The sequence below is a fragment of the uncultured Porphyromonas sp. genome, from assembly GCF_905372525.1.
GTDB lineage: Bacteria > Bacteroidota > Bacteroidia > Bacteroidales > Porphyromonadaceae > Porphyromonas.
This window is the reverse complement of the sequence record NZ_CAJPPN010000005.1, coordinates 1-57,671: the sequence shown is the minus strand read 5'-3', so window position 1 is coordinate 57,671 and position 57,671 is coordinate 1. Positions and strand designations below refer to the sequence as shown.

The following is a 57,671-nucleotide window of genomic DNA, read 5'->3' as shown; positions in this document are numbered from 1 at the left end:
CGAGGATACAGCTCGGTACGTGCGTGATGTGACGGGACTCCTCGATCGGACAGTGACTCTACTGGCAGGCTCTCGTGCCGAGGAGCGCATCCAGCGTCTACAGGAGCAACTAGGGGGTACGATCAATATCAAGCTTCTTCCCTCCGACACCCTCGATAGCGAAGATCTCATCGACCAAGTCGCAGACGGGGTGATCGACTACACCATTGCCGACCAAGAGCTGGCACGCCTCGCCAAGACCTACTACCCCAACATCGACATCTCCGTAGAGGTAGGCTTCGCACAGCGTCTACGCTGGTTCACCTCTCCCTACAATGAGGGCTTGGCAAAGGCCCTAGATGAATGGGCGAAGGACATCCCACAGGAGAAAGCCTTCAAGACCATCTACCGCAAGTACTTCGAGCTCAACAAGAGCGAAGACACGACTACAGACCAACCTCGTCCCCCCACAGAGCGCCTTCCTCGGGGAGGCAAGATCGGACGTGGCGAACGTAGCTACCTCCACGAGGGGGAGATATCCCCCTACGACGAGATCTTTCGGAGGGAAGCATCACGCCTCAAGTGGCCTTGGCAACTGCTGGCCTCCATTGCCTACCAGGAGTCTAACTTCAAGCCCCAGATCATCGGATGGTCTGGAGCCCGAGGACTCATGGGGATCATGCCCCGTACAGGACAGATCTACGGAGCGAGCAAGGAGCAGCTCCTCGACCCCTCGGTCTCTGTACGTGTCGCCGTGGACTGTATCCGTAGTATAGAGAAGATGTTCCAGTCTATCCCCGAGGGTGAGGATCGTATCTCGGTGACGCTCGCAGCCTACAATGCAGGGCCCGCTCACCTGCAGGATGCCATCCGACTGGCACAGAAGTATGGCTACTCTACGACGAAATGGTCTGGAGGCATCGAGGAGACACTGCGCCTAAAGAGCGAGGCCAAATACTACAACGATCCAGTCTGCCGGGCTGGCTACCTCCGAGGCAAAGGCGTCATCCGCTACGTCGAGCAGGTCATGACACGCTACAACGGCTATCGAGAACACACCAAAGACTAATACCTCACCGCGCTACCTCATCCCCCATCCTCCCTGACTCATACTGCACGCTATGCCTACCTCCCACGTCCCCGACCATCTGCACCTCAATTACCTGCACATTACCGAGGAGCTACAGGACTTCTCCCCATACCTCTACATGATGGGAGCCTACCAGTACACCCGCTTCTTCGTCTGCACACAGGGCTCATTCACTCTACAAGTCGGCCAAGAGACCTATCAGCTCCGTGATCGGGATGCCTGCATAATCTTCATCAATCAGTCCTTCCACATACAGGATCGTCAGTCAGGTAGCGAGGCCTACCTCTTTACGTGGAATAATGACCTTGACGTAGGTGTCCGAAGGAAGTATCCCAGTCCAGAGCTCATCAAGAAGATCCTCTTCTATCCCTGCTTCACACTCCGTCCTGATCGTGTCGAGAGCTTCATCCAGATCCTTATCCTCATCGGCGAGGTAGCTCGTCGGGAGCGGACGAAGTACAACATCGAGATCCTCCAGCACCTCCTATCAGCTGCTACCTGCGAAGTCTTTGCCCACTACGAAGAGGACGTAGAGTATGACCCGACACACTTCTCCCGACGCAAGGTCTACTACGCTGAGTTCCTAGATCTCCTCTTCAAGAATTTCCATCGGGAGCACGCTGCCGAGTTCTATGCGCGTGAGCTCTGTATCTCCATACGCTACCTAGGGTCGGTATGCAAGGAGTATGGAGGGGAGACAGCCGTCCAGAGCATCAATAGCCTACTCCTCTCTACAGCGAAGATGTACCTCACGAGTTCCAATCTCTCCATCCAGCAGATCGCAGACGAGCTACACTTTGCCTCTCATTCCTTCTTCTCGCAATTCTTCCGTCGGCTCGAGGGGTGCACCCCCTCTGAGTTCCGAGCACGATACTTCATTAGTCCAGCACTCCATCCCTAGTCTAGAGACTGCTATCCTACGCTCCGTGCAGTCACATAGGGGGTGAGAGGGCCTAGTATAGCAGATAGAGGATGCAGGAGTATGTACCGACTCCTCATGAGCCTCTCATGACCACAGAGGCATTATAAATGTCACCTATGTCAGACGATACATATAGCTCTATATCCATAGTTCTCCCACAGAGAGAGGGGCGACAGTCAGGCTTCGAGCTTCTGAGGATCGTGGCTATGATCTTCATCCTCATCCTACATGCTGACTGCCTCAGCTTTGGCTTTCCTAGCACTCAGGAGATCGCAGCGAACCCCGTCTCTGCCTTCCTCAGGACGTGGCTGGAGACAATCGCCGTCGTAGCGGTCAATACCTTTGTACTTATCTCAGGTTACTTCGGGATACGTCTACGGGCAGATCGCTTTATGGGGCTACTCTTCCAGTCCTTCTTCTATATTATGGGGGTCTACCTCGTTTTGGTAGCAATCGGTTGGGAAGTCTTCTCGGGCGCACACTTTGCCCGATGTCTCTCCCCCTTAGATCCGAGCGGTGGCTGGTTTATCTCCGTATACATAGGGCTCATGCTACTCTCCCCCATCCTCAACACCTTCGTCGCCCAGACGGGTGAGAAGAATTTACTGGGGGTCATTATAGCCCTATTGCTGATGCAGAGTATCTTCGGCTGGGGGGTAGATCATCTCAAGGTCAGTGCAGGCTATTCGCTCTTCTCCTTCATCCTGCTCTATCTAATCGGACAATATATATATCTATATCCAGAGACCTTCGCCACAAAGGGGAAGACGAGCCTATACCTAGGGATCTATTTAGGTATAGCCCTCCTGAATGCCCTCATTCCCTATCTAGCCTCTACCCTACCTTTACTATTCCCCTCTGCTCCGAGGAACCTAGGTAATAATGGGACAATCACGGCCCTCACCCTTGCCTATAGCTCGCCTCTGAATATCATCGGGGCTGTATGTCTCTTCATCACCTTCTCTCGACTGAAGATACGGAGCCACTTAATCAATTGGGTAGCCTCCTCCGTACTAGCCGTATATCTCATTCACTGCAATGAGCATCTCATCCACCATTTCATTGCCTTTGTACGGCAGCTAAGCCTCTACCCTACGGGGACGTTCCTCGTCTACCTCTTAGGCTTCCTCATCGTGGTCTTCATCGGGAGCATTCTCATCGACCAGGTTCGTAAGATACTATGGGAAGCGATCTTCTTCCCTCTACTGGATAAGATCCGATCTCTCCTCGCCCTACCCTTCTAGTCATAGGGAGGGCAAGCAAAGACCCTTGCCCCACAAAAATAGTCTCAGCCCCTAAGCAAGCACGTACTAGCTTAGGGGCTGAGACTATTTGTAAGGATAGTACAGAGTGGATATTAGGGGGATTACTTCTGTCCCCAAGAGCTACGGTCTAGACTGCGATAATGGATAGCCTCGGCGATGTGCTCCTTGTGGATAGACTCCTCCCCTGCTAAGTCAGCTATGGTACGGGCAACCTTCAGTATGCGGTCGTAGGCACGAGCCGACAGATCTAGTCGCTCCATAGCCGTCCGAAGGCGAATCAGCCCCTCGGCATCAGGGCGGGCGAAGGTCTGCATCAGCGCTGGAGTCATCTGGGCATTGCAGTATACCCCTGGGGTACAAGCGAAGCGCTGGTTTTGGAGCTCCCGAGCAGCCATCACACGTCGACGAATATCGGCACTACACTCTGCAGGCTCTTGGCCTGAGAGCTTCTCGAAGGGTACGGGGGTGATCTCCACCTGGATATCTATACGATCTAGGAGTGGACCGGAGACCTTCCCGAGGTAGCGTTGCACCTGCTGCGGGGTACACTCACAGTGACGAGTAGGATGATTGTAGTAGCCACAGGGACAAGGGTTCATTGCAGCGATCAGCATAAAGCTCGCAGGGTAGTCCACAGTGAAGCGCGACCGTGCGACCGTGACCATTCGCTCCTCTAGGGGCTGGCGCATGACCTCTAGCACGTTGCGGTTGAACTCTGGGAGCTCATCGAGGAAGAGCACCCCATTGTGTGCTAGACTTATCTCCCCAGGTTGAGGCGAGCTCCCCCCACCGACTAGAGCTGCGGGAGAGATAGAATGATGAGGAGCCCGGAAAGGGCGAGTAGTCAGCAAGGTCACGTCCTTGCCCAGCTTCCCCGCTACGGAGTAAATCTTCGTTGTCTCTAGGGACTCACGTAGAGTGAAGGGAGGGAGGATACCAGACAGACGCTTGGCCATCATCGACTTGCCACTACCAGGGGCACCGATCATCAGGAGATTGTGCCCCCCAGCCGCAGCTACCTCTAGGGCACGCTTGACCGTCTCTTGGCCTCGTACCTCAGCGAAGTCGAAGGGGCTTCCCCCCTGAGCCTCGTAGAACTCGCACCGGGTATCGACCTCCACCAGTGGGAGCTGAGACTGTCCCGAGAGCATATCGATGACCTCTCGTAGGGTGCGTGCAGCGTAGACCTTGAGTTGGTTCACCACAGCGGCTTCCCGAGCGTTGGGGGCAGGGAGGATAAAACCCTCGAAGCCCTCGCTACGAGCCTGTATGGCGATAGGCAATGCCCCTCGTATAGCACGTACACTCCCATCAAGCGAGAGCTCCCCCATAATCAGGTAACGATCTAGCAGATCAGCAGGGATCTGCCCATCAGCGGCCAAGAGCCCGATGGCAAGCGGGAGGTCATAGGCTGCCCCTTCCTTACGCAGGTCTGCAGGGCTCATATTGATCACGATACGCTTGCCGGGGAACTTATAGCCACAGCTCTCGATAGCGGAGATGATACGATCCTGGCTCTCCTTGATAGCAGCATCGGGTAGCCCCACGAGCTGGAAGTAAGAGCCTGGTGTACAGTTGACCTCTACTGTGACCGTTCGTGCCTGTATACTCTGTAGCGCAGCGGCGTATGTCTTGATAAGCATAGTGTGTATATTCGTGGTTTCTGTGCCCGCAGCTGGGACTATCTAATCTTCCCTAGACTATCGATACGAAAGCGGACGACGCCAGCCTGCCCCTGTACCCCGTAGAGCTGTCGGACACGACTCACGAGCCCAAGGCTATCAGAGAAAGCGATCCCCTCCAGACTATCTCGTCTCAGCTGGGAGCGTGCCGTACTATCCGAGAGGGTCGGCATCATGAAGACAAAGTAGAGGCTGTCTGGCTTAGCTCCAGCTCTAAGGCTCGTCTGCTCCTGCTTCGTCAGCGAGGAAAGTCCCTCGGGGGAGGCAAAGACGAGCATCACCGAGCGACGATGATAGAGATCCGAGAGCTCTCGTTGCTTGCCCGAGGCATCCTTCCCTGAGAAGAGAGGAGCGGAGGTCAAGGGATGAACTTTGGTGGGGGCTGGAGCGATTTGCTCCCGCCACTCCTTACCTATCAGGTCAAAGAGGCGTACACGCCGCCCCTCGTCATGAGAGACAAGTACCGAGTGGAAGCGCGCCGTATCTAGGTAGAGTTCGAGGCGGGTATCGAAGTTCGTCAGCGTATCTGTGATCTGGACATCCGGCCCTATATAAGTCACGAGAGCTAGTGTGTCGCCTCCTGAGGGTGAGTCTAGCTGAATCACGAGACGAGAGCCCTTGGGCTGTGAGCTACAAGAGCCGAGGAGGATGGCTACGAAGAGGGAGAGGAATAGAGAATGGAGCTTCATCTTCATTTCGTTGAGACTTAGGGTAAGTAACCTTCGCAGATGGAGAAGGTGGAGACGGGTAGCCCCGTATGCCCGACGAGATTGGCATCGGTATAGGGCTCCCAGGCATAACGTATCTGGAGCTTCTGTGAGCTTATCCGGCGGGGTAGCGAGATGATGACACGAGCATCACGGAGCTTAACGGGGGGCATAGGATAGCTGAGACCATCCTCTCCGATGAGCTCAAAGCCCCTCAGCTCCTGGCCATCAGAGGTCTTCAGCTCCTCTGTCCCCCCGAAGAGTAGGATCAGCTTATTGTCCTCCCTGTATAATGCCTTTAGCCATGGGCTCCTATGGGTCAGGGTGCTATAGCCATATTCATTATGCAGTGCTAGCAGTGCCAGGCGGTGAGCTATCGGGCGCTTATTTCGTGGATGTACATCATTAGGCATACCATGATCCGAGGAGACGACCATCTCTAGCCCTTCGGCAGAGCGCATGAGCCTACGCTGGCTTTCACGGAAGTGCGGCCAGGAAGGGCGATTCATAGAGGAGAGCTGTACGTAATAGAAGGGGATATTGAAGCTAAAGACCTGCCTCCAACTCGTCACAAGTAGGGGGAAGAGACGTGCATGCGCCTCTATGTTGTGGGCATTAGACTCCCCTTGGTACCAGAGTATCCCCTGGATAGGAAAGCGAGCCAAGGGTCTTATCCCCGTGTCAAAGAGGTAGGTAGGAGCATAGGGATGACGAGTGAGTGGAGTATCCTGGAGCTTCACATTGAGCGCAGCACGCTCACGCACCCACGGCATAATGAAGTCATTCGTACGCCAGTGGCGAAGGATCTGTGGGAACTCATGCTCCAGCGTATAACGATCGATCCAAGCCTCGGTAGGTGCTCCACCGACCGCATTGATGATAATTCCCACTGGTACCTGTAGACTATCTCGTAGCTCCCGAGCGAACTGATAGGCTATGGCCGAGGTCGAGCGAGCTATCTCGGGAGTCACCCCTCGCCATTGAGTGGGGAGGTAGTATTCCAGTCTATTGAGTGAGTCCAGGAAGGAGACAGGCCAGCTGACAGCATCGGTCGTATGAGCAGGCTTCATATCGAAGACTCGTAGCTCAGGATCGTATGCGCTATCAGCCAGATCACGATCCGCAGTCTCTCGTAGCATCATCGCCATATTGGACTGCCCCGAGCAGAGCCATACCTCACCTATATAGACTGAGTCTAGCTGATAGCTACGTGACCTTGCCTCGAGGCTAATGCGGTAAGGGCCTCCCGCTTCCTGAGGAGGGAGGATGATACTCCATCGTCCATCCTTACCTGCTCTAGTCGTGTAGGTGGATCCGCCGAATGTTAGGGAGACATACTCTAGGGCATTAGCCCTCCCCTCTAGCTCCAGAGGCCTTCGGCGCTGCAGAACCATGCCCGAGGAGAGTATCTCAGGGAGGGTCAGCCCCCCATAGTCCCCTGTGATCGCACCATAGACCTCCCGAGCTATGATCCGTACCCCCGCAGCCGTTGGGTGAACAGCATCGGGTAGATAGTGGGGATAGGGATAGAGTGGTGCATGCAGGTCTATAAGCTGTACATCAGCCCCCTTTGCGACCTGCTCGATAGCCTTCTGTATCTGATCCTGCCAGTCTCGTGTACCAGACTCGAAGCGTGGATGCTCCACACCGATAGGTGTCGTACGTGCGATGAGGATACGTACCTTGGGGTTGGCCTCACGTAGAGCCTCGATGAGGCGGTGATAGTCGGGGACAAACTCATCCCGATAGTTAGGCCAGTTGCGGGGATCGGTATCATTGACCCCAAGGTGGATCACAGCTATATCAGCTCGATAGTCTAGAGCCTTCTGATACTCTTCCTGCTGGATGTAAGGCCGATGACCACGGGCAAGAAGCGTAGCTCCAGACTTCCCAAAGTTGCCCACTTGATAGCCAGAACCCAAGAGTTGCTGAAGGACTACGGGGTAGGCCTCATGCTCACGATTCTTGAGTAGATAGCCATAGGTAATGCTATTGCCGATACAGGCTACACGGATCGGGGCAGTGCGGCGGGAGGCCGCACAGACGGATAGAGCAGAGAATAGGAGTAGAGCGAGAGATAGGAGGCGAGTAGGGAACTTCATCATGGGGAGAGTCTTCGATGGGGTCGGGTCTATATAGTTAGTATCAAGGGTATCGGATGAGTCTTAGGTTGCTAGAGCCGGCGCTGCTCATAGAGATGGATGATACGCTCGATCGTGGCATCCTCCTGGTTGTGGAGTGGGTCATAGGGGGACTTGAGGCTAGCTCCAGTGACTCGAGCAAAGAGCTGCCAGGTCCAAGCCTTGAAGCCCCCGAGGAAGGTCTTTAGGAGCTCATAGCCAGTCATCCCACACTGGCGGTGGATGAGCTTGATGAGGATCTTGCCCTGACGCAGGGTAAGGTTCTTCATCTTGGGAGTCATCTCACGCTTTAGATCTTTCTCGACCAGCTTGAGGTGCGCCTCTCGGCTCTTCTCTGGGAGTGTCTCCATGTATTCATAGGTCTCGATGATCGTCGCTGCGACATACTTGGCATAGGGATAGGTGACCTTCACATCACGTATGAGTCGCCAGAGCTGCTGTCGCTCCTCTGGAGTCATGGGGCGCACGCTCCGATCCGCATAGACATTCACGGGGGGGAGGACCACCTCTACGAGCGTATCGCCTTCTATAGTTGGCTCCGTATGAGTGGTGACCTGGCCGAGAAGCCCCACACTGCCCCCAGAGAGGAAGAGTAGAAAGGTGAGTATACGGCAGAGAAATCTACTGAGATACATAGTCTGATACAGAGAAGATAGATAGGGCTGAAGGCTACCCGTCCCTACCATGGGTGGGGTGGCGTCTTCAGGGAGTACTCTGTGGCTAATCCTCCTGTGGAGGTCTCACGATAGAGACTTGGCAGGTCATGCCCAGTCTTGCGCATCACCTCCACGACTTGGTCGAAGCTCACACGATGACGTCCATCACTGAACGTACCATAGGTATTCGCATCTAGTGCACGAGCCGCCGCGAAGGCATTGCGCTCAATACAAGGTATCTGCACCAGACCACATACAGGGTCACAGGTCAGCCCTAGGTGATGCTCTAGTGCCATCTCTGCCGAGTACTCGATCTGTAGATTAGAGCCACCGAAGAGCTGGCTAGCTGCTGCTGCCCCCATAGCACACGCCACCCCGATCTCACCCTGACACCCAACCTCAGCCCCCGAGATAGAGGCATTGGTCCGGACAACATTGGCGAAGAGTCCAGCAGTAGCTAGAGCCCTCAGGATACTACGATCAGGGAAGTCCCGACTCATCTTGAGGTGGTAGAGCACCGCAGGGACGACGCCACAGCTCCCACAGGTAGGTGCAGTAACGACACGCCCGCCCGAGGCATTGTGCTCGCTGACTGCGAGAGCGTAGGCATAGACTAGGCCTCTATTCTTGATACTGGCAGAGCCATAGCCCTCAGCCTTGACCTTGTAGGTCGCAGCCTTGCGCCGGAGACCAAGGCCCCCCGGGAGTACACCCTCAGCCTGAAGGCCTGAGTGGACAGCCTCCTTCATGACCTCCCAGATCTCAGCCAGGAAGTCCCAGATATCCTCGCCCTCATAGTGCTCCACATACTCCCAGTAGGTCATATCCTGCTCGTGTAGGACGTGCATGATGTCCAGGATCCTGTGCTGGGGATAGATCTCGGCGGAGTGCTGTTCGTTGAAGTCTTCGTTGGCAAGCGTCCCACCACCTATACTATAGACCGTGTAGGTATCGAGGATACGACCATCAGCACCATAAGCCTTGAACTCCATACCATTGGGATGGAAGGGGAGAACAATATCGGGCTTCCAAATGATCTCTGTAGGAGCTATCGGTGTGAGTGTCTCTAGGATAGCCACATCTGTCATGTGTCCCTTCCCCGTAGCTGCGAGGCTACCATAGAGAGTCACCTCGTAGCTAGAGGCAGAGGGACAGCGAGCGACAAACTGCTCAGCAGCTCGCCGTGGCCCCATCGTATGGCTACTACTCGGGCCTCGCCCTATCCTAAATATCTGTCTAATCGTCTCCATCGCTCTCTGTATGATGCTCCATGTGGCAGTCTATATGTGTACAACGTCCCTGATCTCGCCTTTATTGGCTCTGTGATAGGGAGGCCTTGACACACTCAAAAATACGAAAAAGCCCTCTTATATAGGCCGAGGACATGCATACCAGCCTAGCTCCCTTACTCCTAACTCCTCTATATGAGCCTCCTAAGAAAAGGGGCGCACTATAGCCGAGACTATAATGCGCCCCAGATACCCTAGACGTGTAGGGTAAGGCCAAGCTATGTTATGCTAATCTTCAGCCTTGACTTCCCAGTAGGGATCCTTCATGAGTACATCCTCGAGCGAGCGGATACCAGGCTTCTGAGCCTTCACTTCCTCGATTTGCTGGGCGACGGCTTCATCGTAGCTAATCCCCTCGACATCTCGGATTACCCCAAAGGCAACAGGGAGATCACTCTCCTCACTCGTCCCCATCATCGCGAGCATCGTGTGCAGGGTGGGGTCAGCCTCATGAGCATCATGGGTGAGGACATCATCCAGAGTGTAGCCATCCTCCCCGATCGTTACAGCCTTGAGCCGGAGACCATCTAGGACGATCCCCTTATTTTTCTCCTTACCGAAGATCATCTTCTCGCCGTGTCGGAGTACGACGGAGCGGTCGTCACGTACCTCACGCTGCGAGACCCCCTTGTGGACACCATCGTTGAAGATCACACAGTTCACCAGCACCTCGACGATCGCAGCCCCCTTGTGCTTAGCACACTCCAGCATACACTGCCCGAGGAGCTTCATATCGACGTCTAGCGAGCGAGCGAAGAAGCGTCCTCGTGCCCCAAAGCATAGCTCTGCGGGGATAAATGGATCCTCTACCGTACCATAGGGCGAGCTCTTGGAGACAAAGCCACGTGCCGAGGTCGGCGAGTACTGCCCCTTCGTGAGCCCGTAGATACGGTTGTTGAAAAGGACAAAGTTCAAGTCAATATTTCGGCGGACTGCATGGATGAAGTGGTTCCCCCCGATAGCGAGGCTATCACCATCTCCGGTAGCGACCCAGACGCAGAGGTCTGGACGGGCGGTCTTCATCCCCGTAGCGATCGCTGCTGCACGACCATGGATCGTATGGAAGCCATAGGCATTCACGTAGTAGGGCAGGCGGGAGGAGCATCCGATACCCGAGATGACCGCAGTCTTCTCCGTAGGGATACCTAGGTCTGCCATCGCCTTCTGTAGCGTGGCGAGCACTCCGTGGTCTCCACAGCCCGGACACCAGCGTACGTATTGGTCACTCTTAAAGCTCTTGGCGTCTAGCTTCACGCCACTAACATTCGTATCCATCGCTGTTATTCCTCGATAAGGTTAATGAATTCTTCTACTAGATGGGAGAGCACAAAGGGCTGACCCGTGACTTCATTATACTGCCGTGGGTGGAAGTCAGAGATGATACCACGTAGGTAGCGGGCGAACTGGCCACTATTCTGCTCGGCGATGATGACCTTCTTGTAGCGGCGCAGGAGCTCCTCGGTATTCCGTGGGAGCGGATTGATGAAGCTGAAGTGCAGATGGGCAATCTTGTATCCACGCTCACGTACCTTGTGTGTAGCCTCGTAGAGGTGCCCGTAGGTTCCACCCCAGCCCACGACGAGGAGCTCGGCATCCTGATCGCCTTCGACCTCGAGTAGAGGGATACAGTTAGCGATATAGTCTATCTTCTCCTGACGAGTCTTGACCATGAGTGCATGGTTAGCAGCATCGGTGCTGATGGCACTCGTCGTATAGTTCTTCTCCAGTCCACCTAAGCGGTGCTCGAAGCCTGGAGTCCCTGGGATAGCCCAGTAGCGCACCTTGGTCTCCTCGTTGCGATAGTAGGGCTTCCAGTTCTCTGCTGTCACCCCCTCGGGGAGCTTGGAGACGTAGTTTGGTTCGATCGCAGGGAGGCTCTTCAGGTCAGGGATACGCCAAGCCGAGGAGCCATTAGCGATGAAGGAGTCCGTGAGTAGGACGACGGGAGTCATATGCTCGACGGCGATCTTGGCTGCCCAGTAGGCATAGAGGAAGCAGGTATCGGGGGTCGTAGCGGCGACGACTGGCATAGGGGCCTCACCATTGCGCCCGTAGAGAGCCTGCATGAGGTCCGTCTGCTCGCTCTTGGTCGGGAGACCCGTCGAGGGACCACCTCGCTGTACATCTATGATCACTAGTGGGATCTCAGCCATCACAGCCAGACCTGTAGCCTCGCCCTTTAGTGCCAGCCCAGGGCCCGAGGTCGTCGTCACAGCCAGGTCTCCAGCGAAGGCAGCACCGATAGCCGTACAGATCCCTGCGATCTCATCCTCGGCCTGCACGGTCTTGACCCCAAGAGCCTTGTGCTTAGCTAGCTCGTGGAGGATGTCCGTCGCTGGGGTGATCGGGTAGCTCCCGAGGAAGAGCTCTAGTCCAGAGCGCTCAGCGGCAGCGATGAGCCCATAGGCCGTAGCCTTGTTCCCATTGATATCGAGATAGCGCCCTGGGGTAGGCTTTTGCGTCTCGATACGGAAGATACTCGCCGAGGCATGGGTATTATGCCCGAAGTCGTAGCCATGGTTGAGCGAGGCAATATTGGCGTCCCGCAGGAGGGGCTTCTTGCCAAACTTCCTCTCGAGGAACTGCTCAGCAGGACCCAGAGGGCGATCGCAGAGCCAGCAGATCAGTCCGAGGGCAAACATATTCTTGCATCGGAGGGCTGACTTAGCATCTAGTCCGAAGTCCTTCAGCCCCTCCTTCACGATCGAGGAGATAGGGGCAGGGATGACCTGCTGGGTCTTGAGGCCTAGTTCCTCAAAGGGTTCATCGGTCTTGTACTCAGCCTTGCGTAGGTCGTTCGTAGTAAAGGAGTCGGTATCAATGATGATGATCGACTCCTTCTTCAGATGCCCTACGCTCACCTTCAGGGCGGCGGGGTTCATAGCGACGAGGATATCTGCACGCTCCCCTGGGGTACGTACAGCACGAGAGCCTATCTGCACCTGATAGCCAGAGACCCCACTCAGGGTACCCTGGGGTGCACGAATTTCAGCTGGGAAGTCGGGGAAGGTAGAGATCGTGTTCCCCGTCATGGCGGAAAGGTCAGAGAAGATCGTCCCCGTCAATTGCATCCCATCACCCGAGTCTCCAGAGAATCGAATGACGATGTCTTTGAGCGTTTTGACCGCTTTCTGTTCGTCCATAGTTCTTTATATATCTGATGTGTGTCATTGTGGCACGAGCCTCAGCACTACTGTGAGAGTATGGTTATGATAGCACCGTTACCTGTGATCAAGGCCGTCCTACGCCGACAATCTATTGCATCTACTAAATATGCGACACAAAGCTAAGGAATTAAGTACACCTAAGCAAATTATTTTCCCTCTCTGTCGTAAAATCATAGGTCTCCCCCTCCTTTCACCCTAAAGTGACCACTAGACTCCACTTATTGGCATTCCATTTTTACACCACTGCCTGAGATACGGAGTCTTAGCCCCACTCTCCCCTATACAAGTAGGCATGTCTCCCGAGGGCATTCTCTATACCCTCTATATCCTCGGGGTGATACCAGTGCACCTCGGGGTCACGCTTCCACCAGGTGAGTTGCTTACGGGCATAATGGCGGCTGTTGCGCTGGATGAGACGGATAGCCTCCTCGAGGGAGATCATGCCGTCGAAGTAGGCAAAGAGCTCCTTATAGCCCACCGTATTGAGCGCATTGAGGTGACGATGGGGATAGACCGCACGAGCCTCAGCCTCCAGCCCCAGCGACATCATCTGGAGTACTCGCTCATCGATGCGGGCATAGAGCTCCTCACGCTCTCGGGTTAAGCCTATCTTGATCATATCGAAAGGACGATGCTTCGCCTGCCCTGTATGGAAGGAGGAGAAGGGCCTTCCCGTCGAGAGGCAGACCTCGTAGCCGTGTAGGACACGCTTATAGTTCTGATGATCTACTGTAGCATAGTACCTAGGGTCAAGGTGCTCCAGCTCGGAGAGAATAGGGGCTAGCCCCTGCATCTCATAGCGATGCCAGACCTCCGTGCGGATAGCAGGATCCACATCAGGTATCTCATCGATACCCCGGCATACAGCGTCTATGTACATCATCGAGCCTCCCGAGAGGAGCTGGATGGGATGATCTACAAAGAGTCCCTCGAGTAGACACAGCACATCGGCCTCGTAGCTGGCTGCGCTATAGCCCTCGGTGACACTGTGTGTCCCTACGAAGTAATGAGGCACAGCAGCCCGCTCCTCTGGAGTCGGGGCTGCTGTGCCTATAGGTAGCTCACGATAGATCTGTCGGGAGTCCGCCGAGAGGATGCTACAGCCTAGCTGGAGGGCGAGCTGCACCCCTAGGGATGTCTTCCCTACGCCCGTAGGGCCTAGGAGTACGATGAGCGTGGGACGCTGGTCTCTAGTAGAGGCTCTCTGCATCGGCGATATCGAAGCCCTCGAGGTCGATCTCACCCTCATCGATGGAGTCCTCCTCTAGGCCATCCTCATCCCACACCTCGCCCGAGGCTGGAGCGACAGAGCGAGAGGCGGCCACATCTATGGAGGCGAGTTGCTGAGGAGCCTTGCCCTCAGCATGCGTGATGATGGGCTTGTCCAAGCTCTTCCCCGGGATCATCTCTACGAGCTCAATGAAGAAGCCTCGCTCGGAGAGCATATCGAAGACGAAGAAGAGATGCTGCCCCTTGTGATCAAGGAGCTCCTCTAGTGGGGTACTCTCCATCAGGTAGCTGTCGTACTCGGAGCTCATCCCCATGTCCATCATCGTGACCTCCTGCTCCTTCTGCCAGGCCTCGTCGCAGATGTGGAAGGTAGTCAGCTCATCATGGGCATAGCCTACCGCATCGAGGATGAAATCATTCAGCTCGAGGAACGTGGCTTCGGAGTCGATCTGTAGCTCTCGCTTGAAGTAGTCATTCTCATCGGAGAGCATCAATAGACGATAGATCATTCGGCAATCGGTATACTAAGGGGTGGGTAATTACTTCGTAGCAGGGGTGAGACGCAGATGGAGCTCATCGAGCTGCTCCTGGTCAATAAGCGAGGGGGCATCGATCATCACGTCACGCCCGGCATTGTTCTTGGGGAAGGCGATACAGTCTCGGATGCTATCTAGCCCAGCAAAGAGCGAGACGAAGCGGTCGAGACCATAAGCCAAGCCCCCGTGGGGAGGGGCACCATACTTGAAGGCATTCATTAGGAAGCCGAACTGCTCCTGAGCCTTCTCTGGCGTGAAGCCAAGGAGGTCAAACATACGTGCCTGGAGCTTGCTGTCGTGGATACGGATCGATCCACCACCGACCTCTACGCCGTTGATGACCATATCATACGCATTGGCACGTACTGCACCTGGATCGCTATCCAGTAGGGGAATATCCTCGGGCTTGGGCGAAGTGAAGGGATGATGCATTGCGTAGAAGCGTTGTGTCTCCTCGTCCCACTCGAAGAGCGGGAAGTCTACCACCCAGAGGCAGGAGAACTTCTTCTTGTCTCGCAGCCCTAGCTGTGAGCCCATCTCTAGTCGGAGCTCCGAGAGCTGCTTACGTACCTTCATCGCATCACCACCCGAGAGGATGAGGATGAGGTCACCAGCCTTGGCACCAGTCTCTGTGGCTAGGCTCTGGAGCGTCTCCTGCGTGTAGAACTTATCGACACTGCTCTTGACCGTACCATCAGCCTCTACACGAGCATAGACCATACCCGAGGCCCCGACCTGAGGACGCTTCACGAAGTCCGTGAGCGCATCCAGCTGCTTGCGGGTATAGCTAGCAGCACCTGGTGCAACGATCGCCCCGATATAGGCAGCGTTATCGAAGACCGAGAAGCCATGCCCCTGCAATACATTCTTCACTTCCACGAACTCCATGCCGAAGCGTGTATCGGGCTTATCAGAGCCGTAGCGCTTCATCGCATCATGCCAGCTCATACGAGGGAAGGGTACGGGAATATCCAGATCGAGTAGTTCCTTGAATAGGTACTGTGTCATGCCCTCAAAGATAGAGAGCACATCCTCCTGCTCCACGAAGCTCATCTCACAGTCGATCTGTGTGAACTCAGGCTGGCGGTCAGCACGTAGGTCTTCATCACGGAAGCACTTCACGATCTGGAAGTAGCGGTCGAAGCCACTGACCATGAGGAGCTGCTTGAAGGTCTGAGGGGACTGTGGTAGGGCGTAGAACTGGTTGGAGTTCATACGCGAGGGGACGACGAAGTCACGAGCACCCTCGGGGGTGGACTTGATGAGTACAGGGGTCTCTACCTCTAGGAAGCCTTCGGCATCGAGGTAGCGACGTACTGCTAGGGCAAAGCGGTGACGTAGCTCGAGGTTGGACCTCACACAGCTACGGCGTAGGTCTAGGTATCGGTACTTCATCCTGAGGTCATCCCCGCCATCGGTATCATCCTCGATCGTGAAGGGAGGCACCTCCGAAGGGTTGAGGATACGAAGGGAGCTAACGGCGATCTCAATATCGCCCGTAGGGAGCTTTGGGTTCTTGTTCTCACGCTCGGAGACTGTGCCCACGATCTGGATCACATACTCACGTCCGAGCTTCTCGGCCTCGGCGACAAGTGCCTCCCCGACAACAGCCTCATTGAAGACAAGCTGTGTGATCCCATATCTATCTCTTAGGTCGATGAAGGTCATCCCCCCCATACGACGTGCCTTCTGAACCCAACCAGCGAGCGTCACCTGCTCCCCGACGTTGCTGAGGCGCAGTGCGCCACAGGTAGTAGTACGATACATATCTTTTTCTTCTCCTTGGATGGACGAGGCTCCTTTGAGCTGTCACTTCGCCCTTTGTAGTAATAATGTTTGTACCACAAAAATACAAAGTTTTCAGTGTTCCTCCGCTACTGATACATTCCTCCCATAAGTAGAACACTGGGGACAAAAAGACTTAGCGGAAGTAGACCTCTCTCCGGGCTTCCTACAGACACCCCCTAGATACGTGAGGTCATATCCTATCACTTCCCCCGCCACTTCACTACATCTTTATCGAGATGGAGTCGCCACGTACCCATCCCCGATAGAGCTGGTAGCCCTCGTAGTGCTCAGGGAGTGGATAGCCCGATGGGGCGGATGCAGTAGAGCCTTTGCCTCGGAGCTGGTAGACGTTCAGTGGGATACACTCATCTCGAAGGCGACCACTAGCCTCCCAGTCGGGCAGGAGGAACTGCCAGCGCCCATGGATCACAGCAAAGGCTAGTAGGCTATACACGTACTCCCGCCTACAGTGAGCAGGGACAAAGGCTAGACGATGGACGAAGGGCTTCAGTGTGCCCTCCGTTCCCACCATTTCCATCCCCACCGAATGTTCCATATGCTCGGAGAGATACGTGACTTGATACCAATCATGATCCAGTTGTGGGGTCATGAGGTAGTACAAATATCCCTGAAGGTAATAGGCGCACTCACTCCAGTTGTCCATCCCTTCACCATAGGCGATACGAGGCTTAGGTTGTCCATCCACGATGGAGGGCTCTAGCTCCACTTCCCAAGCCTGATCCCGTAGGAGCACATGATGGGTGTAGTGCCGTCTCTCACGTACACTGCGCCCTGCTCCCTTTAGGGGGTAGGTGGCCCAGCGTGGCACGTAGTATGTCAGATTATATTTCTCTGGACGTGAGCCATCCTCGATCACGGTGTAATAGCGCAGTCGGGGGAAAATCCAGTTGCTCTGATCCTGACGCACCAGATAGTAGGCTGTATCCGTATGGTTCTGATACACTACATGCAGATAGGGTACATCAAGCTCCCGCCTCAGCGTATCCATCGGATTATGCTCCCGATGCCAGCGCACCTCGAAGTGTACCGAGATCCTATCCTCGGCATAGACTGTACACATTGATGGCAGTAGTAGGATGATGAGGACGAGCCTCCTTAGCAGTAGCATAATGGTGTTCATCTTCTCCTCATTTTATTACATCTCGATCCAGAGGGAGCATCCCTTCACCCGACCTAGATAGAGCTGGTAGCCCTCATAGAGCTTGGGAAGAGGCAGTTGGGACTCCCCATTATAGAGTGGATTCGGATCTCCCTCCATTCCTAGAGCCTCATTAGCGATAGTCGTATCCTTCGCCACCCAGTTCGGAATGACAAAGTGGAAGCGCCCTCGCATCATCCGAAAGGCCAGCAGGCTGTAGATATACTCCCGCTCACTCCGAGCCGGGAGGAAGGCTAGGCGCCCCTCCAGCAGGCGCAGTATCCCGTCAGTCTTGTAGGGCTTCTTGGCTACGGAATGAAGGTTATCTTGCGGGCTATACACCTTCAGAGCGTGAGGGTCTCTTCGTGCTGGAGCCCTGAGGCAGTATAGGATATACTGCAGGTACTCCACACTCTCACTCCAGTCTACCTGTGGATCACTAGAGCGGCTCCTATGGGATGAGGTGGAGGACTCTTGGTCTATCTCCCACCCGCTACACCCTAGGATGACTTGATGGCTCTTGTGCACCCGTTCCTGCTCTGGGTAAACCTTGAACTGCATCGCCCTTACCTCATTATGATTTTCATAGTCATAGTTTTCTGGATACTGAAGTAAATCTTCGAAAAAATCAATGTAAGGGAAGATCCATCTACACCTATCCCTACGTACCAGATAGTAGTCTGTGTTACTATCGTTGCGATACACCACATGTAGGTAGGGCACGTTGATCGGTCGCTTCGCTGTGTCTAGCGGGTTCACCTCTGCGCGCCAGCTGACCCGCAGACTTATAGCGATCTGGGCCTCGGCGCTGAGCGTGGTCAAGAAGAGGAATCCGAGGAGCATATAGACCTTTACTACTCCCAGCTCCATATTCATTGTATGTACCTTGTTACAATCCATGAGACAATAGTCTTCGCCCCCTCGCTACAAGCTTTGCTCACCTCTGGGGGTGACTGGCTTACCCCGGTAGACCACCCGGTAGTTCATCGCCTTGAGCTCTGCTATCGTGTACGACAGCACCGTATCATATAGGGAAGGCTTACCATAGTTGGCTGGCGGCAAACTTTCATTCTTCCAGTAGGTCTCCCGAGAGGCAAACCAGATATAATATCGATAGCGCTCTGGATGGCTATACAGTTCACTACGATCAAGAACAGATTGTTGACTTGAATCTCCGGGGAGAATTGGGACAAAAATACTCGGCGCAACGATGAAGGGATCACCCATTCGACGGAAATAGGAGCTATAATACATCGTATCAGGAGTTGCATTAATCTCTTGAACCGTGTATACTACTCTACGTGCCACAATCTTCGGTATGAAGTCACACCCTGTCAGTAGCAGAAGGGCAACTGCGAGTAACGTTATTCTCTTATTCATAATCTATTGTTTGTCTAAATGAGGAAAACTAAAAGGAGGAACAATAGTAGAGGGATAGCGACATCCCCCCAAGGGAGAGATTTGTGCGCCTGTGCTAGGGCTTCGATCTTTATGGCTACGAAAACTCCTTGCCCTCTGATTGATATAGCTTGTTCTACATCCTCCGAGAATCACACAAGATCTCCAATAGCAAATACGTCTACGTGACGGACATCATAACATTATATCTATCGTTCATACAAGCGATTTGGCAGGGATGCCACAGCTCCCCTATATCGTCACACTTTACACACTTCCCCTGCTCTCACCTTCGGCTATTGTACAGTGACTTCTTACCCATAGAGGACTCGCTGAAGTCAATCTGGAGGGTCACAGACTTGATCATCTCGGTATAGGGGACATATCTCTTCCCAACAGAGTCGGTAATCACTCCTCGCCCATGAAATAGATCCTTGTGGAAGATATCCGAGGGGATGAATACCCGAAAGGAAATACCAGCTAGAGAGAATGCCAGGAGATTTAGATACTCGACCCTCACCCCATGTGCTGGTAGTAGGACGGCATGATCTGGGAAGTCATACTGGTAGATGATTGATCGTAGGTAACGAGCTATCATCTCCTCCGCACGTAGCCGATTGGAATAGTCAGCTACAAGGGAGTCACTGATGCTGGATACATAGAGATACCATTGGAGCCGTGCATAGCCCATAGCTGAGCCAACCCCCTCCCCCTCATAGACCTCTCGTGGGGGGATTAGCTCTTCGCGCTCATCGATTGTCCACTCGATCGAAGGCATATGCATCTTGCCATATTCGGGATCCCACCTACTGGAGAAGAAGAATGGGACCAGGGTATAGTATCTTGGGGCATCATTGTAGACTTCACCCTCCACAAGATAGCGGGTAGTATCCAGCAGGAACTGTGCTTCCAGCAGAGGATCATGCGCCTTACTTAGCCCATAGTCACTCTCTGAGCAGATTGTCCCATTAAAACCTCCTACTGGAGCAAAGCTACCATAAGAGGTCGCAATGGTTGGGACGTAGCAGTTCTTGTTCCCCTTGTTGTGGTACTCGATCCTCAGGAAGGGGATCCTACTCAGGGTATCTAATTTTGGGGATAGATCATGCAATAGGGTACGTTGCCACCATCCTCGGTCAGGCCAAGCCTTTGCTCTATCCCTCCACTCTAGTGAGAGCTTAACGGCGACACGCTGAGCCTACATACTCCCACAGAAGAGCAAGGTGATCAAGAATAATCTTAGTTTCATAGTGCTACTTAATGATGAAGTGTTGGTACACATGACTTACCCGTACTGTGCCTACTAGGGAGTGTAGCCTAAATAACATAGGTCTCGTCTTATCCCCTCTAGAGGCTTCATTGGGTGTCTAGTCCTCATCGTGTGGGGTAGAGAGGTAGGAAGGCTTCCCTACACCACTGCTTACTCTATATAGACTGGAGGGCCCATTTTTTGGTTACGTATATCTACGTCCCTAGAATATGATCCTTGGCGCAGACTCTTGAAGTAATATTCCTCTAGCAGGGAGTCGATAGGAACCTCTCCATAAGGGTCGCAAGTACGATACACACGGAGCTCCTTGGTCTCTTGGTCGTAATATACGAGAAGGCCAAGATCTGGATTCCCCAAGTAAAATACCGTAAGAGACACCGACGAGGACAGAAGAGGTATCATAGGATCATCTGGCATTATGGAGTGCGGGAGTTCTTCTATCCTCCCTCCAAGAAAACACTGGTACCATGTAGAATCTACATCCAGTAGGTAAGCCTTACCCCCAATCACAAAGTTAGGATCTAGAAGGCTCCAGACAGAGCCAAGAGACAGCGTATCTAAGACTGAGTAAGGCAGTCGTCGTACACTCCGTCTTAATCCTATCTGTGGCACAACTACGACCCGAAGGAAGCTATCAGCAGAGATCCACTGCACCGCTAGATATTCATCTCGGTGAACAGCCAGATTCGTCTCCATCTGACTCAAGAACTGCTCTAGGGAGAGATAGGGCTTGATCTCCTTTTGGTCCCGAGGGATGTAGCACGAGTTCGCACCACAGAGGAGCATGACCCCACAGAGTATCCAGATAAGCTTACGCAAGACCATTTTGATCACTCTTTCATTCTCGAGTCTAGCCCTCACTAGTCACGAGGGCTATGCTCATGTTTTTACTTTATTCTTTTCCGCCTACCTAAGTAGCCGTTTCCCCAGCCACTGCATCTGCTTATAGCTCCGCCCACGGAGATGGACAGGTGCAAGCTTTGAGTAAATTTGGACGACCTCGGGGAGCACCTCTGAGGGGGGCACCATTCTATCCCTAGGCGATCTATAGACCTCTAGCTGCCCCGCACGAATGAAATAACAACGATAGCCCTCCTGTATGCTCCTAAAGGCCAGTGGCTCTCCCCGACCCAATAGCTCCTCCAGGAAGCATCTCTCTACAGAGTCTATCGGTATAAGTCTCCTTCTAGGGTTGGCAAGGTCGCAGGTATACCAGCGCTCATCCTCCTGTTCTACAAACACGGCAACCCTTTTGAAGCTCCTCGTATCCAGCAGCGCAAAGAATTCCTCCCAGGTGTGGAAGTATGGCTGGCGTCTCAGCTTCGTGTAGTACTCATATTTGCTTATCTCTTCCTTGAAGCGAAGGGTGGGAACGAAGATCACACGGTGCGCCCCAGCACCAAGCCCTGGTACTTCCCGAAGCAGAGCAGACCTTTGCCTGCGGAGCGACTGCTGGAGCTCTTGAGCAAAGGCGCCTATCTCTATCCGAGCTCGCTCCCTAGGGGGGCGAAAGCTCCTCGGACGTCTCTTCGTCCCGCACGAAGCTAAGAGGAAAAGACTCAATAGAAAAGCAACGAGCCGTCTCATTTAAACATGATTTTACTAATATATGAGAAAACATAATCCGATGGTAGGGATCTTGTCGTCCCTTTTAGAGGATCCCAAATTGTAATCTTCAGGTAATTATGATGTCCTCCTCTTATCAGGTTTAATTTCTGGCCAACATCTACAGATACGATGTTAACGGCATGACCTGTCCCATTAATGTTAACGGTTCCAATCATTTCGACTCCCTTACGTAGCTGGCCTCCCACCTGTCTCCACGTGTCATTCTTAAGATCCTCCACTTTAAAATGTACCACTCTTACATTGTCAGAATCAAATGCACGATCATAAAAATCAAAATCTGCTCCCTCTCTATATCCTGACAATTTCAAGAAGTCTTCGGCACTCCGATTAAAGTGACCTTTGTCCGCATACTCAGAAGCATAGGCATAGCAATACTTTTCGGAGTTTGGCTGCGCGGGTATACCTGTTTTAGGCAATGACCCATAATGTTCCATGTTCATATACTTCGCCCCTGTCCAACGATTTGCGCCCATTTTCTCAGCCAGTTTATACCCCCGAATACCACCACTAATAGCCCCAGAAATAGCCCCTCCGGCAGCTCCCCAAAGGGCACTACTCCCAGCATCTAAAAAGAAACCTCTACCAGCAATGAGGTTATTCAATCCATTAAGAGCAATTCCTGACACAGCCCCCGTAAGAGCTCCTGATGCTGCGCCAATCGCTGCTCCTGTAAATGCCCCTAGAGCCAAACTTGATGCAGCCAGAGCTCCTCCTGTGAAACCAGAGAGCCCTCCGACCAACGCTCCTACACCAAAATAGGCAAGGAATCCACCAAAGCCCGAGATCTGCTGTCGATGAGCAATAGCATTCATTGTCCCCCCAATAATGGCTCCTATCGCAACAGGAATCAGCCAAAACACCTTTCCACTCTGATCTGTATACCTCAGAGGGTTATTTAGGCAGTAGCTGTAGCGATTGAAGCTCTGCGAGAAGTCTGGGAGCTGTACGTATGGGTCAGGGCTCAGGAAACGTCCTGTGTAGGGGTCATAGAGGCGGGCATTCATCTGTATAAGATCAAACTCCGGCAGATGCTCATGTCCTGTGAAGCCTCGGCCTAGGAAGAGTGGCTCCTCCTGCCCCTCTTCCACACGCCCCCAAGGGCTATAGTGATAGTGTGCCCTCCGAGTACCATCAGAGGCCACGATGTCCGTAATACTCCCGAGGTAGTCCCGTGCGATGTAGTAGAGGTGCCACCCCTCACGCTCCTTGACCAAAACAGCTGGAGCACTATAGGCATCTCCCTCCAGGTAGAGTCGAGCAGTCTGCTCTCCACTCTGAGGACGGTGCTCCTCTTCGTACTGGTTGCCCCAATAATAGACCTCCCGCTGTAGGGTATCCCCTCGGGTGAGCCTCATCCGTATCCGATCCAGAGCACCATTGTAGTCCCAAACTGCCCGATAGGAGCCCTGTGTGATGCTCTCAGGTCGATCAAAGGAGGTATAGGTCAGAGTCTGCTCTACTTCTGTCTTCAGGTTTGTTGGGAGCAAATCTGCGATGCGGACGAGGGGGCTTCCTGAGAAAGGGACTGGCTGGGGCATAGGATCCTGAGGGAGCTCTACTGGATCAAAGCAACTTCCCTCAAAGCTATTTACTTCTGTTAGACGATAGGGGTGCTCTCCGTCCTCATAGAGGAAGTTGCATCCACCCGAGAGTTCATCCCCTGTCCGAATAAGGTTTCCATTGGAGGCATAGGTACAATTACTTCCCCTATCCCAGTTATTAAGTCTGTTTAGAAGGTCGTAGCCGAAGGATTGTGTCCGTACAGTATCTCTCACCACCCAGGAACGACGAGAGAGATTGCCCGTACGGGGATCAAACTCATACGTCTCGCGCTGGACGTCTCCCATCGCACGTCCTGTGAGTACCCCCTGAGGGCTGTAGCTGTATGTACGTAGCTGTCCACCTGTACTAGCCTCTGTAGGTATCCCCATATTATTGACCGCACGCAGCCTCCAGATCGTATCTATCGTGGGACGTAGAGGAGACTGTAGTCGGGTCATCATATGATGACCATGGGCGTAGCTATACAGCTCGGTGAACTCCTCTGACTCTGGCGTGCGATAGGTCAGACTGGCGACCCGCCCATCTCTATCGTAGCCATAGGTTCGTTTAAGGATTTTACTCGGTGCGACTCCCTCCTCTTGGGTTGCTATCCGCCCAAGGGCATCATAGGTATAACTCTTGAAGCTTCCGTTAGTCGATCGCTCCTCTATGGGACGACCATAGGTGTCATAAGTATAGCTTGTGGAGAAGGCCTTATCTCGATCGATCCTTAGGAGACGACCGTAGGGATCTGTAGTCGTAGTGATGCTACCATTGGGGGTGACATATCGCTTGGTATAGGTACCATCGGAGGCATAGTTATACTCTGTCTCCCTCAGCCCTGCACTCGGATCATCTAGTCGAGTCTGACGACCATAGTCATCATACTCGAAGGTTGTCCACCCTCCGTCTGAAACTCGGATACGCGCAATCAAACCATGCTTATTATAGTCATAGTAAATCGTTCCACCTGCATCTTTGACGGAGCTAAGCTGGCCAACTTCGTTATAGGTCTGGGTCTTTGATACCCCCTCTTTAGTCTCTGTCGTCTGGTTGCGTTCGTAATGCCAAGTCGTCTCCTTACCAGAAGCCTCTACATAGTAAGTCTTACGGCCATATTCATCGTAGCTATATTCGTTCCAGGAAGTCGCTGTTGCCCCTCTGTAAGGGAGGGACACCTGATAGACATTTCCCTGCTGATCATAGTTGGTATCTGTCCAGAGCATCGAGCCATCGAAGAGTTCGGATCCTTGCTTCAGGACTCGTCCTAGAGCATCATAGAGTGTATGGGTCGTAGGGGCTCCTGTGGATCTGGTAATCTCTGTGTATTGCCCATGAGAGTCCTGTTCATAGCTAGTCGTGCGAATAGAGCCATCTGGCCCCTGTACGCGTACAGCATTGCCCCAGATATCATACTCGGTCTGTGTCCTATTACCTAGGACATCGATCTTCACTCGAGCATTCCCTCTTTGATCAAAGTCAGAGGATTTCACGATCAGCCCTAGAGCATCGGTCTTGGCCACCACATGTCCCTCACCATCATAGGTGTAAGTATCACCAAGTAACTGAGAGACCTCGTAGGGAGCGGACTTCTCTGAGATTAGATGTCCCCTATCATCATAGCTCCAGACAGATCTCTTTAGGCGAACTCCGGCACCCGTACCATTATCCTGAGTCGTCGTGGAGCTGATAGGACGAAGGAGTGCATCATGCTCCATCGTAACTGTTGTCACCGTCCTCGGTTGCGTTCCTATGGTCAGCTCTGTACGTGTCTGGCTCTGTGTTCCTAGGAGATATAGGCTAGGACTCAGACTGTGACGATAGGTATTATAGGCAGCTTGGGTTCGAGTGGAACTTCCATCTAGGAGGGAACTTACTAGTTGCTCCTTGGTCACATACTGGTAGGGATCGTAGGTGAGTGTCTTCTCTTGGCTGGTACCCATGAGATGGTTCTTCGTATGTACAGCGGAGAGATGGTATCCCCATCGCTTTCCTCTCGGGGGATACTCCCCTTGGGCATACTCCATATGAGCCTCCTCCGCAGGACGAGATTCTGACAGCCCCAACAGGCCTGTAGTTACGGAGATGGGAACTCCTCTCAGGGTTGGGGCATATCGTGTGACCTGCTCTGTGAGCATCTGTAGATCCTCCACCCTCGTCTGCTCAAATCCACAGAAGCCAAGTCCTAGCCGACTAACCATAAGATTCGTATAGTAGTAGAGCTTATCAGCAATAATCGTCCCCGTCTCATCAGGCAGATAGGTGCGCTGCCCCTGGAGTAGGTACCAAGAGGGTAAGATGCGACAGAGTCCCTCAGTAATCTGCGGTTCAGTTATAAATGTCTCCTTATAGGACGTTCCATGGTTGATACGGCTTATCTCCCGGAGATTCGCATACTGATTACACTGCTCGATCCCTCGGCTATCAATGAAATTAGTAAGCAAGCCTCGCCTCAGCTGATTAGATCCTAAAATATAGGGGATGCAAAACCCGTCGCTCTTCACACATAGTAGCTGTGCGGTCTGATCTCGGGTGACTAGACTCAGTGGGATCGGTTGGATAAAACCTGTCGGGAGGAAGGCGCTACGGGTAGAGGATATCTCTCCGTGCTCATTGAAGTACACTGAGATACCCTGATTATCTATATACACCAAATCCGATAGCCCATCATGATTCATATCTATAGCAAAAATCTCATAGGGGCCTCCCCGATCACCCTCTTTAGCGGAGTCTGCACCTAGTGGAAATAAGCTCTGTTTATATGATTTAAAGCCTCGTCCCGTATTGATATAAAAATGCCAATTAGAACCCTCGTCGTGAAACACGAACCAGCCTCGCTCGTATTCTGCATTATCCGGATCAGGATTATCTTCCCATTGCCAATAGGATTCCTCCACTGGAACAAAAGCATCCATAAGCCCATCCCCATTAAGGTCACACCAGTGAAGGGAGGGAGAGCTGGGGAACTGATCTTGTCCATCACGCCCCCAGTCTGAGAGGTGTTGAAACTGTCGACTAGAAGGTTCTACGCTATAGCAGGTCATTTTACCATTTCTCACTTCACACAAATCAGTTCGACCGTCACCATCGACGTCGAGAGTGTGAATAGATGATGTAGGATCAAAAAAATGCCATCCTGATGGTAAGACCTTTCCTTGCTCCAAATCTACAAGAGCATAAGACCCTCTCTGATATTGTCCATATACATTTTCATAGGGAGAGGCGACGAGCAACTGTATTCGACCATCTCCTAGAAACGACCCCCAATAATAATAGGGGCTTGTAGGACTAGTAAAAAATGGATTAGAAACACCACCAGAGACAGTCACTATGAAACGCCGACCCTCTGAAATGGTTCGTCCCCAATTTTGATTAATATAATAGACTGTTATCTCTATTTGTGTCGCAAGAGGAACAATTGGAGTACGCCTTGGTGAATATTTTTCCTCTCGTATCACTCCGGCTAGATTAACCTTTACAAGCTCATCCACCCCATCCCCATCGACATCTACAGCACGAAGTTCTTGGAAGCCTTTTCCGGCAAGCAGTTTAATCACCCCGGGATACGAAGAGAGAGAAGGCGTCACTAGGATCTTCTGATCCGGAGCATACAGACTACCGTACTGATGTCCTTTTTCACCACCTGAATACTTAGTACTCACTACACCATAGGTTGAAGCCTTGGGATAGATAATAAGGCCATCATTCCCCTCCCCTCTCATGAGACGTCCACGCTGGATAATCTGGTCTTCTCGATCAATGTCAAATGATCCTGCAAGACGGACAGACGCCCCTGCGGTAAGAGTGCTCTCCTCTCCTTGCTCCTTGTCATATTGGTAACGTAGACGTATCGGATTGAGCTTATTGCCATGAGACGAACATCCGATCTGCCTTACGTAGTAGCGTCCTTGTTTCCATTCGTGCTGTAGCTCGTAGGTCATAAGTTCCTCTCCTCCGGAGTAGACGATGATACGTTTAAGGAGTTTCTTTTGAGCCACGGGCTCCCCATAGGCATAGCCCTCTGTGAATGCCTTCCGATCTTCATAGAAGAACTCTACCCGTTCGGCTTGCTCTCCACCTCGACCTCCATCTATCCGATGAAGGATAATCTTTTGGATATAGTCTATCCCTGCTACTCGATCATATGCAAAGGTCACACTATTACCTAGATGATCCGTCAGTCTACTGAGAGGGGCTCCATACCGTCTCGGGGTCGAGGTACTGAGCTCATATATCCCCACTGTTCCGTTGGGGTAACGTACCTCATAGCCATTTTCACGCACTCTACCGAGGACATTCCCCTGCTCAGTAATCATGGGGTAGTCACCCTGAAGGACGTGATCAACATTGGGCACAAAGCGAACCCCATCAAGGCTTATTGCCTCCCACGACAGGGGGCTAGGAGACCACGTGGGGCTACCTGCTCCTCCATCAAAATGAACAGTCTTATTTGTCGGAAGGATACTTGACAGACCAGCTAGGCTCCACCCATAGCCAGCCACACCATCTCCGGCCTGGCTATTATAGACCAAGCTCAGAGTCGGAGCTAGCTGTACCAAAGGACCTAAAGTGATCGGGATAGAGTAGCTAAGTCCCCCAGTCGCAGTCGGACCAGAAGTGTAGGGAATAGGGGGCGCCCAGACACTAGGAGCTAAGGTCTCTCCTACATATCGAGTAGGGGAAGTTCTTGGATATCCACCCTCCTGTCCCCCTTCCATTCCCAAAGCTCGTACATCAGAGCTCTTCTTTGCACCTTTGAGAGATGTAGCAGTCTTCAACTTTCCATAATCATAAACCGAGGCCGAATACGTGATGAGTGTATCTCCATTGCTTTGGACTTGTACCGTAGAGTCTAGTGCGTTCTTATTTTGCCCCCACAGACTACTAGCACAGGAGCAGGAGAGTCCCCCAACGAGGAGGAGAAGACGCAGAGTATAAGATGACATGGTTGTGTAGTATTAGTTAGGTTCGTTAGTTCTTTCGGATCTTCCACGCAGATCGATCCTTCCCTACAATGAGATGCAGGACATAGAGGCCTGCACTCTGGCCTGAGAGATCAAGCATGGTCGTCACGGAGGCAACCTCCCGTCTCACGACCACTCGACCGAAGAGGTCATAGACCACCAGGACTGCACGCTGCTCAGGGCGATAACCAAGGAATTCGATCGTCAGCTCGCCTTCGGTGGGGTTGGGGTAAATACGAACCTGACCTCGGTCGATGGTCTCTGTAACATAATCCCGACCACTTAGGTGACGACAATCCGCCTCATCCCTTGGGTCAAGGTCAGATGCAGTCTGTTGTGTACTATCCGCGCTCAATGTACGAAGTCCCTTGGGCTTCTTCGAGCCAACGACTAGCTCACGACGGACTCTATTCCCAGCGGCATCATAGGCGAAACGCACCCGTCCCTGTCCCATGAGGGGGAGGCTACCCACGGAGAGTAGTAGAATAATAAGGTATAGGTACTTCATAAAGAACCTCGTTTATAGTTAGTAGTAGTGTGGCAAATATAGATATTCTTCTGGATAAATACAAGATCTCCACATATTAAATATTTTACGGAAGCAAAGCACCTTACACAACACCTATTCCATACAAAGAAGTAGCCCTAAGGAGGGCGTCATACCCCACCTAAGTCAGGCCTCCAATAGAGCCCGTTGCCCACCTCTTGACGCACCTATTCCACCAGCAACAACACATCCGAATCTCCCCCCCAGCACCTACCCTTCGGAGAGAGGTTACCCTCCTTGCAAAAACAGCCCACCTAACTACCTCTCTATCAAACTCTCCGAGAGCCCCAAAACGTTCATACCGAGAGCGCACTTGCGCTCTCGGTATGAACGCTCCCATCACCTATGTAAGGTGACGAGTGCGCTCTTACCGAGTCCTCTCCTGTGATCATTACTACTCCTCAAGTAGGACTCTCGGAATGAGCGTTACGACCTGTGTAGGAGCGCATTACCATAGCCGTCATAGCTTACGCCATACAGTGGTAGGGACAGGCACACCATACGCATAGCTGAACACCCCACTCACCCTGATGATCAACTCCATATATATAGTGAAGGGAGATAAGAGTGATCGTGCCTTGAGATGGAGGCCCCGGCCAGGTCTACCCCGACCGACACCAAGAGACCTAGTACCAGGGACGACGCATGATCTCGCTTGCACACTCCAGCCTTTGGATCTTCGGGGGTATCATTTCGTATCCCAGGGAGCCTTAGCCCACCCCCTAGAGATCCGAGGCATTATCTCAAAGAAATAGACATACAAGCGAGCCCTACAGAGGAGATACTTAGAGCGCACTTGTGTACACGCGTGTATACTGTTGTGTACACGTGGGTATACAGTTGTGTACACACGTGTATACTCATCCCTCCTAGGTAGGAAGTATACACTGGGGATCTCTATACCTAGGACACGGATACTTCTATCTTCGGCGTATGCTCCTTGACGACCTTGCTCTCGCACCATAGTGATTTCATCCGTCAGCCCTGACCTAGTGGCAGGTAAGGAGGGAAATTGAGTACCTTTGCGCTACACCTACATTATTATGTAAGATATGATGCACTGGGAACAACTCCTCTCCGATAGACGACTAGGCGCCGATACCTCCGAGCGCAGGCCGACGACAGCGCCTGCCCGCAGTGACTTCGAGCGTGACTATGACCGCCTGGTCTTCTCTCCCCCCTTCCGTAGACTACAGAGCAAGACGCAGGTCTTCCCCCTACCTGGCAACATCTTCGTACACAATAGGCTGACCCATAGCCTAGAGGTAAGCTGTCTGGGGCGGTCACTCGGCAACATCGTCGCCGACTGCCTCGTGGGGCGTTACCCCAAGGCGAGCGAGATCCCCCTGCGCTCGGGACTCAGTGCCATCGTCAGTGCCGCTTGCCTAGCACACGACATGGGCAACCCTCCCTTCGGCCACAGCGGAGAGCGGGCGATCAGTGCCTACTTCAAGGAGGGGAATGGTGCCCGCTGGCAGAGCCAAGTAGAGCAGGAGGGTGGACGCTGGGAGGACTTCCTCTACTTCGAGGGGAATGCCAATGCCTTCCGCCTGCTGACCCACCAGTTTCAGGGGCGACGTGTGGGGGGCTTTGCCCTCACCTGCAGTACGGTAGCGAGCATTATCAAGTATCCCTACAGTAGCCTGCTAGCTAGGGGGAAGAGCAAGTTTGGCTTCTTCGAGACCGAGGAGGAGACGATGCGTATCGTAGCCGAGGAGCTCGGACTGATACAGGTCAGCGATTCGCCCCTATGCTATGTGCGCCACCCCCTCGTCTACCTCGTGGAGGCAGCCGATGACATCTGCTACCAGATCATGGATATAGAGGATGCCTACAAGCTACATATCCTGAGCTTCGATGAGGCACGTGACCTCCTGGAGGCCTTCTTCACCGAGGAGGAGCTAAGAGGGATCCGCCGTGTGGCATCGAGCATAGGAGACCCCAATGAGCGCATAGGCTACCTACGCTCCAAGGTCATCAACCTCCTCGTCGAGGAGGCAGCCTCTGTCTTCCTCGACTCAGAGGAGGATATCCTCAGCGGACGCTACACCGGGACACTCGTCCAGCACCTCTCTCCCCGTAGCTATGAGGCCTACCGAGTCTGCAGCGAGGTGGCTCATAAGCGGATCTATTCGGCTCATGGAGTCGTAGATGTAGAGCTCGCAGGGCATAGGATCTTCTCGGCTCTGCTGGATCGGCTCATCGAGGCACAGTTACACCCTGAGCACCTATACAGCCGTACCCTACTGAGCCGAGTAAGTAGCCAGTATGACACGAGTAGCCCCACCCTCTACGGCAAGATCCAGTGTGCCCTAGACTACATCTCGGGCATGACAGACATCTATGCGCTAGACCTCTACCGCACGATCACGGGGATGAACCTCCCCGCTGTATAAGTGGGGAATGCCTCCCTTCCTACTAGAGGATATGAGGGGGAGAGAGCACTCTAGGGAGAGACTTGGGAGGGAGGATCAAGCTGTTTAAAAGTGCTATCTTTGCTCTAGTAAACATCATAGATATTTACAGTCTAAGGAGGTTATTCCCCGATGCGCCCCCTTGACTCCTAGACGATCACCCCGCCCTACGCTATTCACTCAGCAGTAGAGCCTTCATATTAAGTATAAATAGGTAGTCATATGAGTAGTATACAGCATGAGGGGTATCGTCCCCTCACCGAAGCAGAAATCGCCAGCCTCAAGGAGCGTGCGAACTCCGCTGACGACTGGTCTCAGGTCTGGGTCAAGGAGGGCTTCGTCCCCCGCCATATCCTCAATACGCACTTCTCTGGGTGGGTACGCCTCGGGCTCTTCGAGCAGACCTTTGACCTACCAGGAGGGATCTCCAAGCATTCCGGCCTCTACTACACCTACCTACATAATGTGGAGGTAGGCGACAACTGCTGTATCGAGCACGTCAATAACTATATCGCTGGCTATAGCATCGGCGAAGGGACGTTCATCAGCAACGTAGACACCATCCTCGTCGATGGGGAGACGACCTTTGGCAACGGCGTAGAGGTCTCTGTCCTCAACGAGACTGGGGGACGTGAAGTGCTGGCCTACGACCGCCTCTCCGCCCACGAGGCCTACCTGATGGCGATGTACCGCCATCGCCCCGAGCTGATCACCCGCCTACGTGACCTCATCACCCGCTATATCGATACCCAACGCTCCAGACACGGACGTATCGGAGCATACTGCCATATCACCGATGTAGGGAATATCACCAACGTGAAGATCGGGGACTATGCACGTATCATCGGTACTCGGCGCCTATATAATGGGAGTATCAATAGCGTAGAGGCCGCCCCCGTCTACGTCGGTTACAGCGTCATCTGTACGGACTTCATCATCTCCTCGGGCTCTAGGGTGGAGAGTGGCACAGCCCTCTCTCGCTGCTTCGTCGGGCAGGCCTGTACGCTAGCTCACGGGTATTCGGCCTCGGACTCGCTCTTCTTCAGCAACTGCCATGGGGAGAATGGGGAGGCCTGTGCCATCTTCGCCGGTCCCTTCACGGTCACGCACCACAAGTCCACCCTCCTCATCGCTAGCCAGTTCTCCTTCATGAACGCAGGCTCGGGATCTAACCAGAGCAACCACATGTACAAGCTCGGGCCTATCCATCAGGGCATCATGGAGCGTGGGGCAAAGACCTCGTCCGACTCCTATATCCTCTGGCCGGCACGTATCGGAGCCTTCTCCCTAGTCATGGGGCGACATACCACCCACCCCGACCTCTCTAACCTCCCCTTCTCCTACGTGATCGAGTCCTGCGATACCACGTGCATCATCCCTGGGGTGAACCTCAAGAGTGTAGGAACCATCCGTGACGCACAGAAATGGCCACGGCGAGATGCTCGCCGAGATCCTGACCGCCTCGATCAGATCAACTACAACCTGCTCAGCCCCTACACCATCCAGAAGATGATCAACGGACAGCAGATACTCCAGGATCTAAGACGTGTGGCCGGGCTCACCTCCGAGGTCTACACCTATCAGAGTGCTCGCATCCGCAGCAGCTCCCTGAGGAAGGGGATACATTACTACGAGCTCGCCATCCATAAGTTCCTCGGGAACTCCCTGATCAAGCGCCTAGAGGGCGTCGCCTGCACTAGCATCGAGGCTGTACGCACAGCCCTACAGCCTAGGGTATCCATCGGACTAGGTGACTGGGTCGACCTCTCGGGACTCATCGCCCCCAAGGCAGAGATCGTACGCCTGCTCCGCGAGGTAGAGAGTGGTGCGATCACCGACATCGCTCAGCTCGCAGAGAGCTTTGCAGACCTACACCGTCACTACTATGAGTACGAGTGGACCTGGGCCTATGAGAAGATCCATACCTACTATGGGCTAGATCTATCTCAGGCACGAGCTGAGCAGATCTGCGAGCTCGTAGAGCGGTGGCGTAGAGCGGTCGTAGAGCTCGACCAGGAGGTCTATGCCGATGCCAAGAAGGAGTTCTCTCTATCGATGATGACGGGCTTCGGAGCAGACGGAGACGAGCGGCAGCAGGCGATGGACTTCGAGCAGGTGCGGGGGAGCTTCGACAGCAATCCCTATGTCAGCTCTATCCTACAGCACATCCAGGAGAAGAGCGCCCTAGGGCAGGAGCTACTCGACCGACTCCAGCCTCTATGCTAGAGCTACGCCCCAGCACTCGTCGTGTAGCCCGCTGTATGGGATAGCCAGTATACCCTAAGTCCCTATTAGGTAGGCCTATCCTAGCACATATATCGGCTCTGAGCCCCTCTCGACTGATCCCTATCAAGGACTTCGTCGGGAGGGGCTCAGGAGCTATCTGGGAGGTGGTGATCTGATGGCAACTAATATAATTGTACATATGCTAGGGAATTCAGTAGACAATTAGTACCTTTGCCCTAGAAGTCTAGGCAAGAGAGCCTGGCTCCTCAAGCAACAAACAAATAACATCACACAAACTATGAACGATTCCGCGATCTTTAACCTCATCGAGGAAGAACGCCAGCGTCAGCTCAAGGGCATTGAACTCATTGCCTCGGAGAACTTCGTCAGCGAAGAGGTCATGAAGGCTATGGGTAGCTGTATGACCAACAAGTACGCTGAAGGCTACCCAGGTAAGCGTTACTACGGGGGCTGCGAGGTAGTAGACCAGTCTGAGCAGCTAGCTATCGACCGTGTCAAGCAGCTCTTCGGTGCTGAATGGGCTAACGTACAGCCACACTCTGGGGCACAGGCCAATATGGCTGTACTCCTTGCTTGTCTCGAGCCAGGGGATACCTTCATGGGGCTCAACCTAGCCCATGGTGGTCACCTCTCTCATGGGTCGCCCGTCAATAGCTCAGGTCTACTCTATCACCCCGTCGAGTACAATGTACGTGAGGACAACGGCCGTGTAGACTATGATCAGATGGAGCAGCGTGCCCTCGAACACAAGCCCAAGCTCATCATCGCTGGGGGATCGGCCTACTCCCGTGAGTGGGACTACGCCCGTATCCGTGCTATCGCTGACAAGGTCGGTGCTATCTTCCTCGTCGATATGGCACACCCCGCAGGCCTCATCGCTGCTGGCCTACTTGAGAACCCCGTAAAGTACGCCCATATCGTCACCTCGACGACACACAAGACCCTACGCGGCCCACGCGGTGGGATTATCCTCATGGGCAAGGACTTCGACAACCCATGGGGCAAGAAGACCCCCAAGGGCGAGATCAAGAAGATGTCTGCCCTACTCGACTCCGCCGTCTTCCCCGGGGTACAGGGTGGTCCACTAGAGCACGTGATCGCTGCTAAGGCCGTCGCCTTCTATGAAGCCCTCCAGCCCTCCTTCAAGGAATACGGCAAGCAGGTCAAGAAGAACGCTCAGGCTATGGCCGACGCCTTCGTACGCCGTGGCTACGGAGTCATCTCAGGCGGTACAGACAACCACTGTATGCTCATCGACCTAAGGGGTAAGTTCCCTGACCTGACAGGTAAGGTAGCCGAGAAGGCTCTCGTCTCTGCCGACATCACGGTCAATAAGAACATGGTACCCTTCGATAGCCGCTCCGCCTTCCAGACCTCAGGGATCCGCGTCGGTACCCCCGCTATCACGACCCGTGGGGTGAAGGAGGACAAGATGGAATACATCGTCTCCCTGATCGACCGTGTCCTCTCTGCACCTGAGGACGAAGCTGTCATCGCAGCCGTACGCAAGGAGGTCAATGAACTGATGCTCCAGTATCCTATCTTCGCTTACTAGTAGCTCACCATGGCTATGCTTAGGATCAGCCCACCCATCCAGGGCTCCTCAGCAGACACCTAACGACAATCCGTCCGAAGCTCCCCCTCCGACTGCCGAGGGGGAGCTTCGGACTCTTCCTATTTAGATATATCTAAACAAACAGCATGAGAAAGTCCTTATTCAGCTTGATGTGCCTCCTAGCTCTAGCCTGTGGCACGACAGCCACAGCCTTGACCGTGAGAATTCCTATCCCCCGTGTCAATATCATTCCCCAGCCCAAGGAGCTGATCGAGGGTGAGGGTACCTTCACCCTCACGGCTCGTACCCCACTGGTGGCTCAGGGAGACTCAGCCCTCACCATCGCCCGCTTCTTCGCAGACAAGCTGAGCCGTAGCACTGGCTTTGCCCTACAGGCTAGTAGCGCACCCGCACGCCGTGGTGCCATCGCCCTGCGTATCGATCCCAAGCTTCCCCTCGGCATCGAGGGGTATACCCTCGAGGTAAATGCTCAGGGGGTCACCGTCACAGGCCGCACCGGACAAGGACTATACTATGGGATGCAGTCCCTACTGCAGCTCCTCCCCCCAGCGATCGAGTCGCCGACCAAGGTCGCAGGCGTGACATGGCGTATCCCCGCAGTCAAGATCAAGGATGAGCCCGCCTTCGGCTACAGAGGGGCGCTCGTGGACGTCTGCCGCCACTTCCTCACCGTAGAGGAGATGAAGAAGCACATCGATCTACTCTCAATGTTTAAGATCAACCGCCTTCACTGGCACCTCACCGAGGACCAAGGCTGGCGCATAGAGATCAAGAAGTATCCTCGCCTAACCACAGTGGGCTCCAAGCGTATCGAGGGTGACGGCTCTGTCTACGGAGGCTTCTACACTCAGGATCAGATACGCGAGATCGTCAAGTATGCCTCAGACCGCTTCGTCACCATCGTCCCCGAGATCGAGCTACCTGGACATGCGATGGGAGCCATAGCCTCTTATCCCGAGCTCACCTGCTTCCCCTACCGTCGTATTTACAAGGTGCGTAACCTATGGGGCGTCGAGCAGGACGTCTATTGCCCAGGGAAGGAGACTACCTTCCAGTTCATCCAAGATGTATTTGACGAGGTCATCCCCCTATTCCCCGGAGAATATGTCCATATCGGTGGAGACGAGTGTCCCAAGATCCGATGGAAGGAATGCCCAGAATGTCAGCGCCGTATCAAGGAAGAGGGGCTAAAGAACGAAGAAGAGCTCCAGAGCTACACCATCCGCCGTGCACAGAAGATGCTCGCCAAGTACGGCAAGAAGCTCATCGGCTGGGATGAGATCCTAGAGGGTGGACTAGCCCCCTCCGCCACGGTGATGAGTTGGCGTGGTGAAGATGGCGGTATCAAGGCTGCCAATATGGGCCATGACGTGATCATGACTCCGGGTAGCGGAGGCCTCTACATCGACCACTATCAGGGAGACTCCAAGATAGAGCCTGTAGCGATCTGCTGCTACGCACCCCTAGAGAAGATCTATTCCTACAATCCTATCCCTGCCGCCATTGCCCCCGACAAGCGTCATCACATCAAGGGCGCACAGGCCAACCTATGGGCAGAGTACCTCTACACGACAGACATCATGCAGTATCGTGCCTTCCCTCGAGAGATCGCACTCGCTGAGGCTGTCTGGACTCCGCAGGAGCGCAAGGACTACAAGAGCTTTGAGCACCGCCTACTAGACAATGCCTATCGTCGCCTAGATCAGCACAAGGTAAACTATCACATCCCTCTACCCGAGCAACCACTGCCGGGGAGCAAGACTAGTGCTTCGCTGAATTTCGTAGCCTTTACCGATACCACCTCGCTGACGCTACAGACCTCACGCCCCATCACGATCGTATATACGACCGATGGGAGCGAACCTACTGCTAAGTCCGCCCGCTACACGGCTCCTATCCAGGTCCGTGAGAGCCAGGTCATCAAGGTCGCTTCGCTCCTTCCCTCTGGACGCCTCAGCCGTGTGCGTGCCATCACCTTCGACAAGCAGAGCTACAGCCCCGCAGTCACTCTCTCTAGTCCTACCCCAGGGCTATGCACACAGACCTCTATCGGCGACTACTATCGAGCCTCAGAGCTCGCAGGTGTGACCAACTGGGTAGAGGGTGTCGCCCTGACGACTCAGGAGCTCCGTCCCGACCGAGTATCCAATCACATGGATGAGATCCAGCGCAAGGCCGTCGTCGGAGAGGGCTATATCAAGATCCCTGAGGATGGATGCTACGTCTTCTCCACCAACCTCGATCAGATGTATCTCGATGGAGAGCTCTTCATCGACAATACAGACGAGGTATCGAAGTTTAGCCGCCACGACAAGAGCCGTGCCCTCAGCGCAGGCTGGCACAAGGTGAAGTTCATCTTCATCGGCACCGTACGCGGTGGCTTCCCCACCTACTGGGATGATGCCAAGGTAGAGTATCGCAACCTCAAGGACGGGAAGTTCTCCACCGTGACCGCCGATATGCTCGCTCACTAGAGCTCCCCACCCCACATAGGGCATAGATATGACAGCCCCCAGCAGTGTCTCGATGACGACTGCTGGGGGCTATCCTCTATATCGTATGCAGGCTCTAGCCTAGAACGCCTCTCGGGGTAATGGGATGCGGTTACCCCTAGAGAGCTCGAGGGGCTGGGATAACCCATAACATAGGCTTTGGCATGTGGAGCCTAGCGCCGAAGCTGTAGACAAGATCAGCGAGTATAAGCGATAGGGCTACACCTAGAGGAGGATCCTCTCAGGTGTAGCCCTAATGCTCCCTAATATGGGTATACTCGCTCTCCTAGTTGCGACGTCCGAAGAAGCGCAGGAGATAGAGGAAGAGGTTGATGAAGTCCAGATAGAGTGTGAGTGCCCCGAGGAGCGAAGCCTTCTTGGAGAGCTCTACATCGTGCTTGGTTTCGTTGGCCAGGAGCTTTACCTTCTGTGTGTCGTAGGCAGTGAGTGCCACGAAGAGGACGACACCGACGTAGGTGATGATCCACATCAGAGTCTCAGACTTCAGGAAGAGGTTCACCAGCGTAGCGATAACGACGCCGATGAGTACCATGAAGAGGAGGCTTCCCCACTTCGTCAGGTCTCTCTTTGTGAAGTAGCCGTAGAGCGCCATAGCACCGAAGGTACCAGAGGTCACGAAGAAGGTCGTAGCAATTGACTCACTCGTATAGACGAGGAAGATGGGGCTTAGTGTGACCCCATTGAGTACTGAGTACAGAGCGAAGGCTCCAGTCGCTACAGGTAGGCTCAGCTTCATCACGCGTGCCGATAGGATCCACACAAGGGCGATCTCTGCAATGAGCAGGAAGTAGAAGCTATTGCTCCCGATCATTCTGAAGACGAGCCCACTATCGACCGTGTAGACCGAGGCCAGACCAGTGATCGCTAGCCCAAGAGTCATCCATAGGAAGGTACGCTGCACGATGCGCTGCACGAGCGAGTCATGCCCCACGCCGTAGAACTCATCTACGGACTGCCCCTGAGAGGGGAACTGGGAGTTATCCATAAGTCTTGATCGTTTAAGTTTAGATTGTTTGTATCATGAACGAATTGTCCTGTATCCCCTAGGGAGAATACCTCCCCGAGAGGGACACAGGACAAAGGTACGAAAAATACGCTCCTAGAAACGGAAGGAGAGTGTAGCGACCGCTCTATGCGAGGTCTTTGTCTCCTTGATAGCAGCTAGGCCATCCAGATCCTCAGGCTTGATCTTGCCACTCTGCACATCAGGATTGGTCTGGTCAAGTACAGGACCATAGTCCTTGATATAGGGATAGGCAAAGGTACGCGACGTCTGGACTCCGTATACATACGCTAGGTCTAGGGAGACCGAGGGGGTGATACGATAGCCAAGACCTGCAGAGAATGCATTCGTTGTCCCTGGTAGCGTGTAGCTCGTGTGCATCCCCGAGACGAAGGCCTCTGAGGCAGCGTAGTCATTTCCACGTACGAAGGAGCTACGTACGGGAGAGGAGCTATAGCGATAGCCCCCACGCAGAGCTAGACGAGGGGTAGCCATCACCTCCAGACCTGTCCGTAGGGTATGCACCCCAGAGAAGTGATCCTTGACACGCTGATTATCCAGCGCATATTTTGACCTATCAGAGCTCTCCTCGTCCTCCTCCGCTAGGCGAGTACCACTGAGTGCGGAGTACTCATAGTCCACACTGAGGATAGCACTGCGCCCGAAGACGTAGGCTCCATTCAGGCCAAAGCGCCAAGGGGTACGTAGCAGGAAGGCTGTAGCTGCGGAGGAGGGGCTTTTGACGTTCTTAGCCTTGCCATTGATGCTTGAGGACGCCATGACATAGAAGTCTGACTTGAGCGCATAGAACGTAGGGGTATAGACCGAAGCCCCGAGGCGCAGTCCCTCTACTGGCTCCACGATAGCCCCAAATCCGACACGGAAGCCACTCCCCGAGATACTACGCTGAGTCCTGAGCATGAGGAAGTCCGTCCCTCTGAAGGAGTCCCTATAGCCGAGATACGACTCGTAGTCTAGGGAGGAGTAGGTCAGCACAGCACCTAGGTGCACCGTACTGCTGGGCTCAAAGCCAAGGGCAAAATCGTAGTCGATGATATTCCCCTTCTCCCGTAGAGTGAGATCAGCGCTACCCGCCCCCTCGACGAGCCCGTTAGCGGAGTAGGCTCCATGATCATCGTAGGTAAAGTTGGAGTAATAATAGCCTCCCCTAGGATCCTTGGAGGTCATCCATCCCCCCTGGAAGCCAAAGATCGATCCCCAGAGAATATCACTCTTACTAAAGGCATCGCTTGCTCCTAGGGTCCCATGCGAGAGCCCCAGCGCCTCACCTGCTGCACGACTCTTGTCATACTCTGAGTTGTTCGTCATCGCAGCCATATAGTCTGCCAGTGAGGAGTGCTTGTGGTCTAGGCGAGCGGTGATACCAGAGATCGTATGATCAAAGCTCCCCGCACGGCGTACAGCGAAGGCAAAGGCTATCCGCCCACCATTGGCGACATCAGTACCCTTCTGGTAGGCAAACTCCTGCAGGGGATAGCGGTTTTCCCCCGAGGTGGTACTCTTCTGTCCATACCAGGTCTGGCTATAGCTAGGGAAGAAGGCTCCGAGGGTGAGTGTCATCCTATTCCCGCCACGCAGGAGAGCGATACCAGCGGGGTTGCGGACCAACGAAGAGGCCTCGACCCCGATAGCTCCCATAGCCCCAGAGAGGGCTGTAAAGCGAGCAGAGCCAGAGTACTCACTCGCCGAGGCTAGACCCACAGCGGTCATCTCGCTCTGGGCAGCCAGAGATAGAGGCAGTAGACTAAGGGCTAATACCCCTAGGACCACCTGCCTATGAAGGTTCTTTATCATATCCTTATATCGTATTCATAGTGAGTAGACCCAAGCATCCCCAGCCCCCCTCTCATAGGAGGGGATGGGGGATGGGGATGATCGAGTGTAAGATAAATAGGGTATACGGAGCTCGTCACCTAGCGTCTACGAGCAGGTGCGCTATAGGCTCCATTGCCTGTCCCTCTGTTACCCTGCGACTCGTACGAAGAGGAGGATGAGGAAGAGGAGCGGTCGTAGGAGCGGGGCGTAGAGCTCACACCACTGTCGTAGCTCCTATCGTAGCTACGTGCAGGAGCTCGGTCATAGCTGCGTGCAGGGTACTGCTGGTAGCTCTGGCCACGGCTATAGGCATCGTTGTCGTAGAGGCTACGTGTCCCCTGATTATTATAGCTACCATTGTTCATACGCTCATAGGAGCCATAGCCATCACGTACGGAGCTATATGCCTCATAGGAGCTACGACCCGTGTAGCGGCTATAGGCTCCCCGGGAGTAAGCTCCATGGGAGTAGGGGTTGTTGTAGTAGTGCTCATTGTAGGCACGGGTAGCAGCCCCTGCTGCATAGCCATAGTAGTAGGGCGAGTAGTAGTCATAGTAGCCACCGTAGTAGCCGTAGTACCCATTGTAGTACCCATTATAATACCCGCCATAGTAGCCCGAGTAGTAATAGTAGGGATCGTAATACCCCCCATAGTATCCATAGTGGCGAGGATAGCCCCAGTAGCTCCCCCTCCAGTAGTTGGGATAGTAATAGGAGTCGTACCAGGAATAGGGATAGTCATACCAAGAGCCCCAGCCCACACGTGAGCCCCAGCCCCAGCTACTGCCCCAGTAGGGGCTACGTCCCCCGATCGTCACATAGACATCGCCACCGGAGGTACGGTAGTCGAGGTCGTTGTACCAGGGGTCTGCATCTATGTAGACACGTCGTGCACCACTGATGACCGTAGAGCCACTACCATAGAAGCGGGAGAGGCGTGAGGAGTAGGGGCCGTAGACCTGAGGCTCGCCCTGACCATCACCTCGGCGACGCTGTGCGGCTAGGAGCTCGGCTAGCTCTGCCTCGGTGAGCTCGATGGTGTCGTTCTCACTCAAGCGGCCATTGTAGGCATCTATCTCTCGGTCGGCCTTTCTCTTCTTGTACTTAGCGATGAGCTCAGCCTGCTCCTTCTGCCAGGCCTCACGCTCGGCACGGGCGGCGGCAGCTCGGAGCTCAGCCTTGCGCCTAGCCTCTTGGTCGAGCTTCTCTATATCGCTACGACGATAGTAGGCATCATCGAGATACTTATCATCCTTCTGTGCGTAGGCTGTAGGTACCCACAGGAGGCCTGCCCCGATCAGGAGCAACATCTTTACTGCATTCATAGCTCGTATCGTCTTATTAAGTTCTATACTCTATCTTAATGTCTCACTTTACCTAGATCAATAGATCATTTGTCTATGTAAAGTTAGCTTTTTTGTAACATATTGCAAACACCCTACCAGCTCTCCCCTACTGTCATGCTGGCAGGAGACACCCAGCTCAGCAGTCAGACAGACACACCTTCCCCCAACCATACAACGCAGGAGACCACCCTGAGAGTATAGGCTCTCGGGGTGGTCTCTTAGGGTCTTTGCGCTGGATCGGAGCGGGTGCTCCGAGGGAGGGGAGGCTAGTTGGCTAGCTCGCCTCCAGAGCTCTGGGAGGTACTCTCCTCGCTACTCTCGCCCTTGCCCGTCATATCCTTCAGCGTACGGTGGAAGAAGGCGATCGTAGAGCCGAGAGCGTCATTCATTCGCAGGGCGAGCTTTGTGACTGGTGTGCCTGGGAAGAGGAAGGTCTCTACAGAGAAGACGATATCCCCCTCGTCATCGATATAGGCCTTGCTGACCTTCTGGTCATAGTCCGTCGCAGCACATGCCTTGTAGAGGATAGGCTCTGGGACATCGTCAAAGGCGGCACGCTCAAAGGTAGCACGTACCATCAGGAACTCTGGGTCCTCCGTCCTATAGTAGAGACAGAAGTATATGCCCTCATTCTTGTATACGATGCGAATATCATTATCCTGCTCAGGGCGATACCCTTCCTTGCCTAGTGCCTCTAGGATGGAGGGAAGGACTTCCTTGGGATCAAAGTCTGGGGTAGACTTCTTCAGCTTATCAAATAGAGCCATCTTACATTAGGTTTATTAGGTGGTGAGACTTATACGGACTTTGCCATGGATGACGAACAAAGATCCTACGACAAAGATACATTAAAATCTATAACCCCGGCGATACCCATCAGGCTCATCCTATAGGGGACTTTACTGGCACTCTCTACCCTCTCAGCACATGTATCCGGGGAGCCACTCTACGCCTCAGGGTGCTCCTGAGGCAGTATATCTTCCTCAGAGAGGAGCTTTGTAGAGATTGTCTTATTCGTCTTGACCCCAAGTTCCTTGAGCTGCTCCACACGGCGCACGAGGTTACCTCTCCCTTCGGAGAGCTGTCCCTGTGCTTTATCGAAGTCTTCCTTCGCCGCCTGGAGACGCTCTCCGACCTTGACAAAGGTCTTGGTGAAGAGGGCAAACTGATCGTATAGCCCCGTAGCCTTCTCCAGGATCAGCCGTATATTCCGCTCCTGTCGTTCCCGCTGCCACATATCCTGCGCCATCCTAAGGGCAGCGATGAGGTTTGTGCCATTGATGAGGACGACATTCTTGGCATAGGCCTCCTCCCATAGGTTCGGCTCGTGGCTTAGGGCAAGGCTGTAGGCTGGCTCGTTAGGGATGAAGAGCATGACGAAGTTAGCGGCTCCCAACACATGCTCCTCGTACTTCTTCCTCGAGAGCTCATCTATATGCTTACGGATACTCTGTAGGTGCTCCCTGAGCGCGATAGCACGGACCTCGTCGGTATCAGCAGACAGGTAGCGACTATAGGCTGTGAGGGAGACCTTGCTATCGATCACCATAGCACCACTATTGGGGTAACGGACGATCACGTCAGGACGGAGCCCACCACGATTATCCTCAGTCGTTATCAGTCTGCCCGACTCATCACGCAGGGTCTCTTGGACGAAGTATTCCTCGCCCCTCCTCAGACCACTCCGCTCTAGGATACGCTCTAGGATCATCTCGCCCCAGTCCCCCTGCACCTTGCTATCACCACGAAGGGCACGGGTGAGGTTGGTCGTCTCCTCACTGATCGCCTGGCTACGCTCCACGAGGTTCTTAATTTCATTCTTTAGAGAGAAGCGCTCACGAGACTCCTCCTGATAGGTCTCCGTGACCTGCCGGCCGAAGCGCTGCAGATCCTCACGCAGTGGCTTGAGCGTCGCCTCGGTACGCTCATTGAGATCTTGGGTACGCTCACGGATGATCTCCGTGGCTACCGACTGGAAGCTCTCCCGTAGCTCCTGGGTGAGTGTCGCCTTCTGCTCTCGCAGCTCCTGGAGCTGACGCTCGAGCGAGGCGAGCTGAGCCTGATAGCCAGCACGCTCGAGTAGAGCCTCCTCTCGGGCACGCTGTGCCGAGGAGAGCTGGGCTGAGGTCACCTGTAGGAGACTCTCGGTCTGCCCCACCTGCGTCTCGGCCTGCGTCAGCAGACGAAGGGTAGCCTGGTAACGCTGGTAAAGGGTGAAGAGAGCGATGAGGGCTAATACCAATAGAGCAAGGAATAGGTACGTCATGGGATAGGATACTGATGATGAGATAGCCGTATGAGTGACTAGATAATGGACGGTGAGGTAGGTGAAGCCCTAGATACTAGGAGCCTCTAGGAAGCGGATCGCCTCGAGGGAGAGAGGGCGTGTGTGGTCGATCTCGATGAGGCGCTGATTACTACTGCCACGGAAGGAGAGGCGAGGGTCAAGCAGAGACTCCACGAAGGGACCATCGACCAGCACATCTATATACTCCAGCGCAGGGCGATGCACCTCTGAGCGTAGGAGGTACTCTATGGTAAAGCCCGTATAGCACCAAATGTTCATCCCCGTCTCAGCCTTGAGACGAGCGAGTAGTCCCGTGAGAGCCTCTGGGTCGTAGAAGGGATCGCCACCCGAGACAGTGATCCCATCCAGGAGGGGGTTCGCCCGTATCTCTGCGATGATGTCCTCTAGCACACGCTCGGAGAGGAGGATCCCACCCTCGGGAGACCAGCTCTCGGGGTTATGACAGCCTGGGCAGGCATGGCTACAGCCAGCGAGGTAGATCGAGTACCTCAGCCCAGGGCCATCACTGATATTCTCTCTATATACGTTGAGTAGGCGCATGAGGTGAGCGGGCAAAGCAAAGCCCAAGCAGATGGAGCTCCACCCGTGAGGGGGGAGTCTCCACTTCGCTTGGGCTATAGATTAGGAGGGGGAGGGGAGGTGGTGAGGAGGACTAGTGGTGCTTGACTCGGTCACGTTCCTCGGCCTGCTTGGCAGAGTTCCAGCTCTCTAGGCTACCTGTGAGGTAGCCCGTGATACGTCTCAGTCGAGCGATATGATCCCCCTTGCACACGGGACAGCGATCGTAGATGATCCCCCGATAGCCACAGCTCTGGCAGGTATCTACGGGGTGATTGATCGACCCATAGCCGATCCCCTCGTCCTTCATCGTCTTGACGAGCTTGAGGATGACAGAGACATTCTTCTTCGCCTCCCCATCGAGCTCTATGTAGCTGATGTGCCCCCCTAGGGTGATGGCGTGGAAAGGAGCCTCACGGCGGATCTTCTCAAACATCCCGATCTCCTCCCGTACATCCACATGGAAGGAGTTCACATAGTAGTCGAGGTCATTCACCCCAGGGATCACGCCATAGCGCTTGCGATCCATTCGGGTGAAGCGCCCCGAGAGTCCCTCGGCGGGGGTGGCTAGGACAGAGTAGTTGAGATGATACTTATCCTTGTACTCCTGCACGACCTCATTCATCACGAGGATTGCATCGTAGAGTGTCTGCCAGGCCTCGTCATTCTTGCCGTGTCCCTGACCATACATAGCGACCATCGCATTGTGCCCACCGATGAAGCCTATGGCCAGCGTCCCCGAGTCGAAGACATCGCCTACCTGATCCGCGGGGCTCAGATGCCCTCCTCCCTTCCAGACGTCATTGCCCATCATGAAGGGGAACTGTCGGGCTAGTGCTGAGCGCTGGTAGAGGTAGCGCTCATAGAGCTGCTCGGCGATGAACGTGGACTCCCGACGTACCGAGTCGAGGAAGTAGGTACGAGCGAGCTGACGGACCTCAGCCTTGGAGCCTGCAGGGAGCTCACTAGAGGCTAGTCGCATCGCCTCTATAGCTAGGCGGGGGAGGTTCATCGTCGTGAAGGAGAGGTTGCCACGACCGATAGAGGTCTTCAGCCCGTTGAGGTTCTCGAAGACACGGGTACGGCATCCCATCGTCGCTATCTCGTAGTGATAACGCTTGGGATCGTCCTCTCTCCAGAGCTCGTGTTGGTTGAAGGGTGTGTCGAGGAAGACAAAGTTGGGGAAGAGTGCATGCGAGGTCGTACGACAAGCCTCGAGCAGGAGGTCGAAGTTCGGCGCTCTGAAGGTATACTTCCCCTCAAGTGCTCCCTTGAAGTCTCGGCTAGCCACTGCATAGTCTTCCTCCGTGTAGCTTACCCCATCCTTGACCTTGAAGATCTGGATCGGGAAGATGGGTATCTCTCCACGTCCCAGTCCCTCTACTGTGGCAGCGAGGAGCTCACGGATGACCATACGCCCCTCGGGCGAGATGTCCGTCCCGTAGTTGATCGAGCTGAAGACGACTTGATTACCACCACGGGAATGCATTGTATTGAGGTTGTGGATGAAGCCCTCCATCGCCTGATGGGTGTCCCGAGCCGTACGATCGTAGGCGCTGATGAGTGCCAGGCGGATAGCCTCTGGGCTGAGAGTCTGCCCCTCAGCTGTACTGGCGAGCTGAGTCTGGAGGTGCTGGATCTCCGCCTCGCCCTTACCTAGGCGGGGCTCTAGGGCACGTAGCCCCTCCCTGAAGGCCTTCTGCTCGGCCTCCGTCAGGAGCTGCCCAGCCTGTAGCTCTAGGGCATAGATGAGACGGTCAGAGAGGTGACGGATGAAGGTCTTGCGAACCCCAGGAGCCATAAAGAAGTCAAAGGCCGGGATCGCCTGCCCCCCATGCTGCTCGTTCTGATTGGTCTGGAAGACAATCGTCGCCAGCGTAGCATAGCTCTGTATGCTCTGTGGAGTGCGGATGCTCCCATTCTTGGTATGGAAGCCTCGCTCGAAGAGGTCAGCCAGATCATACTGTACACAGGTGGCCGTCTTCGTAGGATAGTAGTCGAGGTCATGGATATGAATATCTCCTGCTGCGTGCGCCCGAGCATACTGTGGCGCCATGAGATACTTCATCGCATAGTCCTTGGTGACCTCCGAGGCGAAGGTCATCATTTGTCCCGAGGGGGTGTAGGCACTCATGTTGGCATTGCCGAGATTCACGTCGTTCTTCTCGATGCTCACGATGCCATCCATGGTCTTCTTCAGTGAGGTGCGCTTCTCTCGCTCGATCGTGCGCCACTCTCGGTAGATGATATATTTCTTAGCCACCATAGGATCTAGGCTCATGAGCTCGCGCTCCACTAAGTCCTGGATCTCCTCGACAGCAATCTGAGCCTTGCCTAGGGCTAGCTCCTGGTGAATAATCGCCTCTATCTTGACGGCGTTCTGGGCTTCATCACTTTGTCCCACAGCCCGGTAGGCCTTGAGAATCGCTTGGCGTATCTTCTCTCCATCGTAGGGCTGTTGGCTACCATCACGCTTAGTGATGAATAGGAGTCCTGTTTCCATATTTCTGTCTGATTAGTACATAGTTATATGTAGGTCTCCCTCATCTTTCTCTGAGGGGGAGGGTTGCTCTAGCTCCCCACCTGATGAAGGAGCAGCGAGACGTGTACAAATGTACAGCATTATATCCAGTCTGAGGGTGAAAAGTTATCCACACAACGATAGAGCTCCCGCCCCTCCTAGAGTCTTAATAAATCCAAATCCCCCTCCTCTCCCACCCTTTTCATTCCCTACCCTACTCCCCCCTCCTGATTGGCTCATCTTTGCCTTCCACCCGCTCCTCCATTCGGGGTACAATGTACCCAAAGCTTCCCCCGAAGGATACACTAATAAACACTTATCTGTAAATATCACCACACTCCACGATTGAGTTCAACCAGAGTGTTTGAGGTAGAGGCTTGCCCCTCTGACTCTGTAGCTAGAGGAGGACCTTCCCAGAAGGATCACAATCATCCCCCCCTCGTACAGCTGGGGCGACAAACTACCAGTGAATACACGAGGGACGGCTAAGTGTGCGTCTATCGGTAGATACTATCCCAAGCCCTCCTCCCCAATCAGCCCTCCCCTAAGCATCCCGAGAGGCTCCTAAACACCCCTCGAATAATCGCTCTGACACCCTTAGCGAGAGTGCCACAGAGGATATACCTAGAGCGGAGTAGTGTACACGCGTGTACACTGTAGTATACATACTATGTACACTGATGTGTACACGCGTGTACACTTTTTCCTCCTAAATAGTAGGGGAAATCCTTTCGCTCCTAGACTATGGAGAGGGCGCATGGGAAGTCCTCTCCTAGGGTGTAGGTGCTCGATCTTCGGTTCATACCCCACGGACTCGTCACCCTCATCCTCTAGGGAGTTCATGCCTCAGCCCTACCTAAGGTTGCTTATACAAAGGAAATAGACTACCTTTGTGCCACTTCTGCGGGTGTCCCGATGTGGACATTGATCCGCAAGCCAAGAGGTCGCCTAGATGGTGGAATGGTAGACACGAGGGACTTAAACTCCCTTAGCCAATAGGCTGTGTGGGTTCGAGTCCCACTCTAGGTACCGACGGCAAGTAGATCATACGAACCTCTAATGCTATGGATCATGGGCTATCGTTGCCCGTGTCGCCCCACACCGCTCCTACGTGTACCAGATCGTAGAGAGATACCCACACATCGGAGCGATGCGCTAAAGGAGAGATAAAACAAACAAAGAATAAAATGAGAGTAAGATGATAGGATCAATCATTGGCGATATTGTTGGCTCTAGGTTCGAGTTCAACAACACCCGCCGGGAAGACTTTGAGCTATTCACTCCCGAATGCTCCTTCACCGACGACACTATATGTACAGTGGCAGTAGCTGATGCACTGCTTCGTGATGAAGACTTTGGTCTGGTTATACACGAATGGTGTAGGCGCTACCCTAGCCCTATGGGAGGCTATGGCGGTAGGTTCGCTCAATGGGTACGATCAGATAGCCCTCAGCCCTACAACAGCCTAGGCAATGGATCAGCCATGCGGGTGTCCCCCTGTGGCTATCTACCCACGCTACAGACAGCACTCGAGAAGGCTAAGGAAAGTGCCTCATGTAGTCACAATCACCCAAAGGGTGTACGTGGAGCTGTGGTCATAGCTCATGCTATTTGGCTACTTCGTCATGGAGCGAACAAGGCCGACATACAGAAGCTCGCCGAGGAAGACTATGGGTACCAGATAAGTGGCCTGAGCATCTCCGAGCTACAGCGGACCAACCCCTTCGACGAGACATGCCCGGGGACCATTCCCCCAGCTCTCTGCTGCTTCCTAGGAAGCTCAAGCTTTGAGGATGCGATCCGCAAGGCTATATCCATAGGAGGCGACAGCGATACCATCGGGGCTATCGTCGGTGGGCTCGCCGAAGCACACTATGGTGTCCCCGAAGAGATACAAGATAAAGCGCTCTCCTACCTACCCAAGGAAATGACAGCGGTAGTGCGAGAGTTCCAGCATCTACACAAGAGAGGCTAATCAAGTAGAGGAGACCACAAGTAGGAGGCTTAAAGCCCTCTGTAAGCTTAGAGTCCCCTTGTCCATGCCCAACTAGAGGGACTCCTCCAAGAGACTTAATAGACAAAGCAAAGCCCCCACGGGATCGTATGATACGACCTCGTGGGGGCTTTGCCTTGCTTATGGAGGTGAGGGGCTATCGCTTCATTGCTCGATCCATCTCCCGACGGTCGTCCTTCTCACGCAGCGATGCACGCTTATCGTAGAGCTTCTTCCCCCGGGCAGGAGCGATGATGATCTTGGCTAGCCCCCGATCATTGATGAAGATCTTCGTAGGGATGATGGTCACCCCTGGAGTCTGGACGTAGTCCTGGAGGCGACGTAGCTCCTTGCGACTCAGTAGGAGCTTGCGGTCACGACGTGCCGCATGATTGTTGTATGAGCCGTAGAAGTATTCGCTGATATTAGCATTCTTCAGCCACAGCTCTCCATTGTGGAAGTAGCAGTAGGCATCTACGAGACTGGCCTTACCGAGACGAAGAGACTTGATCTCTGTACCCACCAAGACAAGCCCTGCGGTATAGGTGTCGAGTAGCTCGTAGTCAAAGGTCGCACGCTTGTTCAGGATCGAGATACTGCGCTGGGTCTTTTGTTTCATAGGACATGGGGTTATTGGGGAGCCTTTCGCCAGAGCAGGAAGGCGAAAAGGACGAAGACAAAGTTGGGAAGCCAGGCTGCGAGCCACGGAGCCATCATCCCGACGTTGGAGAACTGGGCTGTGACCGTAGTGGCAACGATATAGCCAAGACAAAGAGAGAAGCCGATGACTAGGTTGATCCCAAGACCATTCTTCATCTTCTTAGCCGATAGGACACAGCCAATGAAGGTCAGGATGAAGGCGGAGAAGATAGCGGCATACCGCTTATGGAGCTCGACCTGGAAGAGCTTGGTATTGCTCGCACCACGCTCCTTCTGACGGGTGATATAGCGCTCCAGCTGATCATTGCGCATCTTCTCTACGTCCTTCTCATTGACGAGGAAGTCGGAGGGACGGATACGCAGATTGGTATCTAAGTCATAGCCGACCGTATCAGTAGCCCGGAGACCGGAGAAGCGACGAATATGAAAGTCCTGTAGGTGCCACCTATCTAGGGTGTCATACCTAGCCTCGTCCGCCGTCATACGAGAGACGAGGGAGCGCCCCTTGAACTCATCTACAGCCAGCGAATAGGCGATACGCTCCTGGCTCTCATACTCTCGGATGTAGAGGTAGACATCCTTGTCGATGGCGATCTGGATATTGGAGGTATATTTGGCAACCTTGGAACGCAGATACTGATCCTCAAAGGCAAGACGCACCTTATTGCCCGACGGGATGATGAAGGCATTCAGAAGGTACGTGACCAGTGCGATGATAGCAGCAGCGACCATATAGGGGCGCAGGAGACGACGGAAGCTCATACCGCTAGAGAGCATCGCTATGATCTCCGTATTGGCAGCCAGATTGGAGGTAAAGAAGATGACCGAGATGAAGACGAAGAGCGGACTGAACATATTCGCATAGTAGGGAATAAAGTTCAGGTAGTAGTGAAAGAAGATCTTGGAGAGTGGCACCTCGGGCTTGAGGAAATCAGAGATCTTGGCATTCACGTCAAAGACCACTGCAATAGCGAGGATGAGGGCGATAGAGAAGACGAAGGTCGTGAGGAAGGTACGTATGATGTACCTATCCACACGCCCGAGCCAGGGGCGATAGGGCTTCGCCACCCCCTCCGACTGAGGTGCCTGTGACTTCACCTCCTCCTGCTGTGGTAGTCGGTCCATGAGAGCTCTATAGTCGATTGTCCATCTGTCGTACCATACGCTCCTTCCAGGGGAGGAAGTCTCCCTGCAGGATATGTTCGCGTGCCTCTCGCACGAGACGTAGGTAGAAGGCAAGATTGTGTATCGAGGCGATCTGTAGCCCGAGGATCTCGTCGGCACGGATGAGATGATGGAGGTAGGCCAACGTATATCGGCTGTCTACGAAGGAGTAGCCTTCAGTGTCTATAGGAGAGAACTCCCGAGCCCACTTGGCATTACGAATATTTATCGTGCCTCGGCTGGTGAAGAGCTGACCATTACGACCATTACGTGTGGGCATGATGCAGTCAAACATATCCACCCCTCGGGCGATCCCCTCTAGGAGGTTGATCGGCGTCCCTACTCCCATTAGGTAGCGAGGCTTGTCCTGAGGGAGGATACTATTGGTGAGCTCCACCATCTCGTACATCTTCTCGGTGGGTTCACCTACGGCGAGCCCCCCGATGGCATTACCCTCTGCTCCCAGAGAGGCGACGAACTCTGCGGCCCTCGTCCTCAGCTCGGGATATACACAGCCCTGCACGATAGGGAACAGACTCTGGTGGTAGCCATAGTGTGGCTCTGTCTCTGCCACACGCTGGACACACCTCTTGAGCCACCCTTCGGTGAGGGTAAGGGACTTCTTGGCATACTGGAAGTCCGCATCCCCGGGGCAACACTCATCAAAAGCCATGATGATATCTGCCCCGATGATCCGCTCGATGTCCATGACACGTTCGGGAGTAAAGAGGTGCCTCGAGCCATCGATATGTGACTGGAAGGTCACCCCCTCCTCGGTAATCTTTCGCCGATGAGCAAGACTAAAGACTTGGTAGCCCCCGCTGTCTGTCAGGATCGAGCCCTCCCAGCTATTGAACTTATGTAGTCCACCAGCCTCATGGAGTACCTCTAGCCCAGGGCGTAGGTAGAGATGGTAGGTATTGCCGAGGATGATCTGGGCACGGATGTCCTCCCGCAGCTCGGACATATGGACCGCCTTCACGGAGCCAACTGTCCCCACGGGCATGAAGATAGGGGTAAGGATCTCACCATGATCGGTCGTGATCCTCCCCGCACGAGCAGCACTCTGGCTACAGGTCTTGTGTATATCGAAGTTCAGCATCTATTCTGTCTACGCCCCCTTGATCGATCGTAGGGGGGTACAAAGATATGAGTTCTCCCTCTATAGATACCAAGTATACCTGAGGGGGAGCCCTCCGAGTGAGGTCACTCTAGCGTAGGAGCGAGTGGATATTCTCCACCAGGAGTGAGAGAGCCACGGGGTTCATCCCCCCCTCGGGAATGATAATATCGGCATATCGTTTGGAGGGCTCTACGAAGTCCCGGTGCATAGGCTTCACGGTGGAGAAGTATTGCTTGAGCACCGAGTTCATATCTCGTCCGCGCTCCTGCACATCTCGTACGAGGCGACGAGCCAGACGTACGTCATCATCGGTATCGACGTACACCTTGACATCCATTAGCTCTCGGAGCTCCTTGTTCTCTAAGATCAAGATCCCGTCGAGGATCAGCACCTTAGCAGGCTGGACGAGGACTGTCTGAGAGAGGCGGTTATGCTCATTGAAGGAATAGACTGGACGCTGGACGCTATGCCCCTGCTTGAGTAGACGGATATGCTCGATCATCATATCGGTATCAAAGGAGTGGGGATGGTCGTAGTTCAGCTTTGAGCGTTCCTCTAGGGTCAGCTCGTCATGAGCCTTGTAGTAGAAGTCGTGACAGAGTGTCGTCACATGCTCCTCTACGAAGGCTTCCTGGAGCTTGCGGACGAGGGTAGACTTACCTGAGGCTGACCCACCAGCTACGCCGATGATCGTGGTAGATAATGATTGGCTCATAGATGATAATCTTTATGGGAGGGAGGATTAGGAGAGGCTCGAGCGTGGAGTCATGATCCCGAGGGACTCATAGAGGAGATCCTGCAGCGACTGTCTCAGACGCTCGTGGATGAGTACGGTATTCTTGCGCGAGGGGTAAGTACGGTTTGAGAGGAAGACGAAGACCAGATCGTAGCGAGGGTCTACCCAGAAGCACGTCCCCGTGAAGCCCTGGTGACCATAGGTATCGTGCGAGGCTAGCTCCCCTGTGGGTCCCCCGTGCCTACGGGGCTTGTCGAAGCCTAGGCAGCGAAGTCCCCCCGCACCGAGTGTCTCGGTGAAGAGCTTGACGGTGTGAGCAGGGATAATGCTCTTTCCCTCCCAAGTGCCGTGCTGGAGGAGGAGTTGAGCAACCTTGGCGAGCTCCCGAGCCGAGCCAAAGAGCCCCGCATTGCCCGACACTCCACCTAGACAGGCTGCCGTCTCGTCATCCACTGTTCCCCGAAGTACCTCACCTCGGAGGAAACGATCGTCCTGTGCTGGAGCGATCACCTCGGCCTTCACCCCGTGCTCTAGCGGGCAATAGTAGAGCCGAGCTCCTATAGGACGATAGATACGCTCCTGGACGAAGGTGTCTAGTCCCTGATGGCTCACCCGCTCGATGACCTGCTGGAGGAGGACGAAGTTCAGGTCACTATAGCGATAGGACTTGTCTGACTTGACCCGCACGCTCAGCAGGCGCTCCATCATCCGATCCTTGAAGGAGGGAGCGATGAACTTCTTCGGGGAGAAGCGGAGCGAATGTTGCTCGGTGCGTCTAGTAGCTATATACTCGTCGAGGAAGCGGAAGTTAGGATTTCCCCAAGCCTTACCGACCAGAGGGACTCCGCCCTTGAAAGCCTTATAGCGGATCAGAGCTCCTTCATAGCTCTCCTCGTCGATGAGATCGGTGTAGAAGTTGATCCCTGCCGGTAGCCCCGACTGGTGTAGTAGGAGCTGGCGAATGGTGACCATCCCGAGGAGGGAGCCCTTGGTCTCGGGTAGATAGGAGAGGAGTGGTGCGTTGAGGCTCACCTTGTGCTCTGCCACTAGGAGCATGAGGGCGGGTGTCGTGGCGGCGGCCTTGGTGACGGAGGCTAGATCGTAGATCGTGAAGGTGGAGTTAGGGTCCTCCGTCCGCCCCCCGAGTCTCGTCATAGACCCGAAGGCTCGGTCATAGATGACTCGCCCACGATAGAGGGCGTAGATCTGACAGCCCGGGTAAGCCTGTAGGCGGAGGCCAAGTCGGGCGAGGGAGTCTATCCGCTCTAGGTGGGGTGCAGAGGGCTCCGGCCTCGGCTGGGGAAGACTATCGCCATCAATGAGGTGTCCCAGAAGCGAGTCAAGGCCACGGGGCTGCTGTGCCTCGGCAGATACACCGAGGACTAGAGCGAGGAGGAGGACTAGAGTGCGGAGCATACGTATAGGCTATCGCTTAGTAGACTTCCTACGGCTAGGCTGAGACTTCATCGCTGGGGTATGGGCAGTAGGGTCTACGGCCGTCTCCTTGGAGCCGGCTACCTCCTCTAGGTAGGCTCTCAGCTTAGCCTCCTCTCGGGTCCATATCGCCTCCTTGACCTTCTCTGGGGCAACCCCTAGGTCTTCTCTGGCGACAATCAGAGCATACTTGAAGGCTAGTACTCGACGGCACTTCGCCTCGATCATCGCCTCCGTCAGCTCCCCACTCTTCAGTGCCGCTATGATCTCATCCAGTGCTTGGGTAGGGTGTGAAGGTCCCAGAAGAATATCGTTTCCCGCCTGTAGTGCTGCCACGGCTACAGAGGTCACGCCTGAGGTCTGTGCCCCCTTCATCTCTAGGGCATCGGTGAAGACGAGCCCATCGAAGTCCATCTCCTTCCTCAGTAGCTCGGTCGTGATCGGGGCACTGAGGGAGGCGGGGCGACCACTAGGGTCATAGGCGGGGACGCGCAGGTGAGCCGTCATGATCCCACCGAAGCGCTCCTCTATATAGGTACGGAAGGGGGCAAGCTCTACCTCCTGCATACGCTCCCGGGAGGCTGTGACCGTGGGGAGGGTCTTGTGGGAGTCTTCGGAGGTATCCCCATGCCCGGGGAAGTGCTTGGCTACAGAGAGCACACCACTAGTCTCTAGGCCGAGAGCATAGGCCCGTCCTAGCCCTGCCACCAGCTGAGGCGAGGAGCCGAAGCTACGTGAGCCGATGACGGGGTTCTTCGGATTGCTATTGACGTCCAGTACAGGGGCGAAGTTGATGTGAATACCCATGAGACGACATTGGCGAGCGATCTCCCGCCCATAGTTGTAGAAGAAGACAAAGTTCCTCTTCTTACTTAGGAGTAGGTTACGGGGGTAGCGTGGAGCATCCTTGAGGCGCATGTTCAGCCCCCACTCGCCATCTAAGGCGATGAGCAGTGGGACTTGGCTGGCCTGCTGCAGACGTATCGTCAGGCGACGTTGGTCCGCTAGGAGACCTTTCTGGAAGAGGATACCTCCCCACGGCTCCCGCTTGAGGCGACCTAGGAGTACCTCGGTATCCTCGGGCTTGGGATAGATAATGGGCATGATGAGCTGCCCCACCCTACCCCGCTGATCCAGACTCTGATAGACACTATCTACCCAGTGGCTCACCTGCATGGCATCCGTCCCAGCGAAGGCAAGTAGATGCTTGAGGCGGAGGATATACGTCGGTGGAGTAGGCCACTGAGCAGAGCAGGGGATAGCGCGGAGGGAGAGAAGGAGGATACTCCCCCAGAGAAGCAAAGCGAGTGTGCGGATACGCATAAGACTAGTCATGATAGGCAATAAGGTGTAGAGGCTATGAGGGGGTCTTGCGAAAGACCCAGTACCGCTGCATAGGATAGTTGAAGAGTACAGAGACGAAGAGGTCAGAGATGAGCTTCCCGATCTTGTAGTCGATCCCGAGATGACGCTCTAGTAGATAGGTACCTAGGTACTTCAGTAGGATACTGCCGACTACGGTGAGGACAAACTTGGTGAGCTGTAGGAGGAAGGCATTGGAGTAGTCATGCGTCCCCGAGCCCGCCGTGAAGGTCCAGTAGCGGTTCAGTGAGAAGTTGATCCCCGCTCCTACGACACCCCCTAGGGCGACCGCCCAGAAGAGTGGCCACCCGAGGAGCTGGCGCGCCAGCACCATGAGCCCATAGTCCACGACAGAGCCAGCCCCTGCCGAGACCTGAGCACGAGAGAAGGTCAGGATCAGTCGTCTCAGAGTGCAGTCACTTTGTAGTTAGTTCACCTCCTTCTCCCGAGCCTGTCTCAGAGCAGCATCCCGCTCGTTGGCGGCATCTAGTAGCTTGACGAAGTCGGAGATGAAGGAGAAAAGTAGGACGACCGAGATAGCTAGACCGACCCAATGAATGCTCCCAGGGACGAAATACTCCAGGCAGAAGAGCGCAGCGAGGATGATACGCACCTCTGTCGGGCCTAGGAGACCCGAGTCGATAGAGTACTGGTCTGTGACCTTATAGCGAAGCTGTGAGATGATCATCTCCGCCCCATAGAGGACGACGAAGATAAAGCCGACGAGCTTCCACCCTGGCTGCACATAGGCGTAGTAGCCTAGGCCTATGGCGACGATCCCGATCCAGTCTATGACGATATCGAGACAGAAGCCAAACCACTTGCGTGGGCGATTGCGGTAATAGGCCAGACGACCATCCAATGAGTCCCCGAACCAATTGATGGCGAAGCCCACGGGGGTCAGCAGGAGCCAAGTGCTATCATGGTACAGAGCAGCCAGCAGCATGACGAATGCTACTGAGAGATTGCCTACGAGTCCGAGACCCGTGAGCATGTTTGATGTGACCCAGCGAGGCATACGCTCTACTAGGTAAGCAATAAGAGCAAGCTCTCCATCCCGCAGGATGTTCGTTCGCTTCCGATCTTGACTTATCGCCTTCTTTGTATCAGCCATTATATATTGTACTAGAATGAGGGCTATATCCTTACCCATCCACCGCCTCTCCCTCGGGGGAGGAGGCGATTTACTAGAGAGTATCCCTTGGACAGCGCTTGTCCCCGAAGGTTTACCCTACCACAAAGGTAAAAAAATATTGCCTGAAACATCCTCTAGTGGGTACATTCGTCGCTCCTCATCCCCCCATCGAGCCGACCTCTTGACGAGCAACACCCACCCAAGGCTCCCTCAGAGATAGCCTCGGGGGAAGCTATATCCTTTCCCCCGAGTCCCCAGATTTCCAAGGGCGGAACAGCTATTCTCCATCCAGCACCCTCTTCTTCTCTATGCTTATACCTCTGCGTATCCCATGCATTCAAGCGATAGGCTGCTAGACGTTTGATCCTAAAGTTGAGCATCCAGAGAGCAATATCATCGACCACCTCTATCTCCTAGGAGCTGGGCGACTGTGGAGCGAACGTAGCTATTCAGCTGTGCCGTAGGACGTATCTTGGCATTGACCTGAAGGGTCGAGAAGACGTACTCCCGCTGATCGATCTTGGGGCGCTGAGCGAGTACTTGGTAGATAGCTTGCTGTGGGGAGATGCCTTGCTTGAAGGTAAGCTCCCAGAGCTGAGCCGTCTCTGCTTGCGTGAAGGTGTTAGAAGTTGAGTCCATGGAATTAAGGATGAATGTATCACTTCGAGACGCCTATAAAATGCCTCTCTAGCAAAGGTACAAGAATTCTCTTATAATGCCACCGACTCACACCCATCAGCGCTTGACGCTCGGAAGCCCCCACCCCTCTATGGTATTGCCT

Annotated in this window: 42 protein-coding genes, 1 tRNA gene and 1 pseudogene (1 of these 44 running past the window's edge); 9 read left to right on the top strand and 35 right to left on the bottom strand. The window is 54.1% G+C overall.

Features of this window, described 5'->3' with window-relative positions; genetic code table 11:
- The 3 genes from QZ170_RS02065 to QZ170_RS02055 form a co-directional block, all read left to right on the top strand.
- Positions 1-1,048 carry the 3' portion of a transglycosylase SLT domain-containing protein gene (locus tag QZ170_RS02065; protein ID WP_297176376.1) on the top strand. Its footprint begins 437 nt before the window's first position, so only the last 1,048 of its 1,485 coding nucleotides appear in the window; the start codon falls outside the window, past its left edge; it ends in the stop codon at positions 1,046-1,048.
- A 52-nt stretch (positions 1,049-1,100) separates the two neighbouring features.
- Positions 1,101-1,970 (top strand): helix-turn-helix transcriptional regulator, encoded by an 870-nt coding sequence (locus QZ170_RS02060; RefSeq protein ID WP_297176374.1) that lies wholly within the window; start codon positions 1,101-1,103, stop codon positions 1,968-1,970.
- Positions 1,971-2,107: 137 nt separating this feature from the next.
- Positions 2,108-3,235 carry an acyltransferase family protein gene (locus QZ170_RS02055; protein WP_297176372.1) on the top strand — a complete coding sequence of 376 codons (1,128 nt, stop codon included), beginning with the start codon at positions 2,108-2,110 and terminating at the stop codon, positions 3,233-3,235.
- Between the two features lie 122 nt (positions 3,236-3,357).
- Here QZ170_RS02055 and QZ170_RS02050 read toward each other — a convergent pair whose 3' ends face one another.
- The 19 genes and pseudogenes from QZ170_RS02050 to QZ170_RS01965 form a co-directional block, all read right to left on the bottom strand.
- On the bottom strand, positions 3,358-4,899 hold the full coding sequence (locus tag QZ170_RS02050) for a YifB family Mg chelatase-like AAA ATPase (RefSeq protein ID WP_297176371.1): 1,542 nt from the start codon (positions 4,897-4,899) through the stop codon (positions 3,358-3,360).
- A 38-nt stretch (positions 4,900-4,937) separates the two neighbouring features.
- A complete protein-coding gene (locus QZ170_RS02045) occupies positions 4,938-5,627 on the bottom strand; it encodes a hypothetical protein (protein ID WP_297176369.1) in 690 nt (229 codons plus the stop codon).
- A 17-nt stretch (positions 5,628-5,644) separates the two neighbouring features.
- Complete coding sequence (locus QZ170_RS02040) at positions 5,645-7,750, bottom strand: GDSL-type esterase/lipase family protein (protein ID WP_297176367.1); 2,106 nt, start codon at positions 7,748-7,750, stop codon at positions 5,645-5,647.
- Positions 7,751-7,818: 68 nt separating this feature from the next.
- The gene (locus QZ170_RS02035) at positions 7,819-8,421 is read right to left on the bottom strand and encodes a DUF4294 domain-containing protein (protein WP_297176365.1); all 603 of its coding nucleotides are present in this window, start codon (positions 8,419-8,421) and stop codon (positions 7,819-7,821) included.
- 44 nt (positions 8,422-8,465) lie between these two features.
- Entirely contained in the window at positions 8,466-9,692 is a 1,227-nt protein-coding gene (locus QZ170_RS02030) for an L-serine ammonia-lyase, iron-sulfur-dependent, subunit alpha (RefSeq protein WP_297176363.1), read from the bottom strand.
- Between the two features lie 267 nt (positions 9,693-9,959).
- Positions 9,960-11,006, bottom strand: a complete 1,047-nt coding sequence (locus QZ170_RS02025; RefSeq protein WP_297176361.1) for a 2-oxoacid:ferredoxin oxidoreductase subunit beta — start codon at positions 11,004-11,006, stop codon at positions 9,960-9,962.
- Between the two features lie 5 nt (positions 11,007-11,011).
- Positions 11,012-12,874 (bottom strand): 2-oxoacid:acceptor oxidoreductase subunit alpha, encoded by a 1,863-nt coding sequence (locus QZ170_RS02020; protein WP_297176359.1) that lies wholly within the window; start codon positions 12,872-12,874, stop codon positions 11,012-11,014.
- 286 nt (positions 12,875-13,160) lie between these two features.
- Positions 13,161-14,108 (bottom strand): tRNA (adenosine(37)-N6)-dimethylallyltransferase MiaA, encoded by a 948-nt coding sequence (miaA, locus tag QZ170_RS02015; protein ID WP_297176356.1) that lies wholly within the window; start codon positions 14,106-14,108, stop codon positions 13,161-13,163.
- Complete coding sequence (locus QZ170_RS02010; protein WP_297176354.1) at positions 14,089-14,637, bottom strand: hypothetical protein; 549 nt, start codon at positions 14,635-14,637, stop codon at positions 14,089-14,091. The genes miaA and QZ170_RS02010 overlap by 20 nt, the downstream gene beginning before the upstream one ends.
- Before the next feature lie 30 nt (positions 14,638-14,667).
- Positions 14,668-16,431, bottom strand: coding sequence for an aspartate--tRNA ligase (gene aspS, locus QZ170_RS02005; protein WP_297176352.1), 1,764 nt, complete (start codon positions 16,429-16,431; stop codon positions 14,668-14,670).
- Between the two features lie 241 nt (positions 16,432-16,672).
- On the bottom strand, positions 16,673-17,593 hold the full coding sequence (locus QZ170_RS02000) for a hypothetical protein (protein WP_297176350.1): 921 nt from the start codon (positions 17,591-17,593) through the stop codon (positions 16,673-16,675).
- A 15-nt stretch (positions 17,594-17,608) separates the two neighbouring features.
- Positions 17,609-18,511, bottom strand: coding sequence for a hypothetical protein (locus QZ170_RS01995; RefSeq protein ID WP_297176348.1), 903 nt, complete (start codon positions 18,509-18,511; stop codon positions 17,609-17,611).
- A gap of 24 nt (positions 18,512-18,535) precedes the next feature.
- Positions 18,536-18,991, bottom strand: coding sequence for a hypothetical protein (locus QZ170_RS01990; protein WP_297176346.1), 456 nt, complete (start codon positions 18,989-18,991; stop codon positions 18,536-18,538).
- A gap of 304 nt (positions 18,992-19,295) precedes the next feature.
- Entirely contained in the window at positions 19,296-20,120 is an 825-nt protein-coding gene (locus QZ170_RS01985) for a hypothetical protein (protein WP_297176344.1), read from the bottom strand.
- A 1,065-nt stretch (positions 20,121-21,185) separates the two neighbouring features.
- Positions 21,186-21,866, bottom strand: coding sequence for a hypothetical protein (locus QZ170_RS01980; protein ID WP_297176343.1), 681 nt, complete (start codon positions 21,864-21,866; stop codon positions 21,186-21,188).
- Positions 21,863-25,894, bottom strand: a complete 4,032-nt coding sequence (locus QZ170_RS01975; RefSeq protein ID WP_297176341.1) for an RHS repeat-associated core domain-containing protein — start codon at positions 25,892-25,894, stop codon at positions 21,863-21,865. Before QZ170_RS01975 ends, QZ170_RS01980 begins: the two co-directional genes overlap by 4 nt.
- Before the next feature lie 293 nt (positions 25,895-26,187).
- Entirely contained in the window at positions 26,188-26,430 is a 243-nt protein-coding gene (locus tag QZ170_RS01970; protein ID WP_297176339.1) for a hypothetical protein, read from the bottom strand.
- 1,492 nt (positions 26,431-27,922) lie between these two features.
- Positions 27,923-28,168: pseudogene (locus QZ170_RS09110) on the bottom strand (SpvB/TcaC N-terminal domain-containing protein); the annotation flags it as partial.
- Positions 28,169-28,421: 253 nt separating this feature from the next.
- Positions 28,422-28,922: a T9SS type A sorting domain-containing protein gene (locus QZ170_RS01965; RefSeq protein WP_297176337.1), complete on the bottom strand. Its 501-nt coding sequence runs from the start codon at positions 28,920-28,922 to the stop codon at positions 28,422-28,424.
- A gap of 1,094 nt (positions 28,923-30,016) precedes the next feature.
- Between QZ170_RS01965 and dgt the strand changes: the two genes are divergently transcribed.
- The 4 genes from dgt (at position 30,017) to QZ170_RS01945 (ending at position 37,672) form a co-directional block, all read left to right on the top strand.
- Positions 30,017-31,357, top strand: a complete 1,341-nt coding sequence (gene dgt, locus QZ170_RS01960) for a dGTP triphosphohydrolase (protein WP_297176409.1) — start codon at positions 30,017-30,019, stop codon at positions 31,355-31,357.
- A 240-nt stretch (positions 31,358-31,597) separates the two neighbouring features.
- On the top strand, positions 31,598-33,601 hold the full coding sequence (locus tag QZ170_RS01955; protein WP_297176335.1) for a DUF4954 family protein: 2,004 nt from the start codon (positions 31,598-31,600) through the stop codon (positions 33,599-33,601).
- Positions 33,602-33,899: 298 nt separating this feature from the next.
- Entirely contained in the window at positions 33,900-35,177 is a 1,278-nt protein-coding gene (glyA, locus tag QZ170_RS01950) for a serine hydroxymethyltransferase (protein WP_297176333.1), read from the top strand.
- 146 nt (positions 35,178-35,323) lie between these two features.
- Positions 35,324-37,672, top strand: a complete 2,349-nt coding sequence (locus QZ170_RS01945; protein ID WP_297176331.1) for a family 20 glycosylhydrolase — start codon at positions 35,324-35,326, stop codon at positions 37,670-37,672.
- Between the two features lie 304 nt (positions 37,673-37,976).
- Here QZ170_RS01945 and QZ170_RS01940 read toward each other — a convergent pair whose 3' ends face one another.
- The 7 genes from QZ170_RS01940 to QZ170_RS01910 form a co-directional block, all read right to left on the bottom strand.
- Positions 37,977-38,696 (bottom strand): Bax inhibitor-1/YccA family protein, encoded by a 720-nt coding sequence (locus tag QZ170_RS01940; RefSeq protein ID WP_297176329.1) that lies wholly within the window; start codon positions 38,694-38,696, stop codon positions 37,977-37,979.
- Between the two features lie 114 nt (positions 38,697-38,810).
- Positions 38,811-40,529 (bottom strand): transporter, Ompp1/FadL/TodX family protein, encoded by a 1,719-nt coding sequence (locus QZ170_RS01935; protein ID WP_297176327.1) that lies wholly within the window; start codon positions 40,527-40,529, stop codon positions 38,811-38,813.
- Positions 40,530-40,648: 119 nt separating this feature from the next.
- Positions 40,649-41,875: a hypothetical protein gene (locus tag QZ170_RS01930; RefSeq protein WP_297176325.1), complete on the bottom strand. Its 1,227-nt coding sequence runs from the start codon at positions 41,873-41,875 to the stop codon at positions 40,649-40,651.
- 287 nt (positions 41,876-42,162) lie between these two features.
- Positions 42,163-42,663: a hypothetical protein gene (locus QZ170_RS01925; protein ID WP_297176323.1), complete on the bottom strand. Its 501-nt coding sequence runs from the start codon at positions 42,661-42,663 to the stop codon at positions 42,163-42,165.
- A gap of 179 nt (positions 42,664-42,842) precedes the next feature.
- Positions 42,843-44,162, bottom strand: a complete 1,320-nt coding sequence (gene rmuC, locus QZ170_RS01920; RefSeq protein ID WP_297176322.1) for a DNA recombination protein RmuC — start codon at positions 44,160-44,162, stop codon at positions 42,843-42,845.
- Positions 44,163-44,231: 69 nt separating this feature from the next.
- Entirely contained in the window at positions 44,232-44,744 is a 513-nt protein-coding gene (gene nrdG, locus QZ170_RS01915) for an anaerobic ribonucleoside-triphosphate reductase activating protein (RefSeq protein WP_297176320.1), read from the bottom strand.
- 112 nt (positions 44,745-44,856) lie between these two features.
- Entirely contained in the window at positions 44,857-47,265 is a 2,409-nt protein-coding gene (locus QZ170_RS01910) for an anaerobic ribonucleoside triphosphate reductase (RefSeq protein WP_297176317.1), read from the bottom strand.
- Positions 47,266-48,229: 964 nt separating this feature from the next.
- On the opposite strand from QZ170_RS01910, the gene QZ170_RS01905 reads away from it, so the two are divergent.
- Positions 48,230-48,312, top strand: a tRNA-Leu gene (locus tag QZ170_RS01905).
- Positions 48,313-48,481: 169 nt separating this feature from the next.
- A complete protein-coding gene (locus tag QZ170_RS01900; protein ID WP_297176315.1) occupies positions 48,482-49,258 on the top strand; it encodes an ADP-ribosylglycohydrolase family protein in 777 nt (258 codons plus the stop codon).
- A gap of 175 nt (positions 49,259-49,433) precedes the next feature.
- Here the strand turns inward: QZ170_RS01900 and smpB are convergent, their stop codons facing one another.
- From smpB to QZ170_RS01855, 9 genes are all read right to left on the bottom strand, one after another.
- Complete coding sequence (gene smpB / locus QZ170_RS01895) at positions 49,434-49,895, bottom strand: SsrA-binding protein SmpB (RefSeq protein WP_297176313.1); 462 nt, start codon at positions 49,893-49,895, stop codon at positions 49,434-49,436.
- An 11-nt stretch (positions 49,896-49,906) separates the two neighbouring features.
- Positions 49,907-51,061, bottom strand: a complete 1,155-nt coding sequence (locus QZ170_RS01890) for an LptF/LptG family permease (RefSeq protein ID WP_297176311.1) — start codon at positions 51,059-51,061, stop codon at positions 49,907-49,909.
- A gap of 7 nt (positions 51,062-51,068) precedes the next feature.
- Positions 51,069-52,202 (bottom strand): tRNA guanosine(34) transglycosylase Tgt, encoded by a 1,134-nt coding sequence (gene tgt, locus QZ170_RS01885; RefSeq protein WP_297176309.1) that lies wholly within the window; start codon positions 52,200-52,202, stop codon positions 51,069-51,071.
- A gap of 109 nt (positions 52,203-52,311) precedes the next feature.
- Positions 52,312-52,938 carry a uridine kinase gene (udk, locus tag QZ170_RS01880; protein WP_297176306.1) on the bottom strand — a complete coding sequence of 209 codons (627 nt, stop codon included), beginning with the start codon at positions 52,936-52,938 and terminating at the stop codon, positions 52,312-52,314.
- A 27-nt stretch (positions 52,939-52,965) separates the two neighbouring features.
- Positions 52,966-54,375, bottom strand: a complete 1,410-nt coding sequence (locus QZ170_RS01875; protein WP_297176304.1) for a serine hydrolase domain-containing protein — start codon at positions 54,373-54,375, stop codon at positions 52,966-52,968.
- A gap of 9 nt (positions 54,376-54,384) precedes the next feature.
- Entirely contained in the window at positions 54,385-55,728 is a 1,344-nt protein-coding gene (locus QZ170_RS01870) for a glycoside hydrolase family 3 N-terminal domain-containing protein (RefSeq protein WP_297176302.1), read from the bottom strand.
- A gap of 22 nt (positions 55,729-55,750) precedes the next feature.
- Entirely contained in the window at positions 55,751-56,149 is a 399-nt protein-coding gene (locus tag QZ170_RS01865; RefSeq protein ID WP_297176408.1) for a GtrA family protein, read from the bottom strand.
- Between the two features lie 33 nt (positions 56,150-56,182).
- Complete coding sequence (locus QZ170_RS01860; RefSeq protein ID WP_297176301.1) at positions 56,183-56,869, bottom strand: CDP-alcohol phosphatidyltransferase family protein; 687 nt, start codon at positions 56,867-56,869, stop codon at positions 56,183-56,185.
- Between the two features lie 414 nt (positions 56,870-57,283).
- Positions 57,284-57,529 carry a hypothetical protein gene (locus QZ170_RS01855; RefSeq protein WP_297176299.1) on the bottom strand — a complete coding sequence of 82 codons (246 nt, stop codon included), beginning with the start codon at positions 57,527-57,529 and terminating at the stop codon, positions 57,284-57,286.
- Positions 57,530-57,671: the final 142 nt, after the last annotated feature.

Excerpts from the sequence above, each read along its gene's own strand:
- QZ170_RS01995 (WP_297176348.1), bottom strand. The coding sequence starts at position 18,511 with ATGGATTGTAACAAGGTACATACAATGAATATGGAGCTGGGAGTAGTA.
- rmuC (WP_297176322.1), bottom strand. The coding sequence starts at position 44,162 with ATGACGTACCTATTCCTTGCTCTATTGGTATTAGCCCTCATCGCTCTC.
- QZ170_RS02050 (WP_297176371.1), bottom strand. The coding sequence starts at position 4,899 with ATGCTTATCAAGACATACGCCGCTGCGCTACAGAGTATACAGGCACGA.
- QZ170_RS01910 (WP_297176317.1), bottom strand. The coding sequence starts at position 47,265 with ATGGAAACAGGACTCCTATTCATCACTAAGCGTGATGGTAGCCAACAG.
- QZ170_RS02040 (WP_297176367.1), bottom strand. The coding sequence starts at position 7,750 with ATGATGAAGTTCCCTACTCGCCTCCTATCTCTCGCTCTACTCCTATTC.
- QZ170_RS02045 (WP_297176369.1), bottom strand. The coding sequence starts at position 5,627 with ATGAAGCTCCATTCTCTATTCCTCTCCCTCTTCGTAGCCATCCTCCTC.
- QZ170_RS01935 (WP_297176327.1), bottom strand. The coding sequence starts at position 40,529 with ATGATAAAGAACCTTCATAGGCAGGTGGTCCTAGGGGTATTAGCCCTT.
- aspS (WP_297176352.1), bottom strand. The coding sequence starts at position 16,431 with ATGTATCGTACTACTACCTGTGGCGCACTGCGCCTCAGCAACGTCGGG.
- QZ170_RS02025 (WP_297176361.1), bottom strand. The coding sequence starts at position 11,006 with ATGGATACGAATGTTAGTGGCGTGAAGCTAGACGCCAAGAGCTTTAAG.
- QZ170_RS02060 (WP_297176374.1), top strand. The coding sequence starts at position 1,101 with ATGCCTACCTCCCACGTCCCCGACCATCTGCACCTCAATTACCTGCAC.
- QZ170_RS02035 (WP_297176365.1), bottom strand. The coding sequence starts at position 8,421 with ATGTATCTCAGTAGATTTCTCTGCCGTATACTCACCTTTCTACTCTTC.
- smpB (WP_297176313.1), bottom strand. The coding sequence starts at position 49,895 with ATGAAACAAAAGACCCAGCGCAGTATCTCGATCCTGAACAAGCGTGCG.
- QZ170_RS01945 (WP_297176331.1), top strand. The coding sequence starts at position 35,324 with ATGAGAAAGTCCTTATTCAGCTTGATGTGCCTCCTAGCTCTAGCCTGT.
- QZ170_RS01860 (WP_297176301.1), bottom strand. The coding sequence starts at position 56,869 with ATGGCTGATACAAAGAAGGCGATAAGTCAAGATCGGAAGCGAACGAAC.
- QZ170_RS01890 (WP_297176311.1), bottom strand. The coding sequence starts at position 51,061 with ATGGACCGACTACCACAGCAGGAGGAGGTGAAGTCACAGGCACCTCAG.
- miaA (WP_297176356.1), bottom strand. The coding sequence starts at position 14,108 with ATGCAGAGAGCCTCTACTAGAGACCAGCGTCCCACGCTCATCGTACTC.
- nrdG (WP_297176320.1), bottom strand. The coding sequence starts at position 44,744 with ATGCGCCTACTCAACGTATATAGAGAGAATATCAGTGATGGCCCTGGG.
- QZ170_RS01965 (WP_297176337.1), bottom strand. The coding sequence starts at position 28,922 with ATGAAGTACCTATACCTTATTATTCTACTACTCTCCGTGGGTAGCCTC.
- dgt (WP_297176409.1), top strand. The coding sequence starts at position 30,017 with ATGCACTGGGAACAACTCCTCTCCGATAGACGACTAGGCGCCGATACC.
- QZ170_RS01990 (WP_297176346.1), bottom strand. The coding sequence starts at position 18,991 with ATGAATAAGAGAATAACGTTACTCGCAGTTGCCCTTCTGCTACTGACA.
- QZ170_RS01925 (WP_297176323.1), bottom strand. The coding sequence starts at position 42,663 with ATGGCTCTATTTGATAAGCTGAAGAAGTCTACCCCAGACTTTGATCCC.
- QZ170_RS01875 (WP_297176304.1), bottom strand. The coding sequence starts at position 54,375 with ATGCTCCGCACTCTAGTCCTCCTCCTCGCTCTAGTCCTCGGTGTATCT.
- QZ170_RS01955 (WP_297176335.1), top strand. The coding sequence starts at position 31,598 with ATGAGTAGTATACAGCATGAGGGGTATCGTCCCCTCACCGAAGCAGAA.
- QZ170_RS02055 (WP_297176372.1), top strand. The coding sequence starts at position 2,108 with ATGTCAGACGATACATATAGCTCTATATCCATAGTTCTCCCACAGAGA.
- QZ170_RS01970 (WP_297176339.1), bottom strand. The coding sequence starts at position 26,430 with ATGGACAAGATCAGTTCCCCAGCTCTCCCTCCCTTCACTGGTGTGACC.
- glyA (WP_297176333.1), top strand. The coding sequence starts at position 33,900 with ATGAACGATTCCGCGATCTTTAACCTCATCGAGGAAGAACGCCAGCGT.
- udk (WP_297176306.1), bottom strand. The coding sequence starts at position 52,938 with ATGAGCCAATCATTATCTACCACGATCATCGGCGTAGCTGGTGGGTCA.
- QZ170_RS01855 (WP_297176299.1), bottom strand. The coding sequence starts at position 57,529 with ATGGACTCAACTTCTAACACCTTCACGCAAGCAGAGACGGCTCAGCTC.
- QZ170_RS02010 (WP_297176354.1), bottom strand. The coding sequence starts at position 14,637 with ATGATCTATCGTCTATTGATGCTCTCCGATGAGAATGACTACTTCAAG.
- QZ170_RS01940 (WP_297176329.1), bottom strand. The coding sequence starts at position 38,696 with ATGGATAACTCCCAGTTCCCCTCTCAGGGGCAGTCCGTAGATGAGTTC.
- QZ170_RS01870 (WP_297176302.1), bottom strand. The coding sequence starts at position 55,728 with ATGACTAGTCTTATGCGTATCCGCACACTCGCTTTGCTTCTCTGGGGG.
- QZ170_RS02000 (WP_297176350.1), bottom strand. The coding sequence starts at position 17,593 with ATGAACACCATTATGCTACTGCTAAGGAGGCTCGTCCTCATCATCCTA.
- QZ170_RS01900 (WP_297176315.1), top strand. The coding sequence starts at position 48,482 with ATGATAGGATCAATCATTGGCGATATTGTTGGCTCTAGGTTCGAGTTC.
- QZ170_RS01930 (WP_297176325.1), bottom strand. The coding sequence starts at position 41,875 with ATGAATGCAGTAAAGATGTTGCTCCTGATCGGGGCAGGCCTCCTGTGG.
- QZ170_RS02030 (WP_297176363.1), bottom strand. The coding sequence starts at position 9,692 with ATGGAGACGATTAGACAGATATTTAGGATAGGGCGAGGCCCGAGTAGT.
- QZ170_RS02020 (WP_297176359.1), bottom strand. The coding sequence starts at position 12,874 with ATGGACGAACAGAAAGCGGTCAAAACGCTCAAAGACATCGTCATTCGA.
- QZ170_RS01980 (WP_297176343.1), bottom strand. The coding sequence starts at position 21,866 with ATGAGACGGCTCGTTGCTTTTCTATTGAGTCTTTTCCTCTTAGCTTCG.
- tgt (WP_297176309.1), bottom strand. The coding sequence starts at position 52,202 with ATGCTGAACTTCGATATACACAAGACCTGTAGCCAGAGTGCTGCTCGT.